The organism is Planococcus sp. YIM B11945, assembly GCF_050864155.1.
GTDB lineage: Bacteria > Bacillota > Bacilli > Bacillales_A > Planococcaceae > Planococcus.
In genome coordinates this window covers 170,931-227,945 of the sequence record NZ_JBOZWR010000008.1, presented here as the reverse complement: position 1 = coordinate 227,945, position 57,015 = coordinate 170,931, and the positions used below count along the sequence as shown (strand labels likewise).

Here is a 57,015-nt window from a genome sequence, read left to right as displayed (position 1 = left end):
ATTTTTAAAAACTCCCGTGTTGGCCGCAAAACGTATTTTATTAAAGAAGGCCAAGAAATTCATGGGATGCCCGAAGGAACGGTCATGACCATCGAATTTCAAATAGAAGGACAGGAGTTTGTCGCGTTAAATGGCGGGCCGATGTTTCAATTTACAGAAGCGGTATCGTTTATCATCAACTGCGACTCTCAAGAAGAAGTGGATTATTATTGGGATCGGCTGACCGCAGGCGGAGATGAAAAAGCGCAAGTGTGCGGATGGTTGAAAGACCAGTTTGGTGTGTCGTGGCAAGTGGTGCCGACAGTATTAAACGACATGATGGCCGATTCGGATATCGAAAAAGCAGCCCGGGTGACGCGGGCAATGCTGCAGATGAAAAAATTGGACATTCCCACTTTGCAGCAAGCATATGATGGCCGGTAGTTAAAATCAACTACGAATGCAGTGGCTATGTCCCATCTTTGTTTCACAGAAGATGGGCTTTTCGTCTTCTTTGAATTTCGTTCCAGTAATGTGTATGCTGTTATTCAGGTAAGGAGTTTGCGCAAGAAGGAGACGATTATGAAGACGATACATAGCGACATCATTCAATTCAGAGGCGACCATTTTCAGTTTGGGTATATGCAAGGGAAGAAGTTGAAGGATTCGGTGACGCTTGAAAACCGGCAAAAAGACTGGCAGATTAAACGGGCGCGCTTTATCATCGATGTGCCCGAAACGGAAGCGATGTTTAAGCGTTTTGCACCCGGAATTTGGGATGAATTTCTCGGTCTGCAAGCTGCGCTTGAATTGCCGATGGAAGATGTTTTACGCAATTTTGGCGGCTACCGGATCGATGCACTTCCAAGCGGCTGTTCGATTTTTACAGGTGAAGATTTTCTGGTGCGAAATTATGATTTCCATCCGCAGACGTACGAAGGGCGCTTCGTAGTGTTCCAGCCAACCGACTCGGGCTATGCCGTCATCGGCCCGACGTCGCGGATTACCGGCCGCATGGACGGCATGAACGAAACAGGGCTGGCGCTCGGCTATAATTTCATCCATCGCAAAAAGCCAGGCGACGGGTTTGTCTGTTATATGATCAGCCGCATCATTCTCGAAACGTGTGCAACAGCGGAAGAAGCAGTGGCGCTTTTGGAAACCATTCCGCATCGGGGATCGTTCAGCTATGTCGTGTTGGATGCGAGCGGTGAGACATTTATTGTGGAATCAAGTCCGCGTTCAGTTGATGTGCGAAAAGCGGCTGTCTGCACCAACCATTTTGAAATCCACCAGCAGGAAAACCGGAATTACTTGAAGGATTCCTATGCGCGGTTGGATGCAATTGCCGCACAGTCTGATTCTGCGACTGATGCGCACCAGGCATTCCGATTGTTTAACGACACGGAAAAAGGTGTTTTTTCCAAGCTTTACAAAAGTTGGGCGGGCACGATTCATACGTCGGCTTATTTTCCGAAAGAGAAAAAAATGTGGTTTGCTTTAGGGGGTAATCAAGAGCCCAGGGTATTTGACTTTGCCAGCTGGCTTGAAGGAGAAGCGGTCGAACCGGAGCAAATTACCGGTGAGATTGATACCGCCATCGGTTTTGCCCATATGGACAAGATTCGGGTATAACAAAAGCGCTCCTCTCAAATGAAAGGAGCGCTTTTAACTTAAATTTCAGCCATATTAACAAACGGAATGTCGATATCCAGTTTGCCATTGATGCGTTTGATATACAGTTTTTCGCCGTCCAGCCAGTTTTGAAAGCCGAGCATGAGCGGCAGGCGATCCGGCCCGAGCGCAAACCCCATTTCCAGAGTTTCAGGAAAATAAGCGGCGGTGTGAAGCGTGCCGGAAGCGGTCGCGTATTTTTTCGAAAAGACGCCTTTTTGAGAGTCATTCAGCAGCTGGAATGCGCTGAAAGCATCGGGACTGCTTTGTTTATAGTCCTGCATCACTTGCTCACGGCGCTTGGAGTCTTCAATTTGGTAGCGGTTTTCTTCAGTCAGCAATTTGAAATGGTTGGTGGAGATGGTGGATTGCCGCACTTCTACTTTGCGCGGGGAAGCTTCGACTACAACCGTTTCTCCAGTTTGGTCAAGCAGCACGTAGCTGAACGACCGGCGGTGGGGGAGCTCTTTTAATAAGGCGATGGCTTCGGCGTTCGTTGCGCAATTCTCCAGCACAAGCCGGCCGATCATGTTGCAGATAAAGCCATCTTCTGAATCTCTCCGATTGATGAAGTTATACCCCATTACCAAGCCTTTTTCGTTCATGCCGTCGGTCCGTCCGGTAATTTGCATGGTCGGACCAATGGTCGCATAGCCGCCATCAGTCGGCTGGTACAAAGCGAAACGCCCTTCATAGCCAAGCGGCGCACTGTCGTAATTGCGGACCATAAAATCCGGTGCAGTGAAGATGGAACAGCCGCTTCGGACATATTCCAAATAATAGCCGCCAAAATCCCGGATGGCGTCGTGCATCGTCCATTCCAGTGCATCAGCGAGTCCGCAAATCTCTTCCCAGATCAAAGGCGAAAAATCTTGAATTAACATTTTGGCTTGCTGTTCATTTATTGTAAAATTGCGATTCGGCGGCGCCCATTGTTTTTTGCGGTTTGGGAGGATGTAAGAATCCTTTAACAATTCCCCTTGCATAAAACCGAAATCGTAATGGCTGCCCCGAAATTGAATCACGTCACTGTGTACTCGTCCCATATGTTCATCCCTCATTTTTAACTTGAACTAGTCTGAGTCTACTGCAACTTTTATGCAAAGAAAAAGAATATGCTTATGTTACACGACCGCAATCTCAGCTTCGCCGCCGTTGATGCCCGTGAACATTTTCGAAGCCGCCGTCAATAGCTGAATGGCGGCGTCTCGGTCCATCGATGGCCGCAGATAAAAGAGGTGTAGGGCGTTCGTCGTCTCTTCGGTGACGGCCGTGCGTTTGGAATCGACATACGGGCTGCCAAATGCGCCCTCGCTGTCTTTTGACACAAGAATACGCTTTAATGTGTTGACGCGATTGTTCAAGCCTTCGTATCGGTCGTCTTCGGTGCCGATGGAAATGGACACGGCGCCTGAAATTTTGTCGGCGTCGTACAAGCCGAGCGGGATTTCGTATTGCAAGGAAAGAAAGCTGTTCATGTCGACAGCCGAGTGGACCGGAGACAAGTAATTCTGCTTCTTGATTCTGCGGAACAACGCTTCTGCGGAAGGGCGGTAGCGGCTTGGATCTGCTCCCAATGCTTTCCAAAGCACTTGCCATTCAAGAAGCCCTGGGAAATCCGTGATCTCTTTGTCTTCCAGATCAAAGAATAATTGTTCCTGGAAAAGCTGCAGGCGGCCTTTTAACATTTGAGGTGAATCGGAAACGGTGATATTGTTATATTGTATGATTCCTATTTTAAAATCAGGAAAGATTTCTCGAATTTGAGGATTGACTGTCACTTCCACTGCAATCTTCCTTTCCATGTTTTGTTTTCCATTATCGTATCATAAAATAGAGTGAGGGGTTATCGACATGAATCTCGAAGAGTTTCAACAGGAACTTGTTGCATACGCCTCTAGCATCGGGATTGATAAAATCGGTTTTGCTTCGGCAGAGCCTTTTTATAATTTGCGGCACCGGCTCATTCGCCAGCAGCACTTAAACTATCAGTCCGGCTTTGAAGAACCGGACATCGAAAAACGAACGCAGCCTGCGCTTTTATTGGACGAAGCGGTGAGCATCATCGCCATTGCGATTGCCTATCCTTCGAAAATGAAAGATGCGCCTCAAGGAGTGAAGGGCGCACGTCGAGGAATTTTTTCCAGGTCGTCGTGGGGAAAAGATTATCACGCGGCCCTTAGAGAACGGTTGGCGTTACTAGAGGCATTTATCGCCGCGCATTGCCCCGAAGCCCGCATGCGGTCGATGGTGGACACTGGCGAGCTATCTGACCGGGCAGTGGCAGAACGCGCCGGCATCGGCTGGAGCGCAAAAAACACCAACATCATCACGCCGGAGTTTGGGTCGTATGTATACCTCGGGGAAATGATCACCAACATTCCGTTTCGGTTTGACGAACCGATGGAAGATCAATGCGGCGATTGCCGGCTGTGCATCGACACATGCCCGACCGGTGCAATCGTCGAAGGCGGCCAATTGAACGCCCAGCGCTGCGTGTCGTTTTTGACGCAGACTAAAGGCTTTTTGCCGGATGAGTTCCGCGGCGTTATCGGCAATCGTCTGTACGGCTGCGATACGTGCCAGACGGTGTGCCCAAAAAACAAACGCAAGGCCAACCATATCCATTTGGAATTCGAACCGGATCCGGAAATCGCCAAGCCGCTGCTTGAGCCGCTGCTGTCGATTTCAAATAAAGAATTTAAAGCGAAGTTCGGCTATGTTTCAGGTTCGTGGCGCGGCAAAAAACCGATTCAGCGAAATGCGATTTTGGCGCTGGCGCATTTTAAAGAAGCGAGTGCTGTTCCGGCACTGATTAACTTGATGAAAACCGACGACCGCCCGGTAATCCGGGGTACGGCTGCGTGGGCCATCGGGAAAATCGGAACCGTTGAAGGGTTGGATGCGTTGAAGCGAGCCGAACAGCTCGAAAAAGATGAAGAAGTACAGGAAGAAATTCAAAAAGGATTAGCATTTTTTGCTGAAAGATTGAAAGGATAAGTGAATAATTTGGCTATACACATTGTTTTGTATCAACCGCTGATTCCAGCGAACACAGGAAACATCGCCCGCTCATGTGCAGGGACAGGAGTGAAACTGCATTTGGTGCGTCCGCTGGGCTTTTCGACGGATGACAAAATGCTGAAGCGCGCCGGGCTCGATTACTGGGAGCACGTCGATTTGACGTATCACGATTCGTTGCAGGAGCTATTTGACCGTTACGCAGACGGGGAATTCTACTATATAACTAAATTCGGCACGAAAACCTATACAACATTTGATTTTTCGGATACCGAGAAAGACCATTTCTTCGTGTTCGGCCAAGAAACAAAAGGCTTGCCGAGAGAATTGATTGATCAAAATTTGGATCGCTGCTTGCGGATTCCAATGAACGAACACATTCGGTCATTGAATTTATCCAATACGGCTGCCATTTTGATGTACGAAGCCTTGCGCCAGCAAGATTACCCTGGATTAAAATGAAAAAAGGACAGCGATTTCGCTGTCCTTTTGCATTATTTCTCGTCGAATGTACCTGGTTTGTCGTCGTGCCCTGCTGTCAGGATAGCTGACAAGAACGCCACAATAATACCTAGAATAAGGATTAAGTTCATAATTCACGACCTCCTCTAAATGTGCATCTGTTTTTTAGTATAGCGCATGATGGAATAAAATGAAACATAAGAGCCGGTGGAAATGTGAAGAATTTCTGTCTTTATTGGCATCTGGCTTTTTGCTTTGTGGGCACCTCCCAATCATTTTTCTTAACCTATTTTGAAATAAAGATTCGGTAATGGAGAGATTACCGACGTTAAGTTGAAATAAATGAAACGCATTGAGCTTTCGTCCGTATATATAACATACGAATTTTTTGGGAAGAGGTGAAAAGAATGAGAATGAAAATTTCTGTGGCGTTGCTGTGGATTACCGGCCTTGCTGAAGCATTTCTGGCGATTCCAGTTATTGGCGGCGCTGTTGTCATCGGTACGGGGTATACAGCACTTGGCGTCATGTTTGTCCTTCACGCAATCACGTTGTTTTTCTGTTTCAGAGAATATTCACCAAAATCCGGTTCCGTTCTAGGGATCATTACAAGCATCGTGGCTTGGATTCCAGGAATTGGCTGGGTGCTTCACTTGATTACAGCAGTCGTGTTATTGATTTCAGCAGCGGTCTCCAACCGTTCAGTGCGCATATAAATATAAAAAACCGCCAAATGGCGGTTTTTTTAATGGGGCGCAATAATGATTTGAATGGCAAAGAGAACTGCGAATACATACAAAATCGGATGGACGGCCTTGCCTTTAAACAATTTCATCAAAGGGTATGAAATAAATCCGAGCGCGATGCCTGTTGCAATGCTCGACGTAAGCGGCATAGCCAAGACGATTAAAAACGCAGGAAACGCTTCGTCAAATTGATCCCATTCAATTTGCTTGACTGAACCGATCATCAAACTGCCGACAATAATTAAAGCGGGAGCGGTGATGGCCGCGACGCTCGACAAGGCACCGACGAGCGGGCCGAAAAAGGCTGCAGCGATAAAGAGGATCGCTACAGTCAACGTAGTCAGTCCGGTACGGCCGCCTGCTGCAACGCCTGCGGATGATTCCACATAAGCGGATGTGGGACTCGTCCCAAGCATAGCGCCAGCTGTGGCAGCAACAGAATCCGCAAGCAATGCCTGCCGCATGCGCGGCATTTTGTTGTCTTTCATCAAACCGGCTTGTTTGGCGACGCCGATCATCGTGCCGGTCGTATCAAACAGCGTCACGAGCAAGAACGAAAACACGACACCATATAGTCCATATTGAATGACCAGTTGGAAGGCTTCAATCGGATTCCAGACGATTATGCCTTCAGGCAAGGAAGGCAATTTCAGGATCGTTTCTTCAAATTTTAATTGGCCAGTGAAGAACGCAATGATTCCTGTCACAATCATGCCGAAGAAAATGCCGCCGTGAATGTTCAAAGACATAAAAATAAGGGTAATCAATAAGCCAACAAGCGTCAATGCGACTGGCGGCGCTGTTAAATCGCCAAGTCCGACAAGATTGGCTTCATTTGCCACAATGATTCCGCTGAGCCGCATGCCGATAAACGCGATAAACAGTCCAATGCCGGCCGTAATGGCATGTTTTAAGTTTTCGGGAATGGCTTCAATCAATACTTTGCGCAAGCGTGTCATGGACAATGCGACAAAAATTAGCCCAGCCGCAAAGACGGCCGCAAAAGCTGTGGTGTAATCAATGGCTCCATCCGAAGCGAGCACCATTGATGTGAAATAGGCGTTCAATCCCATTCCCGGAGCGATTGCAATCGGATAGTTGGCAAAAAGTGCCATCCAGAGCGTGCCGATGACAGCGGCGATGATCGTTGCCAAAAATACTTGGTCGAATGGCACGCCGGCCGCTCCTAAAATTACGGGATTGACGATAACAATGTAAGCCATGGTCAAAAATGTTGTCGTTCCTGCCAACACTTCCGTTTTAATGTCCGTACCGTATTCTTTTAAGTAAAACATAAACAAACTCCTTTCAAAACACGAACGATTTAAATGACTTAGAAAATAATATTCGTTTTTCAGTGAAAAAGCAAGCGGTTTTGAAAAAAAGAAGTTTAAAAGTCGAACTTCTGCTTTATTATTTGTAATATGAAAAGAGAAAGGGTGAATGCAATGGAATTGACAATCAACTCAACGAAAACCTTACATAATGGAATTGAAATGCCGCGTTTTGGCCTTGGGGTCTACAAGATGACCGATAAAGAAGCTGCGGTGGATGCGATGGTCACGGCTCTTAATGGCGGCTACCGGGCAATCGATACGGCATCGCTTTATGACAACGAACGGGAAGTGGGAGAAGCGGTTCGGGCATCTGGTTTGAAGCGCGAAGAAGTGTTTGTGACTTCAAAAGTATGGAATACCGACCAAGGCTATGACCAAACCTTGCGGGCGTTTGAAGCCTCGCTCGAACGGCTAGGCTTTGATTACTTGGATTTGTATTTGACGCACTGGGCGGTTCCGGGAAAATACGAAGATACATACCGGGCGATCCAGCGTTTATACGATGAAAAAGTGGTCCGCTCAATCGGTGTCTCTAATCACCAGCAGCACCATTTGGAAAAGATTATAGCAACTGCCAATACGAAACCGATGGTTAATCAAATTGAATTGCATCCGCATTTGACGCAAGAACCGCTGCGGGCATTTTGCGCTGAAAACGGAATCGCCGTCACCTCGTGGTCGCCGCTTGCGCGCGGGACGCTGCTTGATGAAAATGTCCTGCAGCAAATTGCAGAATCCCACGGCAAATCGGTAGCCCAAGTGATCATTCGCTGGCATTTGCAAAGTGATTTAATCGTCATACCGAAGTCCGTAACGCCAAGCCGCATCGCTGAAAATGCCGACGTTTTTGATTTTGCATTGTCTCTAGAGGAGATGCACATGATTGATGCCTTAAATCAGAATCGCCGTACAGGCATGCATCCGGACAGCCTTACAGCTTTATAATTTAGTTAAACCGACTCGCTTTATAAGCTTGTCGGTTTTTTGTTATGTTATTCTATTGTAAGAATAGTCAGAAAAGGAGGGGTGTAGATGAGCAAAAAAGAAATGGTTTTGGATCAGTTGGCGATGTGCCGAAATGTAGACAGTTGGGTCAAACCGCTAAGCAAAGCACTCATTGGGCTGCGCTTGGAAGAAGCAACATGGAAGCCGAACGCATCTTCAAATTCAATCGGAGAAATTGCGAATCACCTATTGTTTTACAACAGCCGGTGGATGAAGCGCTTTAAAGGCAAAGCGGTCGGGGAAGCGCCGGAACTCAATTCTTCCACGTTCCAAACGGTGGAAGGATTGACGGAAGAAAGCTGGCAGCAGCAAGTGAACGAATTGGATGCAGGGCTTGCTGAGTGGCAAAGTGCGATTGAAGCGTCTACAGAAGAAGAACTCCATGCCCACATTCCGGGCTTTCCGGAAGACGCAATTTGGTGGGAAGCCCTGTCCAGCCTTTGCGTACACAACGCCTACCATCTCGGGCAAATCATTTATATCCGGAAAGCGCTGGGCAACTGGGAAATAGCGCCGGATTGGGAATGACAAAGCATCGCTTCAGCAAAAAACCTTCATAGGAAATCCTATGAAGGTTTTTAAAAAGCTTATTATTTTAACGCGATGTATCTTCAACAACAATTTTTTCTTCGGTGAATGGGTGGATGAACGACATGCGGAAAGCGTGTAAATGGTATGCGCCGTCTTGTGTCGGCGATCCGCCATACAATTCGTCTCCAATGATTGGATGGCCCAGGTACGCAAGATGCGCCCGAATCTGGTGGGTGCGCCCGGTTTCAAGCGTTAAATGAAGCAAGGTTTTTCCTTCCAGCTGCTTGGCCACTTTGTAATGAGTGACGGCGCTTTGGCCGGTTGGAGATGCCACGCGGCGCGTCGGATGGTGGCGGTCGCGGCCGAGCTTGACGTCAATGGTGCCGGTTTTATTAGGCACGCGCCCTTTAACAACAGCTTCGTAATCGCGCACAAGCAATTTTTGTTCAAGCAAACGGTCCAAAACGTTTTTGGCTACCGGATGTTTGGCCACCATCAATAAGCCAGACGTTCCTTGGTCGAGCCGGTGGACGTGTTCGGCATACGTACCGCCGTTTCGGACAATGTGGCCAAGAATCGCATTGATGAACGTATCGATTTGCCCGACTTCGTTTGGATGGGTTTTCATGCCTTTTGGTTTGCTGGCGACGACAAAATGCTCATCTTCAAACAAAATCGGCAATTCCACATCGTGTTTCGGTTCGTACGGCGAATCAGCGGGCGGCAAATCAAAGACTAAAATCGTTCCTTTGGCCAATGGCTCTTTCCAAATGATTTCCTGGAATTTTTCGTTCTTGACGCTTTTTGCCATCCGCATTTCGTGGACGACTTTTTTGCCAAGGCCCCATTCTTTTCGCAACAATTCTTCAACGGTTGTGCCTTCATCTTTTATTTCATAATTCCAACTCATCAACGATTCCTCCATAAAAAAGGATCATGCGCGGTGCACATGATCCTTTTGTCAATTAGTTTAAAACAACTTGATTGAAAAACTGCTCAATGTTTTCTTTCGGTTGTGCGCCGACCCAGCGTGCCACTTCTTTGCCATCTTCAAAATGGATCAAAGTTGGGGTTGCTTCGATGGCATAGTCTGTCCACCCTTGATCAAACTCTAACAGATTATACTGCAAGACGTCTACATCCATATCTTCAGCAACGGGCATCAATACCGGTGTGGTAGCTTGGCAATGAACGCATTCCGGACTGAAAAAATAAACGGTTGTCGGTTCACCGCTCGTGATTTTTTCGTTAACTTCGTCAGGCAATGCAATGCTCTGGTAATTTTCATCGTCCAGTTGGTCGATTGTCGATTGCCGCAAATCTTTCGAGCCGTATGGATTGTTCGCCAGCTTTTTGTCATTCGCTTGATTGGTCAAAAAGATGATCAATCCGAAAATGACAACAACAACTGCTGCGATAGCGATCATTTTTTTCATGTTAGTTTTCCTCCTTGATTGTTTTTCTCAGGTAAAGGCTCATTCCAGCAATTAAGAAGAATGCGATAAGCGCTAAAAATGGAATGGTGATAAATCCGAGCCAGTTGATGTATTGGCCCGTGCACGGAACTTGTCCACATGAAGGAGCTGAATCAGCCAAAAAAGACAGTTTTTGGATTCCGTAATGGTAGAGGGAAATACAGCCGCCGACGACAGCGAATACTAACGTCGTTGCAGCAATCCGCACGTTTTTCTGAACATAGGCGACCCCAATAATAATGACGAGCGGATACATGAAAATCCGTTGGATCCAGCATAATTCACATGGGGTATATCCGCGGATTTCAGAAAAATAAAGTGACCCCAACGTTGCGACCAGTGAGACAGCCCACATGGACAGCAAAACGTTTTCTTGGCGCTTTGACATAAAAACAGCCCTCTTTTCAAGAATTTCTTCTATAAAAGTATAATTCTTAACCGAACGCAAGTAAATCATTATCAACCTGTTCCACTATCCTATATAATGAACTATGAAACTTTTGTGAAGGAGTGGCTGCAGTGCCAGAACAATTCGATTTATCCAATTTCGAAAAAAGCATGATTATCCGCGAAATGAGTTATGCAGATATACCTGCGATCATGGACATGCAGCGATTGTGTTTTCCGGGGATGGACCCTTGGAAAGAAGAACAACTAAGAAGCCATTTGGGCGTTTTCCCTCAAGGCCAATTAGTCGCTGAACTTGACGGCAAAGTTATTGGTTCATGCTCGAGTTTATTGATTAATTTTGATGAATACGACGACCGCCATACATGGGACGACGTGACCGACGGAGGTTACATCACCAACCACAACCCGGATGGCTACAATATGTACGGCATTGAAGTTATGGTGCACCCGGAATTCCGCCGGATGCAAGTTGGGCAGCGATTATACGAAGCGCGAAAAGAATTGGCCCGCGAACTGAATTTAAAGTCGATTATTATTGGCGGCCGCATTCCGAACTACCATAAGCATGCGGATGAAATGTCACCGAGAGAATACGTGGATTCAGTGTCTCGCCACAAAATCTACGATCCCGTCTTGACGTTCCAATTGATGAACGGGTTCCAATTGATGCGAATCAACCCGAACTATTTGCAAGATGATTTGGCATCGGGCAAGTACGCTACGCTGATGGAATGGAACAACGTGGATTACAAGCCGATTTCCAAGCGCCATTTTAAAACAAGTTTGCCGGTGCGCATTTGCGTCGTGCAGTATTTGATGCGCGCCATCGAATCATTTGATGACTTGGCAAGCCAAGTGGAATATTTCGTCGACGTGGCATCGGATGCCCATTCCGACTTTGTGGTGTTCCCAGAAATTTTCACTACGCAATTGATGTCATTCTTGAACGAACCATCGCCGAGCCAGGCAGTGCGCAAATTGACGGAATACACGCCACAATATATTGAGCTGTTCACGGATCTTGCGGTGCGCTACAACGTCAACATTATCGGCGGTTCGCATTTCGTAAAAGAAGAAGACGACGAGATTTACAACATTGCGTACTTGTTCCGCCGCGATGGCTCGATCGACAAGCAATACAAAATCCACATCACGCCGAACGAACGCAAATGGTGGGGGATTTCTGCCGGTGATTCGGTACGCGTCTTTGATACGGATTGCGGCAAAATCGCCATCCAAATCTGCTACGACATTGAATTCCCAGAACTTGCCCGCATAGCGACAGATATGGGAGCAAATATCATTTTCACGCCGTTTTGTACAGAAGACCGACAAGGGTACTTGCGCGTTCGTTATTGTGCACAAGCACGTGCCGTGGAAAACCAAATTTACACCGTTATTTCCGGTACCGTCGGCAACTTGCCGCAAACGGAAAACATGGACATCCAATATGCCCAATCCGGCATTTTTGCGCCATCCGATTTTGAATTTGCCCGCGACGGCATCGTTGGGGAAACCAATGCCAACTTGGAAATGGTCTTGATCGGAGACGTCGATTTGGAAATCCTGCGCCGCCAACGACAAAACGGTACGGTTAAGCAATTAAAAGACCGCCGCCACGACGTTTACCGCGTGGAGTATAAAAAAGACTAACCAGTTTCACTGGAAAGTAGATTTTACACCCCGCTTCGGACGCTTTGGGCATGGCTCTGGCAATAAGCCGAGAAGAACACTCGTCTTATCGCTTCGCCTAGCCCGTGGACGCGCCTGCGCTGGTTAGTTTTACAAAAAAACGTTAAAGTTTATTTATTATATCTGCCTAGATATGGAGCAAACTAGCGGAGACGCCTGCGGTAAAGCGAGACAGCCGAGACCCTGCAGTCGCGCTAGCGACGAAGCGGCTCGGCGCTCGCCCGCGGCAAGCGCAGCTGGTTTGCGGAATATGAACAACCCAACATACTAAGTTCAACTTAATATAGCGGCCGCTTCCAACTGGGAGCGGTTTTTTCTTGGTTTTTTTGGTAGAATGAACTGTAAAAGAAAGGGAGGCGTTCAAATGGCTTGGAAAGAGAAAATCAAAAGATGGTTAGAGCACGATCAATTAGATGAAACAACAAAAGAGACATTAAACCTTCTAAAAGACGATGAAAAGTGGGCAGAAGACGCTTTCCATCAAGACCTGGTATTCGGAACAGGCGGAATGCGCGGCGAAATTGGGCCGGGCACAAACCGCATGAACGTTTATACAGTGCGAAAAGCTTCCCAAGGCATCGCGAACTACATAAAAGAAAACGGGGAAGAAGCAATGGCGAGAGGCATGGTCATTGCCTATGACAGCCGCCGCATGTCGCCGGAATTCGCCATGGAAGCCGCCCGTACGTTTGCGGCGAACGGCATCCATACGTATTTATACAGCGCGCCGCGTACAACGCCGCAACTGTCGTTCAGCGTCCGCTATTTAAATGCCTTTATGGGCATTGTCATCACGGCAAGCCACAACCCGCCTGAATACAATGGCTACAAAGTTTACGGAGAAGACGGTGCGCAGCTGAACTTGGCGGATGCCGACCGCGTCATTGACTTTGTCAGCCAAGTGGAAGACGAATTGGCCGTTGTTAATACGGAATACCCATCCGATCTGCTTGTGATGATTGATGAAAAAATGGATCAAGCGTATATTACGAACGCTTTGACGGTGCAAGAGCAGTCGGCAAACCCGATTCAAGCCGTATTTACACCGCTTCACGGCGCATCCGGTTCAACGGTTAAGCGTTTATTGACTGAAGCAGGCTACACCAACATCACGTATGTAAAAGAACAAATGGATCCGGACGGCGAGTTTCCGACCGTCACATCGCCAAACCCGGAAGAAGCGTCGGCGTTTGAACTAGCGATGCAATACGGCAAAGAAAATGGTGCAGATTTGTTGATCGCCGTTGACCCCGACGGCGACCGCGCAGGCATTGCGGTTTGGAGCGGAGAGCATTATGAATTGCTGTCTGGCAACCAGACCGGTGCGATTTTGATTGAGTATTTGCTTAGCCAAAAAGAGCGGAAAGGCACACTTCCTGAAAATGGCCGCATTTTCAAAACCATCGTCACATCCGAATTTGGCCGTGTCGTAGCGGATGCTTACGGCGTCGGCTGCGAAGATGTATTGACGGGCTTTAAATTTATCGGAGAAAAACTAAAAGAAAACGACGAGCAGAAAACGTTCGAGTTTTTATTCGGCTACGAAGAAAGCTATGGCTATTTAATCAAAGATTTTGCCCGCGACAAAGATGCCGTGCAGACGGTGCTGCTGCTCGTTGAAGCGGCTGCTTATTACAAGCAGCACGGCAAGAGCTTGCATGATGTGCTGGTTGGTTTGTACGAACGCTTTGGCTGGTACCGGGAAAGCCTCGTTTCGATCACTAAAAAAGGCGTGGACGGCGCGCGTGAAATCTCGGCTATGCTTGAAGGGCTGCGCCAAGACCCGATCCAAGCGATTGCGGGGGTTCCTGTCGTGACCATCGAAGACTATGAATCGCAAAACCGCGTCTTTACTGATCTCGGGACCGATGAAAAAATCGAATTGCCGCAGTCGAACGTGCTCAAGTATTTCTTGAAAGACGGTTCGTGGGTTTGCGTGCGGCCAAGCGGCACGGAACCGAAAGTGAAATATTACTTCGGCGTGTTTGCAGATACCGAACGCGACAGTGATGAAAAAATGGAATTCTTAAAAGAATCCTTCCTAAATGAAATGAACAGCCGCTAAGAAGATAAGCTCCCTTTATGGGGGCTTTTCTCATTCCAAAGTATGAGGCAAAAGAATGCCCGGAACGTGTATCGTTAGGATAAGGCTAAGAGGTGAGATTAATGGTGATGGACGAACATTCCAATGTGGCATTACTGAAAGAAATAGCGGAACTTTTAAATGAAGAAACCGATATGGACCGAATGTTGAAAGGGGCGCTAGCCAAACTGTTGCGGGGATCGAATTTTGAAACTGCCTGGCTGTTTTTTATTGACGAACAAGGCAAACATCGGCTCGTGGCTCAGGAAAATTTGCCGCCGGCGCTGAAAGAAAACGGCTGCTTTCATTTGAAGAAAGGCGGTTGCTGGTGCGTCAAACGCTATCATGACGGCGATTTGGAAAAAGCGTCCAACATCATCGCATGCCAGCGCATTGAAAACGCGTTGTCCGCGGACGCGGGAGACGCGGAAGGCATAACTCACCATGCGACGGTTCCGCTGCAGTCGGGAGAAGAAAAATTCGGACTGTTGAACATTGCCGCACCGAATACCGTCCGTTTCTCAATAGACGAATTGGCATTACTAGAATCGGTCGCTTTTCAAATTGGTTCGGCGATCAAACGGATCGTGCTGACCAAACAAGAGCAGGAACTTGCACTCGTCAAAGAGCGAAACCGCTTGGCGCGCGATTTACACGACTCGGTCAATCAATTGCTGTTTTCGGTTACGCTGACCGCACGCGGCGGCGTGGAAATGGCCGATGATCCGGCTATCCAAGAAACTTTCAGCGACATCCAGCATTTAACGCAAGAAGCGTTGAATGAAATGCGGGCGCTGATTTGGCAATTGCGGCCGAAAGGGTTGGAAAGCGGGCTGCTTGAAGCCATAAAAGGCTACGGGGAAATGCTCGGACTCGCTGTGGAATTGAAAGTGACCGGCGTCATCCAATTGCCTTCACGCATCGAAGAGACGCTGTTCCGCATCGCGCAGGAAGCATTGAACAACGTCCGGAAACATGCCGGCGTCAATGACGTGCAATTGTATTTGTCCGTGACTTCGTCTGATGTCTTGCTTGTCTTGCGAGATGAAGGGCAGGGTTTTGCCATTGGCGAAAGCTTGACCCTTCCGTCCATCGGAATCCAAAGTATGCAAGACCGCGCGAAAGCGGAAGGCGGTTCGGTGGAGTGGTCAAGCGAAATTGGCAAAGGAACGGAAATTCTTGTGCGGATGCCTTATTAAGAAAGGAATGAAAGGGATGGTAAGAGTATTAATTGCTGATGACCATCATGTTGTCCGGCGCGGCTTAATGTTTTTTTGAAAACGCAAAAAGACATCGAAGTGGTCGGGGAAGCAGTGAACGGCAAAGAAGCCGTCGAACTGGCAGCGAAACTATTGCCGGACATCGTATTGATGGATTTGGTCATGCCGGTAATGGACGGCATCCAAGCAACGCGGAAAATCAAAGAACAGCATCCGGAAATAATCGTTTTGATGTTGACAAGTTTCTCCGACCGCGACCATGTCGTACCGGCAATGGAAGCGGGAGCGGCCGGCTACCAATTGAAAGACATTGAACCGGATGAATTGGTAGCTTCACTCCGGAGCTTGATGCGCGGGGAAAACACGCTGCATCCGAAAGCGACGTCAGAACTGTTAAAAGGGCCGATCGAACCGCCGCCGCATACCGTCAACCAATTGACGCCGCGGGAGCAGGAAGTGCTTTATGAGTTGACGAAAGGCAAAAGCAACCGGGAAATTGCCTCTGCACTTTATGTCACAGAAAAAACGGTGAAAACGCACATCTCGAATATTTTCAGCAAACTGGAAGTGCAGGACCGCACGCAAGCCGCCCTTTACGCAGTCAAGCACGGCCTGACGGAACCGGCACAATAAAAAGCAGGCGCGATTTATATCGCGCCTGCTTTTTCAGGCTGTTGAGTAAGCGATAGCACCTTTCTCATTGCGCTTCAGGCGGACGCGTTCCGCGGGCACGGCTTCTGTATCCTCGTCGCTTGCGAAAACCGTTGCTCCTGTCTCTGCACCGCTTCGCTAGCTTCGAGACATGAAAGAGCGTTGCATCGCTTCGCTGCTTCGTCGCAAACCAGTTGGCCGAACTGCCTTCGCCCAACTGGTTCGCCGCCTTCCGCTTCATTCGAAGAGAGAGCTTTCTAGAAGTGTTTCGAAGAATAGAGAATAAAGGCTAACACCAGTGGATTTCTATACTTGTGTTGGCCTTTTTAGCTTTGAAATGTATTCCCATTAAGCTATGGAGCAAACCAGCGAAGACGCCTGCGGGCCCGCGGCAATAAACCCTTGTGCTCCTGCGCAAGCTCGTCGCAAAGCTATTGACCAAACTTCCTTTGGCCAATAGCTTCGCAGCTGGGTTGCGGAATAGCAACCTGGAAAAGATGTTTTCTACTTTTTTAAGAGTTTTTCTTTTATCGTTTTTTAACCGGCCGTTTCCGGGAGTCTTTCGTGATTTGTTTCCACTTATTGCGTTCAGCTTTTTGGGCAGCGAGGTCGCTTTTGCGTTCCATATGCGCCAATTCGCGTTTCAGTTTCAAGTAACTGCGGTAGCGGTCAGGCTCCAGTTCGCCATCAGCCAGCGCTTCTTGGATGCGGCAGCCGGGTTCGTTGTTGTGGGTGCAATCCCGGAAGCGGCAAAATTCCGCGAGCGATTCCACATCGCTAAAGCTCGATTCCATGCCTTCAGAGGAATCGCCGAGCTGGAATTCACGCATTCCCGGCGTATCGATCAACAGCCCGCCACTTGGCAAAAGCACCAGTTCCCGGTGAGTCGTCGTATGGCGGCCTTTGCTGTCGTCTTCGCGGATTTCCTGGACGGCCATGAGCTCGCTTCCCGACAGCGCATTGATAAGCGAAGACTTTCCAACGCCTGATGAACCGAGCAAAGCGCCTGTTTTTGCGCCGGCTAAAATTGTTTGCAACTGGTCGATTCCTTCACCAGTGAAACTGGATACAGGATAAACCGGAACGCCGAATGCAACCGATTCGACAGCTGTTAAATATGGCTCAATATCCGGACATTGGTCCCTTTTCGTCAACACGATGACCGGATTGGCACCCGAATCCCACGAAGCGATTAAATAGCGCTCCAAGCGCCGAATATTAAAATCATGGTTCAGCGACATCACCAAAAAGACATAATCAACGTTAACCGCAATCGTTTGAATTTCCGACGTTTCGCCCGCAGATTTCCTCGAAAAATGCGAAGAGCGGGGAAGCACGCTATGGATGATGCCTTTTTCTTCCCCCGGCATTTGCTCGACCATGACCCAATCGCCGACCGATGGAAATTCAGCGGTGCTGTACTGATGCTTGTATTTTCCGGACAAGGAGCTGAGCCATTCGCCTTTATTTGTAATGACCCGGTATAAATGTTTATGTTCAAGCGTTACCCGTCCAGGAATTCCTGAAGTGGTCACTTTTTCTTGCCATTGTTCATTCCAGCCAAATTGTTCAATCGTATTCACTGTTCGTTCCTCCTATTTATGCATAATAAAAAACCATGGATGCGCACAAATCGCAGTCCATGGTTCCCGGGCATAATGGAAGAAGCGTATCGTCAGCGATACACAAGGCGGGACACTATAGACTGGATTTGTGTATTCAAAAATAAAATAGCCATAATGCCTCACCTCTTTCTTCAAGTTAAGTTAACTATAAGCGATGAAAAACAAGCGGTCAATGGATTTTTGTAAGAAAAGAAAAATTTATCAGACTATTAGAAGAGATCCATCTAAGAAGAATAGTAAAATTTTTAATAATTTATACCTAAGAAATAAAAATATGTTACGATAAATGCAAAGCAAGAAAACAGAATATTCCAATAAATATTTTCTTGTGCAAACAGACAAAGGAGAGATCGCGATGAAGAAAGTGAAGCATTTTGCTATCGGTTCCATTGCCTTTTTGATGTTGGCGGCTTGCTCTACAGGTGGTGGGAGCGGAGGCGGCAGTACACTCGAAACCATTGAAGAAGAAGGTAAGGTGAATGTCGGCTTTGCGAATGAACGCCCTTATGCCTACCAAGAAAACGATGGATCGATTACCGGCCAATCCGTGGAAATAGCCCGGGCAGTTTTTGAAGAAATGGGCGTTGAAGAAATGGAAGGAACCGTCGTCGACTTTGACTCTTTGATCAGCGGCTTGAACTCCCGCAATTTTGACGCCGTAACCGCGGGGATGTACATTACACCGGAACGCTGTAAAAACGCAGCGTTTGGCGAGCCGGAATACCAAATCGGAATCGGCATCGCCACACAGGCGGGAAATCCATTGGAAATTAACAGCTATGAAGACATCGCTGGCAATCCCGATGCGAAAGTGGCAGTCATGGCAGGTGCTATTGAACGCGAGTATATGCTTGCCAACGGAGTTGCTGAAGGGCAAATCCAGCAAGTCAGCGATATTTCCGCTGTGATTACGGCACTTGATACCGGCCGGGTGGATGCCATCACGATGACGGATCTTACACTCCGCACGGCGCTTCAGGACCAAGAAACCGAAAACATTCAAGTTATTGAAGACGTTGAACAGCCTTTAGTCGACGGGGAAGAAGTGATTGGCTACGGCGCTGCAGTTTTCCATCCGGATGACCAAGAACTGGTGGACCGCTACAATGAAATTTTGGCCGAGTTCAAAGAATCGGGCAAACTGCTTGAGCTGATGGAGCCGTTTGGATTTACCGAAGATAACTTGCCAGGCGACGTGACAACAGAAGAATTGTGTGCAGGATAAGCTGAGAAAAATAAACCGGCGGCCAGGTTTTTTTCGTACTGGCCTGGCTCAGCCGGAAACTAGCTGCCAACGAAAGGAGTGGGGCTTTTGAGTACGATTGATATTGTCAGTATATTGATGAGAGGGGTAACAGTGACTGTCAGTTTACTGCTTGCAGCTGGAGTTCTCACTTTTGCCGTTGCTTTTATTGCTGGCTTGTCCCGTGTATCGCGCTTTAAAACCATACGGGTTGCGACAACCATTTATGTGGAATTTTTCAGAGGGACGTCGCTTCTCGTCCAATTGTTTTGGATCTTTTTCGTCTTGCCGCAATTATTCGATATCCGCCTCGAACCGTTTTTTGCCGGTGTGGTAACGCTCGGCTTGAATTATGGCGCTTATGCGTCTGAAATTGTCCGAAGCTCGATTCTCGCGGTCCCTGAAGGCCAAACGGAAGCGGCTATCGCGCTCAACATGTCCCGTTTCCAGCGCATGCGCCGCATTATTTTGCCGCAAGCTTTGCGTACGATGCTTCCGGGATTTGGCAACATTTCCATTGAATTATTAAAAGGAACGTCGCTTGTCTCGCTCATTACCCTGCAGGATATGATGTATTTGGCGCAAAACCTGCGGGCATCGGATTTTAGTTTGAGCTTAAAAGTGTTCGGCATTTTGCTCGTCATGTATTTTGTCCTGGCATTGCCGCTTATTGTGTTGTCCCGTTATTTGGAGAAGCGCGCATCTCGGGGGGTGGCTAATACATAATGGAAATTTTTGATGTTCCCTACGCAATTGAAGTGTTTCCAATCATTTTTAAAGCGATGTTCAAAACACTGGGGATTACGCTTGCCGCTTTTGCAACGGCGTTGATTGTTGGCCTCGTTCTCACACTGCTTCGGCGTTCACGATTCAAGCCGCTCGCATGGCTAACGTACGGTTTTATTGAATTTGTCCGGGGGACGCCGGTGCTCGTCCAGTTGTTTTTTGTTTATTTTGCTTGGCCGATGGTTCCGGTGGTCGGGTTTAAAATGACGGCGTTAACTGCAGGCATCGCGACGCTCGGCATTCATTACAGCACGTATTTATCGGAAATCTACCGTTCGGGCATTGAAGCGGTTGACCAAGGGCAATGGGAAGCAAGTAAAGCCTTGAATTTCAGTAAAACCAAGACGTGGACGAAAATCATTTTGCCGCAAGCGATTCCGCCGGTGATTCCGATGCTCGGCAATTACTTGATCGTTTTGTTTAAAGAAACGCCGCTTTTAATGGCGATTTCGGTCAGCGAAATGTTATTGACGGCTCGTAATTTGGGGTCTCAAGTGTTTTCGTTTGTGGAAGTCTATACGATTGTCGGCTTGCTGTTTCTGCTCTTAAGTTACCCGTCATCTCTTTTAGTGGGCTATGCCGAAAAGCGCATGAACAACCGCTATATGCGCAACGCCAAAAAAGTGAAAAAGGAGAATGTGATCACATGACGACAAAGCCCATCGTGCAGTTTAAAAACGTAAAAAAATCGTTTGGCGATTTGGACGTGCTAAAAGGTTTTGATTTGGATATCAAGCAGGGAGAAAAAGTTTCCATCATCGGTCCAAGCGGTTCCGGAAAAACGACCATCATCCGTATGCTGATGACACTTGAAAAACCGACGGATGGCGAAATTTTCGTCAATGGTGAAAATCTTTGGCATATGGAAGTGAACGGCAAACGGACAGATGCCAACGAAAAACATTTAAGCAAAATCAGGGGCAATATCGGCATGGTGTTTCAGCATTTTAATTTATTTCCGCATATGACCATTTTGCGCAATTGCACTGAAGCGCCGATTCAAGTGCTGGGGCTCAGCAAAAAAGAAGCGGAAGAGCGGGCGAAAGAAATGCTAGGAAAAGTGGGGTTGGCGGATAAAATCAACAACTACCCGTTCCAGTTGTCAGGCGGCCAAAAGCAGCGGGTCGCCATTGCGCGTGCCCTCGTTATGAAGCCAAAAGTGATGCTGTTTGATGAAGTGACTTCTGCGCTGGATCCTGAATTGGTTGGAGAAGTGCTTCAAGTGATCAAAGACCTCGCGGAATCGAGTGATATGTCGATGATCTTAATTACGCACGAAATGGATTTTGCGAGAGAAATTTCCGACCGGGTGGTTTTTTTCGCAGACGGCTATTTAGTGGAAGAAGGGCATCCCGAAGACATCTTTGCTCAGCCGAAAAGCGACCGGCTGAAAAGTTTTCTGCAGCGTTTCAGCAGAGTTTAATAGGCCAAGGCCCCGCTGCCCAAAAAACGGCACGCAGGGCTTTTTTATGCCAGAAACTTCATCAAGCGAGAAACATGTTCTTGCAATCTGAAATTGGAAACGCTAACATTAAACTAATATTCTGAACATACCAACTGGTTAGTATTTAAAAGGAGGACGTAGGCCATGGATTTTTCTTATTCGCCGAAAACGCAGCAGCTTCAAGCGCAGCTTATCTCGTTTATGGAAGAATTTGTTTACCCGAATGAAAAATTGTTTGAGGAACAATTGAATGCTCAAAAAAGCCGCTGGTCAGAAGTGCCGGCCATTATGGAAGAGATAAAGCAAAAAGCAAAAGATGCGGGGCTCTGGAATTTGTTTTTGCCGGACAGCGAATTTGGTGCGGGCTTGAGCAACCAGGAGTACGCCCCGCTTTGTGAAATTATGGGGCGGTCGCTGATCGGGCCGGAAGTGTTTAATTGCAATGCACCGGACACCGGCAACATGGAAGTGCTCGTCCGCTACGGGACAGAAGAACAAAAAGAGCAATGGCTCAAGCCGCTGTTAAGCGGAGAAATTCGTTCTTGTTTTTCCATGACGGAACCTGATGTGGCTTCAAGCGACGCGACGAATATTGCGGCATCCATTGTCCGGGACGGCGATGACTATATCGTCAATGGCCGAAAATGGTGGTCATCAGGAGCGGGGGATCCGCGCTGTGAAATTGCCATTGTCATGGGCAAAAACGATCCCAATGCTGCAAGGCACGAACAGCAGTCGATGATTTTGGTGCCGCTCGATACGCCCGGCGTGAAAATCGAGCGCATGCTGCCAGTATTCGGCTATGACCACGCCCCGCACGGGCACGCTGAAATTACGTTTGATAACGTACGTGTTCCTGCTTCGAACATCATTTGGGGAGAAGGAAAAGGCTTTGCAATTGCACAAGGGCGCCTAGGACCCGGCCGCATCCATCATTGCATGCGTTTAATCGGAGCGGCCGAACGGGCGTTGGAAGAAATGTGCCGGCGCGTGCAAGAGCGCAGCCCGTTCGGCAAACCGCTTGCCGATCAAGGCGTGGTGCGGGAATGGATTGCGGATTCACGCATTGAAATTGAACAAGCCCGCCTGCTCACGTTAAAAGCGGCGTATATGATGGACACGTCCGGCAATAAAGAAGCCAAAGCAGAAATTGCCATGATCAAAGTGACGGCTCCGAATATGGCGCTCCGCGTCATTGACCGCGCCATCCAAGCATTCGGGGCAGCCGGCGTCAGCGATGACTTCACACTCGCCGCCCAGTGGGCCAATTCAAGGACATTGCGCCTTGCAGATGGCCCCGATGAAGTGCACCGCAGCCAAATTGCCAAGCTCGAACTGAAAAAATACCAATAAATTGGAGGCGTTTAAATGACATCAAAAAACCTTTCATTCCATCATTATCCCGAACAAATTGCGTCCGTTATGGATTTCCCCAATAAAACCATGCCGGAATTTCTTGCCGAGACAGCCGCTAAAATTCCGGATCATGTGGCCATCAAGTTTTACCAGAAAGAAATCACTTATAAGGAATTGTTCATGCTGGCGACTGTTTTTGCGTCATCGCTTCAACAATCGGGGGTGAAGAAAAACGACCGGGCGGCGATTATGCTGCCGAACTGCCCGCAGTATATCATTTCCTATTACGGAATCTTGAAAGCTGGTGCGATTGTCACACAAGTCAATCCGATGCTGATGGAAAACGAATTGATCCACCTTCTCCAAGATTCCGGTGCGGAAACGATTGTCGTCTACGAACCATTGTATCCACGCATTAAATCAATTGCCAAACACACAGCATTGAAAAATATCATTGTCGTCAGTTTCGATCCGGAAAAGCTGAAGCTGGAAGAGGATCTTTCATTCGAGGCGTTTGTCGGAAAAGGGACTGGCCAGCTTCAAGATGTGGCCATCATACCTGATGACGTAGCGGTTTTGCAATATACAGGAGGCACAACCGGGCAGTCAAAAGGGGCGATGCTGACACACCGCAACATTGCCGTCAACGCGCTGCAATCGCAGGAATTTTTTAAAGAAGAAACAACTTTCGGCGAAGAAAGCTGTTTGACCGTAATTCCGCTGTTCCACGTTTTTGCGATGACGTCTTCCATGAATTTGTCCATATTAAACGGCACGCGGAACATCTTGCTGCCGCGCTTTGATTTGGTGGAAGTTTTGCAGACCATTAAAACGGAACAGCCGACGACGTTCCCTGGAGTGCCGACGATGTATATCGCCATCACCAACCACCCGGAAGCGGAAAAATACGGCATTGATAGCATTCACATCTGCAATAGCGGAAGCGCGCCGATGCCGATGGAAACGATGAGAGAATTTGAAGGCAAAACGGGAGCGAAAATTTTGGAAGGCTACGGCTTGTCGGAAGCTTCCCCTGTCACGCATTGCAACCCACCGTTTGCTGAACGTAAACCAGGGAGCATCGGCATCGGCTTTCCTTCCACCGAATACAAAATTGTCGATATTGCGACAGGGAAAGAAGAAGTGCCAATGGGTCAAGCGGGCGAGTTGATTATACGGGGTCCGCAAGTGATGAAAGGCTATTGGAATATGCCGGAAGAAACAGCGAATGCGATTCGCGACGGCTGGCTCTTTACCGGCGACATCGCCAAAATTGATGAAGACGGCTATGTCTTTATTGTCGATCGGAAAAAAGACTTGATCCTGTCAAGCGGTTATAACGTCTACCCGCGGGATATTGAAGAAGTGCTTTACGAACATCCTGCCGTCCAAGAAGCTGTAGCGATTGGGGTGCCGGATGCTTACCGGGGAGAAAGCGTCAAAGCGATCATTGTTAAAAAAGCGGGGCAGGAAGCGACGGAAGAAGACATCATCGAATGGGCGCGAGAGAAAATGGCAGCTTATAAAGTGCCCCGTGTCATCGAATTCCGCGAAGAATTGCCAAAAACCAATGTCGGTAAAATTCTGCGCCGAGCACTCCGCGAAGAAACAAATTCGCAAGGCAACGCATAAAGAAGAAAAGGGGCAGCCGACTCACGCTGTTCCTTTTTGTTAGAAAAAACGCAAAGGCGAGGTGCTGAAACGATGAACGAGTTGAATGAAACGATTCACGTTAGAAAAGGCGAAGAATTGGACATCGGAAAATTGGAACCGTTTCTTCGCCGGCATATACCCGGAATTCCCGCTGCCCCACTTGAAATCCGCCAGTTTGGCACGGGGCATTCTAATTTGACCTATGCCTTGAAAGCAGGCGGTTGGGAAGCTGTGCTAAGGCGTCCGCCGCTCGGCCCAGTCGCGCCAAAAGCGCATGACATGAACCGGGAATACCAGATTCTTTCAGCGCTGCACCCTGTTTTTCCGATAGCCCCAAAACCTTTAGTCTTTTCGGATGACCAGGACATTGTCGGCAGCCCGTTTTTTGTTATGGAACGGCGGCACGGAGTGGTATTGGATTTTTCTTTCCCGGAAGGCGTTGAGCCGACAGCGGAACTGGGACGGGAAATTTCCGAGAAAATGGTGGATCTTCTCGTCGAGCTGCATGCGCTCGACTACACAAAAACGACGCTTGCCAATATGGCAAAACCGGATGGCTTTATGGAACGCCAAGTCCACGGGTGGATTGGGCGCTATGAACGGTCAAAAACGGAAGAAATTGAGGGCCTCGGCGAATTAACCGAATGGATGGCGGCGAACATTCCGGAATCACCAGCGCCGACCGTCATCCATTATGACTTCAAGCTGAACAATACCATGTTTTCAGAAGACTTCTCGCGCATCACCGGCTTGTTTGATTGGGAAATGACGACAGTCGGCGATCCGCTGGCCGATTTAGGGGCGGCGATGAGCTACTGGATCCAAAAAGACGACCCGGTTTTATTGAAAAAAGGGATGGGAAAAGAGCCGGTAACGGTTATGGACGGTTTTTATACGAGGAAGGAATTTATCGAACGCTACGGGGAAAAAAGCGGACGCGATGTATCGAACATGCATTTTTACATGACGTTTGCTTATTTCAAACTGGCGGTCATCATTCAGCAAATTTACTATCGTTACATAAAAGGTCAGACGGAAGACCTGCGGTTTGCTCATTTCGGGGAATTTGTCAAAAGCCTCATTCAGCATGCGCTGTTGACCGCGAAAAAGGAGTGATGATGTGCCGAAACTCCATCTTTTATTGAAAAAAGAAGAAATCGATGAAATGAAAATGCAGGAGAACAAAACAGCGGTCATTTTTGATGTGTTATTGGCGACATCCACGATTGCCGCTTGTTTTTGGCATGGCGCCAAAGACGTCGTTCCGGTGTTGAATGAAGCAGAAGCCCGGCAGCAAGCAAAAGGCCTCGTTGCAGGGAGTTTTTGCTTGGCAGGTGAATACAACGGCAAAACGATCGAAGGCTTTTTGGATCCGAATCCGGTCGGTTTGAAAGCGCATACTGCCGGGAAAACGGTCGTGCTGTCGACAACGAACGGCACGGTGGCAATCCGAAAAGCGGCCAATGCCAAGAAGGTTTATACCGCTTCGCTGTTAAACGGCGAAGCAGCTGCCAAGAAAATCGTTGAAGAGCACCGAGACGAAACCATCGTCGCTGTTTGTTCAGGTTCCGGCGGCGAGTTTTGCATGGAAGATTTTTACGGCGCCGGTTTTTTTATCGACTGTGTCATGGAGAAAAGCAGCCACTGGGAACTGACCGATTCGGCAAAAGCAGCGCGCATTTTTTACCAGTCCAATAAGGCACAGGCACGTGCCATACTCAATGAATCGCGGGTCGGCGCGATGCTTTTGCGGCACGGGTTTGAAGAAGAGATTGAATTTATTGCACAAACGAGAAAGATTCAGGCAGTGCCATGGCTGGAAAAAGGGAAATTGGTTGCCGATTGACTGCCACATCGCCTATTGGAACTTTTTTCAATTTGGGTGAAAGGAACGAGAAGAAAATAAAGAGGGGCGGGTATAGAAAAGAAAAAGGAGGAGCGATGAATATGTCCAATTCAAACGAACCGGCTTTGTTTTCAAGGGGATTTACGCAAAATCCGTATCCGGCCTATGATAAGCTTCGCGGGCAAGACCCAATCCACCAAGTGCGGTTTCCGGATGGCCAGCTTGGCTGGCTCGTTACCAGGTATGAAGATGCCACGACGGTTTTGAAAGATACGCGTTTTATCAAAGACTATTCGAAGTTGTTTGGCGGCAGTATGGACCAAATGAGCGTCTTTACGCAGAATATGCTTTTTTCGGATCCGCCTGACCATAAGCGGCTGCGGGGCTTGGCCCAAAAAGCCTTTACGCCCAAAATGATTGCCGGCATGCGGAACCGCATTCAGGAAATCACGGATGAACTGCTGGACGCACTTGCTGATCGAAACGAAATTAATTTGATCGACGAATTTGCTTTTCCGCTTCCCATTATTGTCATTTGCGAAATTTTAGGGGTTCCTTCAGAAGACCGCAACAAATTTAGGCTGTGGTCGAATTCCTTGATCGAAGGCACAAGCGGCGAAATCGGTGTCAGCGTATACGAGCATATGACCCAATTCATTCAATACTTAGGGCAATGGTTTGCGAAAGTGCGCGAACAGCCGGGCGACGATTTGATCAGCCAGTTGATCATCGCAGAAGATGAAGGCGATCGGCTGACGGAAAAAGAATTATACGGCGTCGTTTCGCTGCTCATCATTGCGGGCCACGAGACCACTGTCAATCTTATCGGCAATAGCGTACTGGCATTGCTTGCGTTTCCGGAACAGCAGCAATTGTTGCGGGATCAGCCGGAACTCGTCGGACAAGCGATAGAAGAAGCACTGCGCTTTAATGGGCCGGTGGAATTCAGCACATCACGGTGGGCATCTGAAGATTTGGATTTGAGCGGCAAACGGATACGAAGAGGCGATTTGGTCGTAGTGGCGCTAAATGCTTCCAACCATGACCCTGAAAAATTTACCGACCCGGCCATCTTTGATATTCAGCGGGAAAAAAGTCCGCATTTGGCTTTTGGAATGGGCATCCATTTTTGTCTTGGCGCACCGCTTGCCCGCTTAGAAGGGGAAATTGCTTTGAACAGTATATTGGAACGATTCCCCGAAATGGTTCTCAGTGTGGATGAAAGCGAGCTTGAATGGCGTTCTGGGATGATTGTTCGAGGCGTGAAGGAAATTCCGTTATCTGTATACTAAAAGCCGGGGAACGCACCCGGCTTTTTTGCGTTTGTGAATCGCGGATAGCGGGAAAGGTAGGCTAATCTTAAAATAGAAAGCAGGGGTAATTTGTGAAACCCGTTTCCTATACGTTAAAAGAAAAAGTCTGGATAACTCCCGCATTGTACGGTATTGGTGCCATTATTTTATCGTTGGCTTCTTTTTATTTGGATTTGTACCTGGTAGAACGAATAAGAGGTTACATTCCAACAATTTTTTTGACGGATGTCAAGGTAGGTCAAACCATTTTGGGGATTTTGACGGCTGCAATGCTAACAATGACGACGTTCACATTTTCAACGGTGTTGGTGGTTTTAACGATGTATACCTCTCAATTCTCACCTCGTGCACCCGAAAACTTTATTCGCAGCAAGACTACGAAACACGTACTCGGCATCTTTGTCGCGGGGTTTATTTACAATATGCTGTCGCTCCTTTATATACGCGAAGATTTGTTCGACCATGAGATTTTAACGACCTCCATCGGCATTTTTCTTGTGTTTTTCTGCATTGCGACGTTTGCCTACTATATTCATTTTGTGGCATCCAATGTCCAGGTCAGTACGCTCATCAATAAATTAATCAAGGATGCGGAAGGCGTGATTGCCCAATATACCGAGCTGCACGACAAAAATTATGTGACGTTGGACAAGTGGGAGCCGGCTAAAAAGCGGCATATCATTACAGCGGAAAGTGCTGGATATCTTCAATTTCTGGACCTTGTCCGACTAGTGGAATTTGCAGAAAAACAGGGCAGTGAAATCGAAGTTCTTCCTAAAATCGGCGACTATATTTACGAAGGCAAGCCGCTGATGCATGTTTACACCGATAAAGATGAACATTCGCCAGTAGATAACTTTTTCACCGTTGGAGATGAGCGGGTCGCCGAACAAGATCTAGGCTACGCGATACAAAAAATCATTGAAGTCGCCATCCGGGCAATTTCACCGGGAAGGCAAGACCCAAATACCGCCAACGACATATTGGTCCGCCTGGGTCCTTTGCTTGGTAAAATGGGACAGTTAAAGACAGATGGACTGGTGTTGACGGATGACGCAGGGAAAAATCGTGTGCTGTATCGTTTTTCTTCATACAGCGACATCGTATACCGCGCATTTTACCAAATTTCCTATCAAGGAAGAAGCGACATATCCGTTCTTTCCGCAATGACCGATTCCTTGATCATCGCCGCGGCAACTGCGCCGGACATGCGGCACGACACCATCTGGAAAACCCAGCTTCACATTATTGAAGGGTTAAATGAAGCTGCTTTAAAATCACTGGATTGGAAATTGCTCCAAGCAAAAATTAATGAACTGGCAGCAATTGTTCAAAAAAATCCAGTTGACCTAAAAAAAATGAAAGAAACTGAAAAATAAATCAGAATCAATGATTATTAAAAAATATACATGGGTATTTAAATACTAATAAGAAAAAGGAGGAATAGTCGATGAATCATGTTAAAGCACTTATTATGAAATTTGTTATGATTGCAGCCGTCCTTTTAATCGTGTTGACTTTGTTCTTCGATGTACCGTTTGCGGACACTTTATGGATTAGTTTAGTGTTAACGGTAGTCGCTTATGTCATGGGAGATTTGATGATTTTCCGAAAAGCTGGGGATGCCAGTGACCAAAACAAACGCAATATGATTGCTACAATATCTGATATTGTAGTGGCATTCTTAGTCATTTGGTTGATGGGCGATGCACTAGTCGGAAATAATGTGGACATCATTACACCAGCCATCATTTCTTCAATCGTCATTGGCGCTGGAGAATGGTTCTTCCACAAATACCTCGACCGCAGCGTCTTCCCGCACGACCACACAACAACTGCAGCCCGGTAGCTAAAGAAAGCATCGCGAAGAAATCGCGATGCTTTTTTGTTTGCCTTGTAAGGGCAAAATGAACTTGGAGAACCAGTCCTGCGATTAATAAAAGCCTAACAATCAAGAAGCAACAAGAAGAGCGAGCCAATAGAAATGCAGAAGCAGAATCATGGAGTATAGGGCATTTGTAGAGATGAGGAAGATCCGCCAATTGCGGGATTGAATCAAAACGAATGGCGTATGCAGCAAACCGAAAAGACATAAAGAGAGAAGAAGTTTGAGCCCTAAAATAAAGGCAGGAGATAAGGAACTTAATAAAGGGTTTTTTTCGGCAATAAATCCAAATGTCAGTCCGAAAAACGTAATTGCCCCATCCAAGACATTTAGAATGATCAACGCCCAAACAGGATTTTTTAAAGGAGCCTTTTGTTCAACAGCAATCATCTGTTCCACCTCGCTTTACAAGATACGTAAAATAAAACCTTTCTTGGAAAGGGACAAAAGGATTATGGAATATATGTTATTTGAATTTTCAGATATATAATAGTATAGAAATACCCAATTTTTGTTTCCTTTACACAGAAAAATTATGAACGATGCTGAATTTTTCTTTTAACTGAAAAAGTATGAAAAACAGAGAAGCCTGTATCGCACTTAAGCGATCCAGGCTTCTCTGTTTTTTTCACTTTCTTAAGGCACCAATTGAGTGGACTTGTTTGCCAAAACTTGTTACTTTCGCCTCGTCTATACTAAAGTAAGTTTTCTTCTTCACCATCAAACGAAACTGAAAAGCCCGGTTCAATATGTATGAGGATTACACAGTTCGGTTTTACTTTGTGGATTTTGCGTTCGATTTCTTCGGTTATCCAATGGCTTTCCATGACGTTCAAGTAAGGGTCTACGGAAATGGTCAAATCGACGAACATGACATTGCCATGGTTGCGCCCTTTAAAATCACTCAAAGCCTGTACACCGGGAACTTTTCGAACAATGACCGACATCGTCTCAACTTCTTCTTCGTTAAATGCATCGGTCAGCGTTAATACAGATTCCTTGAAAATGTCCCACGCTGTTTTGATGATGATCAATCCCACGATAAAAGCAGTCAGAACATCGATGATCGGTGCACCCAAAATAGCGCCGATGATGCCGATTCCAGCTCCTATGCTGACAAGAGCATCGGAACGGTTGTCATAAGCCGCCGCTTTGACGGAGGAACTTTTGATTTTTTTGCTGAGATTCATATTAAATCGGTAAACGCCATACATGACAAGGGCTGAAAAGAAAGCAACCCCAGCGGTAAATGGCGAAGGGGAAGCTTCGGCCGGCCCAAAAAAACTGCGGATGGCGTTGATCAGCACTTGAATTCCGATGACCGCCATAATAAAAGAAGCTAAAAGCGATGCAATTGTTTCTGCCCGCAAATGGCCGTAATGGTGATTTTCATCGGGCGGCTTTTGAGAAATGCGCAAGCCCACCAAAACGGCGACAGATGCAATGATATCAGATAAATTGTTCAATCCATCGGCAATCAGTGCCTCAGAAGAACCAGTAAAGCCGAAAGAAAGTTTGATGGCGCTTAAGAAAATATAGGCCCCGATGCTGAGCCATGCACCTTTTTCTCCTTTTCGCAAATTTGCGTATACTTCCATGGTGTTTCCCGCCTCCAACTTATGCAGACAAAGGGAAACGACCCTCGAGTGAGAGCCGTTTCGCTATATGACTATATGTGTGCTGTTTTGTATTTTATGTACTGCTAAATATAAGATATGATGCCCTTGAATGTCTTTGATCGAAAATTCATAGCCTTGTTCAAAGACGCTTGCTTCTTTAAGCGTATCGAAACTTTTGGACATAAACCATCCTCCAATAGTATCAATGTCTTCTTCCTCGATGTCAATATTCAATAAATGATTGACGCTGGCTATTCTCATTTTTGCATCAATGACATAATTGGCTTCTCCAATTTTTTGGACTTCCGGAATTTCATCATAATCAAATTCATCCTGGATTTCCCCGACAATTTCTTCAATAATATCTTCAATGGTCACCAATCCGCAAGTGCCGCCGTACTCGTCCCGAAGAATGGCCATGTGGATCCGTTCCCGCTGAATTTTCAACAGCAAATCATTAACAGGGATCGCATCAATCACTTGAATAACCGGTTGAATATACAAAGCGATGGAACGGGTCCGGTTCGCTGCATTTTTTACATAAGCACTCAATAGATGCTTCATATTTACAACACCAACAATATGGTCTTTGTCTCCATCAATGACCGGATAGCGGGTGTATTGTTCAATGTCCGGCAGCGCGACCACTTCCTGGAGCGTCAAGCTTTTATCAAGCGTAATCATTTCAGTCCGCGGAACCATGATTTCTTTTGCTAACCGCGTATCAAACTCAAAGATTTTATTGACGTAGGCGTATTTAAACGAATTGATTTTGCCGGTTTTAAAACTATCCGCCATGATCGTTTTCAGCTCTTCTTCTGTATGGCCAACTTCTGCTTGCGATACGGGTTTGCTGCCAAACCAATTGGAAACCAACTCGGCAAAAGCGGTAAGCAGCCAAATAAAAACGGCAAAAAAGTGATAAGACCAAACAAGCAGGTTGGCATTTGCCAATGTGATTGCTTCTGATTTTTGGACAGCAATAATTTTGGGCGCCACTTCTCCGAGTATAGCCAGGATAAGCGCCAAAGCGGAAAAGGTGAAGAGAAACGATAGCAGCGATGCGGCATTTTCTGAAACAGCCAAATTCTGGGCTAGCGGATAAATCAAACTTTCAATGGCGGCATGCCCAAGCCAGCCCAGCCCCAAAACCGAAAGGGCGATGCCTATTTGGCAGGCAAACAAATAGTCGTCAACATTTGAAACGACTCTTTTTGCGGCGGCAGCATTTTTATGGCCGTCTTCGGCAAGTTCGTCTATCCGAGAAGGGCGGACTTTTACTATGGCAAATTCACTGGCTGAAAAAAAAGCGGTGGTGGCGATAAGCGCTGCAAAGACAATCAAAGATATCGCAAGGTCCAAATAATTCCTTTGCTTCAGTTTCAGATTCGAAAGTGAAACAAAGTTTTCACCTCCTGGGGGTGGGAAATCTTAATTAAGAGTACAAGTCACTTCCTCGTAACAGTTCCACGAATGAAGAGAGGCAGTTCAGTTAAGATAATCATAAAATAATATTCGGTAAAAGACAAACTATTCTGAAAAATATTCTTTAGAAACTTGTAATATAGCAGCCCCTTTTTATGCGGTACCCTAATAAGAAAAGAAGTAGAAGGAGAGTATGATGTCAAAAAATACATACCTAGAAATTTTAAAAGCTTCGACAAAATTGGGCCTTACTTCTTTTGGCGGGCCAACCGCCCACCTCGGTTATTTTAGAGAAGAATATGTCAACAAACGGAAATGGCTCGATGACCGTACCTATGCTGATTTGGTGGCGCTGTGTCAGTTTCTTCCTGGGCCTGCCAGTTCGCAAGTCGGCATTTCCATCGGCATGCTGCGCGGCGGTATAGTTGGCGGAGTCTTATCGTGGTTGGGCTTTACAATGCCATCGGTTGTTTTGCTTATTCTTTTTGCAATGTTCATAGCTTCAGGCACTTTTGACAGCGGCTGGCTAAGTGGATTAAAAATCGTGGCAGTGGCCATCGTGGCCAACGCGCTGATGGGGATGGGAAAATCCCTGGCTCCGGACAAACCGAGGATTGCCATTGCCGTAGGCGCAGCGGCGGCCGTTTTGCTATGGCCGGAAGTATTTGTCCAACTTGCTGTGATTTTATTGGCCGGTGCAGCCGGCTATTTGCTTTATCGGAAAGAAGAGGCGCCAGAAGCCGCAAAGATTGCGCTCGGTTTCGGCAAGAAGACCGGCATCGCTGCCTGGATGTTGTTTGCCGTGCTGTTAATCGGACTGCCGCTGCTGCGTCCGATGGTGCATTCTGTAAATTTCGCCATATTTGATATTTTCTACCGGGTTGGATCGATTGTGTTTGGCGGAGGGCATGTCGTCTTGCCGATGCTGGAAAGGGAAGTGGTTCCAGGTTTTCTATCAGCGGACATATTTCTTTCAGGTTACGGGGCGGCGCAAGCTGTTCCAGGCCCATTGTTTACACTGTCTGCTTATTTAGGTCAGCTGATGGCAAGCGGGACGGGTGCATTGATCGCTGTGTTTGCCATGTTTTTGCCGTCATTTCTGCTGGTTCTTGGCACGCTTCCTTTTTGGGCGGCTATCCGGACACAAAAAGGGCTGCAAGCCGCGTTAAAAGGGATCAATGCAGGTGTAGTGGGCATTCTGCTTGCAGCGCTATACGACCCGGTTTTTGTATCCAGCATTCATGGGACGGCTGACTTTGCAATTGCGATTGCAGCCTTTTCAATGTTAGTCTATTTTAAACTGGCGCCGTGGAAAGTTGTTCTCGCAACAGCAGTTCTTGGCGCGGCAGCTTATGGAATCGCATAATTAGGGGGAAATAACATGTCGAATGCACATGAATGGGATCAAAGGGACGTTATGGCAAAATTTAAAACCGAATTTTATCAACCGAATGGCCAGATTTACATGGACGGCAACTCGCTCGGATTGATGTCCACTCGAGCTGAAAAAACATTAATGGAGCTGATGGGGAGCTGGAAAAGCCACGGCATCGATGGCTGGACAGAAGGCGGCCACCCGTGGTTTACATTGGCGGAAGATTTGAGCGCCCGAATGGCACCATTAGTCGGAGCTAAGCCGCATGAAGTGATGGTCACAGGGTCAATTACATCAAATATTCATCAAATGCTTGCTACGGTTTTTCAGCCAACAAAACAGCGCTACGCCATTTTAGTGGATGAACTAAATTTCCCTTCCGATATTTATGCCGTTGAAAGCCATCTGAGTCTTCGTGGATTAGACCCGTCTGTTGCTCTAAAGAAAGTAAAAAGCCGGGATGGCTATACGTTGAAATTAGAAGATGTCGTTTCGGAAATGACGGAAGAAGTGGCGCTTGTTTTATTGCCATCGGTGTTGTACCGCAGCGGCCAATTGTTGCCCATCCGAGAAATTACAGAAGCTGCGCACTCAAAAGGAATCCTAGTTGGATTTGACCTTGCCCATTCGATTGGGGCTTTGCCGCATGAACTGAGTGATGCAGGAGTGGATTTTGCAGTTTGGTGCCATTACAAATACATGAATTCTGGCCCTGGGGGAACAGGGGGCTTGTTTATCCATGAGCGCCATCATCATTTGATGCCAGGAAATGCCGGATGGTTTGGCTCCGACAAAGCGAAGCAATTTGATATGGACCATCACTTTTCAAAAGCCGAAGGGGCAGGAGCCTATCAAATCGGTACGCCGAACATTTTCAGCATGGCGCCGCTGCTGGGCAGTGTTGAACTATTTGAAGAAGCTGGCATTAAGAATGTCCGCGAAAAATCGCTCCAGCTGACGAATTTGCTGCGTGGGCTTGTCGCTCGAGAAATCCCGGAGCTCGTTGACGTGACGCCGCGTGACGATGCGAACAGGGGAGGGCATATCGCACTTGCGCATCCAGAAGCGGCCCGCATTTGCAAAGCGTTGAAAGAAGCGGGCGTCATTCCAGATTTCCGGGCGCCAAACATTATTCGCCTTGCGCCAATTGCGTTTTATACCTCTTTCAGCGATGTGGAAGAAATGGTGGGGCGCTTAAAAAAGATCATGCAAGAAGAATTGTATAAGAATTTTACCAATAACCGAAACGTGGTGGCGTAAATGGCGAACAAACGAATTTTTGATATCTCTATGGAATTGAGCGGCCAAACTCCTCAATGGCCAGGCGACCAGCCATTTAACTATCGGGTGGCTGTGACAAAAGAAGAAAGTGGTTCGGTCAACGTTGGCGAAGTGAAAACAAGCACACATATGGGAACCCATGTTGATGCGCCGTTCCATTACGATAACGATGGGTTAACAATCGAGAAATTGCCGCTGGACGTTTATTTGTCTACTGCCCAAGTGATGAGCGTTTCCCATTTGGATCATGTAGAGCCAAAAGATTTGAAAACGCCTGACTCAGGAGTAACGACTGTATTGTTGAAAACGGGGGCTTGGAAAGACAGAACCAAGTTTCCGGAAACTTGGCCAATTTTCGATCCATCGATTGCGGCGTGGCTAAAAGAACACAACATCCGTTTGCTCGGAGTCGATGTTCCGTCGGTGGACCCCGAAACTAGCAAAAAGCTTGAAACCCATCAAGCGATGAATCGGGAGCAGCGATTTATTTTAGAAGGAATTGTGTTGGACGACGTGCCGGAAGGCATCTATCAGTTAGCGGCCTTGCCGCTGAAGATTAAAGGCGCTGATGGAAGCCTGGTGCGCGCGATTCTTTATACCGAATAAAACACAAAAATCCTGCCTCAATGAGGGGCAGGATTTTGTGTGTAGTCAGAACGGAAAAACGGTTCAAGATTTTTAATATTTACAGCGATTTCATCGCATATTTCTTGATAAAGTGCCCATTGCTCTGCACTATCCGCCGAACGCAATTCTGGATTTCTGATGTCCCAATGCACGACTTTCTGCGCTGGCAAGTCGGTTGGAATATCTCCTCGTTCATATTCACTGTCGTGTAAAGCAACGATTAAATCTGCTTCACCGACTTCTTGCGAATTATAAAATCGTGGTTGAACATCCGGCAAATCAAGTATAATCTCCTTCATGATTTCAAAAGGCGTTTCGTTGATTAAAGGTTGATCCCATGCTGCACTTCGAATGTCCCAGTCTGTTAGTTTCAGGCGATTTGCCCAAATTTCAGCCATGAGCCCACGATGTTGTTGGGGAGATAAAAAATAGACAGTATGTTTCGACATGGCTGATCCCCTTCTTCCTCGTTTCGAATTTTCCTGTTAGTAATCTTTACCCACCTTAAAAGCCTTTAAACTAATAAATTTATGATATTTTTGTAGCAGTTTATGCAAAAAATTCAAAAAATTAAGTCTGGACCAAAAGCCTGTTTGCTTACTTTTGGCCAGACTTTCCTTATTTAACGACCAATACCGAACAGGGTGATTCTTTTAATAATTTCTTGCTGACAGAGCCGACGAAAAATCGCTGCAATCCAGATTTTCCGCTATTGCCAATAATGAGCAAATCGATTTTTTGCTCTTCAATAAAAGCTGGGATTGTTTTGCTGGCATTGCCTTCTAAAGCCAATACCGTTCCGTTCACTTGTTTTGAATCCAGTTGCTGTTGAATGGAATTGTGCATTTGCTTGGAATACTCAGTTGATGTATCTTCAAAATCATGGGGAGCTCGGTACGTTGAATCGCCAAGATCCGGTGGCATAAATTGAGCATAATTGCCGTCCACCTTTGCAGAAACAAGCGGCGCAGAAGCGTTGCCGGCTTCCATAAATCCAATGCTTTCATTTGCTTCTTCATTCACATAAATTACGGACAGTTCTACATTTGGAATGATCTTTTTGAACTCGAGTGCTTTTTCAAATGCTAAACGGCTGCCATCGGACCCATCATAGGCTACTAGGATGTTTTTATACATTTCATCCACCTCATATCCTTTTTCTATTCTTAAAATACCCTTATCTAATATCTCGAAACCTGCGGGAAACGATTTAACATAGGCTTTTGGAATAGCTCTAAAGTTGTATGCGCAATAGCTGTTGAGAAAGACTGCAAAATTTGAGCAATTGCTTCTGATACTCCATGTTCTACGGGCAAGAGCTTAAGAAAAATTGAACATAAGAAAAGCGTTTATTGGATTTGTATAATTAGAATATAATATTTGTTCTAAAAATGTTGACAATTCAAAATTGAGGGTGGTACTCTTAACCTATCAAATTTAACGGAAATGGGGGGCAAGGCGATGAAAAAAGCAGCAATCATCTCAACACACAACTTGATAGCACCGCCAGGCCCTCTTGTTTTTTCTATTGGTTTTATTTTTTAACGTCAATCATTAGGAGGGGTCTGAGCACCCATCCTTTTTTGTGAGCGCATGCCCAGAAACGGGTATGCGTTTTTTTGTGTCCAGTCTCCAGTCCCGAGCTCTTTGGGGCAAAGTGAAACAGGCACTTCTTGGTTTGATCAGCGCAAAGCTGTCCAAATAGATAGGGATACTTCATACAGCGGAGCGCTCCGGTGGCATGTTGCTTATCTCCCGCATATTGCGGAATCCATCATAAAAACAAAAGGAGAGGTTGAAGATGAACACACTTCGACAGCAGAAATTGATGATCAAGGAATCGTTAGAAGGCGACTAGCCGAACTGAAAAAGAAAGAAGGCGTAATATATGTTTGATGTTTTATGGAAATTAAGATGGTTTTTTAAAGAAAATTGGCTGCGGTATACCGTGGCTGTCGCATTATTATTTATCGCAAATATCCTGGAAATCATGCCGCCTTGGCTGATTGGGCTGGCAATCGATTCGATTGCCCAAGGCGAATTGACGCAAACGCTGTTGTGGCAATATGTAGCAGTTTTAGCCGGCTCAATGGTTTTGGCCTATTTCATCAATTTCGTTTGGCAATATCAATTGTTCGGTGGGGCGTATGTGATTGAGCGGCAGCTTCGTTCAAGCTTAATGGGCCACCTTTTGAAAATGACCCCGACGTTCTACGAAAAAAATCGGACAGGCGATTTGATGGCACGTGCAACGAACGATTTGCGGGCCATTTCAGAAACAGCAGGATTCGGCATCTTGACCTTGGTCGATTCGACTTTGTATATGGCCACGATAATAGTCGCCATGGGCGTACTGGTTTCGTGGGAATTGACGTTTTGGGCGCTGATCCCGCTGCCGGTCCTGGCAATAATCGTGCAAATACTTGGCAAGAAAATTCACGAACGCTATACGGCAGCGCAAGACGCATTCGGTGAAATGAATGACAGCGTCTTGGAGTCGGTCGGCGGCGTCCGCGTCATCCGTGCCTATGTCCAAGAGCGTGCATCGGAACAGCAATTTGCTGAAATGACCGACGATGTTTACGAGAAAAACATGGCGGTTGAACGCATTGACGCTTTGTTTAATCCGGTGACAAAAATCTTGACCTCGATCAGTTACATGATCGGCCTTGGCTACGGGGCGTTTTTAGTAGCAGAAGGAACGATGACGCTTGGTGACCTTGTCGCATTCAATGTTTATCTCGGGATGATTGTGTGGCCGATGTTTGCGATCGGTGAACTGATCAATACCTTGCAGCGGGGCAACGCGTCGCTCGACCGGGTCAATGAAACGCTTGATTACGCGGAAGACGTGGTCGACCCCGTCCATCCACTGCATACGGACAATCCGGAAAAAATCGGCTTCCGAGATGTGAGCTTTACGTATCCGCAGTCCAGCTCGATCAATCTGCAAGGCATCAACTTGTCGATGAACAGCGGGCAAACGCTTGGCATTGTCGGAAAAACCGGCAGCGGAAAAACGACGTTTGTTAAGCAATTATTGCGGGAGTATCCACTCGGACAAGGGTCCATTCAAATGAATGAAATTGATTTGAATGATTTAACTAAAGAGCAGCTGCGCAGCTGGATTGGTTATGTGCCGCAAGACCATGTGCTGTTTTCCAGGTCCATCCGCGCGAATATTTTATTCGGAAAAAGCGATGCGACGGAAGACGAAATCCAACATGCATTGCGCTTGTCTTATTTTGAAAAAGATTTGACGATGCTGCCGGAAGGGCTCGAGACGCTTGTCGGGGAAAAAGGAGTGGCGTTATCCGGTGGACAGAAGCAACGCATTTCCATTGCGAGAGCGCTCATCAAAAATCCAGAGATTCTCATTTTGGATGATTCGCTGTCTGCAGTGGATGCCAAAACCGAAGCGAAAATTATTGAGAACATCCAAAAAGAACGTTCCGGAAAAACGACGATCATTACGACGCACCGGTTATCTGCGGTTCAGCATGCAGATTGGATAGTGGTGCTTGACGATGGGAAAGTCGTTGAAGAAGGAACACATGGCGATTTGTTGAAGGCAAACGGTTGGTATCATGAACAATTCCTCCGACAGCAAATCGAGGAGGTGTAACAATGGGAACAGGAAAAAGGCTAGTAAACTATTCGATGCAGTTTAAAAAAATATTGATTTCGGGGCTCGTGCTGTTGGCGATTGCAGTGGCTGCTGATTTGGCAGCGCCCCTTATTGCCAAAGAAATTATCGACAACCACATCAGCGTTTCAGGCGGCACCATCAATTTTGAACCGATTGCTTGGCTGCTTACGCTATTTTTTATCAGCGGCATTTTGGCAGCAGTGTTCCGCTATTTGCAGTATTTGCTTTTGCAAAAAGGGGCAAATGGCATTATAAAAAAAATGCGCAATGATGTATACGAACATACACAAACCCTGCCAATCCGCTATTTTGATGACTTGCCGTCCGGGAAAGTTGTGGCCCGCATCACAAATGATACGGAAGCGATCCGCGATTTGTTCGTAACGGTCTTGTCCCAATTCGCTACAAGCTTTATGTACATGGCCGGCATTTACATTGCCTTGTTTTATTTGAATTGGCAGATGGCGGCGATTACGTTGGGGCTCGTACCGTTATTGTATGTGTGGATGCTCTTTTACCGGAAATACGCAGCAGCGTTTAACCACGTGGTGCGCGAGAAATTGAGCGATATGAATGGGATGATCAACGAATCGATCCAAGGAATGACGATTATCCAGGCGTTCCGCCGGGAAAAGCAAATGAAAGATGAATTTGAAGAAATGAACGAAGTCCATTACAAGTACCAGCAAAAATTACTCGTGCTTGAAGCAGCCGCTTCCTATAACTTGGTCGGCGTGTTGCGGACGATGACGTTTGTGTTGTTCATCTGGTATTTTGGAGGCGCAGCGCTTTCTGGTAACGCCGTCGTGACGGTCGGCTTAATGTACGCGTTTGTGGATTACATCATTCGCTTGTTCAATCCGATCAGCGGCATCGTCAACCAGTTTGCCAAGCTGGAAAAAGCGCTGGTTGCAGCAGACCGGGTTTTCCATCTGCTTGATCAAAAAGGAGAAGCAGTCAGCGACGAAAAAATTATTCGCTACCGCGGGAATGTCCGCTTTGAAAACGTCTGGTTCGCTTATAAAGAAGAGGAGTATGTGTTGAAAAACATTTCGTTTGAGGCAAAACAAGGTGAAACAGTCGCCTTGGTCGGACATACGGGTTCCGGAAAAAGTTCCATCATGAATTTGCTGTTCCGCTTTTACGATGTGACCGAAGGGGCTATCACAATCGATGGAGTTAACGTAGCCGATATGAGCCGACAGTCGATGCGCGAGCATATGGGCATTGTGCTGCAGGATCCGTATTTGTTCAGCGGCACCATTGAATCGAATATCACATTAGGCGACAAGCGCATTACGCGTGAAATGGTGGAGGATGCATTGAAAGCCGTCGGAGGCGAACGCGTCTTGAAGCATTTGCCGAAAGGCATCGACGAACCGGTTGTCGAAAAAGGCAGCACATTGTCATCCGGCCAGCGCCAATTGGTATCTTTTGCAAGGGCATTAGCGTTTGATCCGGCGATCTTGATACTGGATGAAGCAACCTCCAATATTGACACAGAAACAGAAGAAATTATCCAGCATGCAATGGAAGTGCTGAAAAAAGGGCGGACGACGTTCATCATTGCCCACCGGCTTTCCACAATCAAAAACGCAGACCGCATTCTTGTACTTGACCGCGGCCAAATTGCGGAATCCGGTTCTCACGAAGAATTGATGAAACGCAAAGGCACCTATTACGAGATGTATCAAATTCAATCCGGAATGGTCCAAACCCCAAATGCGGGGTAAGGGTCGTTCCCTTTTTTTGAATTTTAAAGTGTAAGCGAGTTTGATGTTCCGCAAACCAGCTCCGCTCAGGTTCCAATCGTTATGAAAATGGAATCCTCTTCTCTATAATGAATAGACATAAGAAAAAGCGCGGAACTTTTCCGCGCTTTGAGCTTGTAGACAAAAGAATTTGTATTAAGACTAAGAACTCTTTAGACAGGAACTATAGTGAAATCCCAGATCCTGCGCTTCAGCCGGACGCTTGCGACGAAGCGCAGAGCGCTGCAGGAGCATCGCTCTTTCATGTCTCGAAGCTAGCGAAGCGATGCAGAGACAGGAGCAGAAAAGGTTCCGCCGGCTTACGCTCCGGATCTTCAAGCGTGGCCATCTTGAAAAGTAGCTTGTTTTTGCTCTTAGCGAACTCCAGCCCGCCGGCAATAAATGCATCGCGTTGACTTAAAAGCGACGCCCCAACCGGTCCGGCCACGGAGACTCCTGTGGGACAGCACGAGCCTTGCGAGAGAAGCGGCTAAGGCCGTGCCCACGGAAAGCGGAGTGGCCGGCCCGGTTGGGTTTGTTCATTCTCATTCATTTATCCAAGAATTTGTCTACAGTTTAAAAGCGCGGAACTTTTCCGCGCTTCAATCGTATACATGAAAGAGCATGAGCTCATGAATCATCTTTTTGACTGCTTCTTCGTCATCGGGCTGTGTTGCCAGCCAAACGATGCTGCCATCCGGATGGTATTCCCCTGTAATCCGCTCATTTTTATAAAAAAATGAAATGTTCCACCCTGGAAGTTGGCGATTTTCGAACATTGGTGTAAATTTAAAATGTTGCAGCATAAAAATCCTCCTTTGTCGTCCATCTTCATTATAGGCGGATTCGAGATGCATGACAAAGAAGAAAAAGAAATGAGTGACGGAATTGAATATATTAGTGACCATCCTGTTTATGACGGTTATCGGTGCGTTAATCGGGGGTTTTACGAACTACATCGCCATTAAAATGTTGTTCCGGCCCTATAAAGCACTTTATATCGGTAAGTGGCGCTTGCCTTTTACTCCAGGCTTGATCCCGAAACGGCGCGATGAACTTTCGACCCAGCTCGGCCGGACCATTGTTCAGCATTTGCTGACGCCTGAAACGTTCAAAAAACGGTTTTTTCATGAAGAAATGGTCGAAAAAACGGAAAGTTGGATTCAAAATCAAATCGAGGTTCAGGTTTTCCAATCTCCTAACTCACTAAATGATTGGCTGGGAGCGGTAGGGCAACAGAATATTGAAGCCAGAGTGGAAGCAAAACTTGATGGATTGGTAGAGCGGCAAGCTCTTTTGCTGGCCTCCCATATCGATGGGAAAACGGTAGGTGAACTGATTCCTGACCGCTGGAAAGAAGAAACTGAACTGAAAATGGTCAACGGCGTAAAATACGCAATTGACCGGGGATCAGATTATTTTGCTTCTTTAGAAGGCCGGGCAACCATCAAGAATTTCTTTGACGAGTTTTTGGCTTCCCGCGGCCGCATTGGCAATATGCTGCATTCTTTGCTTGGGGAATCCAGAACAATCGTGGATCGCATTCAGCCGGAAATCATCAAGTTTCTCAATTCGCCGCGGACTTTTGAACTGATGGTTACGTTGGCGTATGGAGAATGGGAGAAGTTTCAAGACCGAAAAGCCGACGATTTGTTGAAGGAATTCGACTTTGGCCCTGCGATTGAAACGGTAAAACAATATGTAAAAGAAACTGCCAATGTCGATGGCCGCTTGAATGCGACACTTGCCGATACTTGGCCAACAGGGTTAGAATGGACAAGAACGAATTTCACACCACTTGTAACAGAATTTATTTTTCAGCAAGGCGAGGAAAAGCTGGAAGGTGTTTTGCGGAAAATTGATATCGAAGGCATGGTCAAAACCCAAGTGGATTCTCTTCCACTAGAACGGTTAGAGGAACTGGTGCTTGGCATCTCGCAACGAGAGTTGAAAATGATTACAGCACTAGGATTTATCCTGGGTGGCTTTATCGGTATTTTCCAAGGGATCTTCAGTATAACCATCAATTCAATGTAAAGGAGAATGATCATGGCAGTAAACATTTACGATGACATCAACAAATTAGCAAGCACTTTCCGCGAAACAGAGGAATTTGCCAAATTGCAGGCAGCAGTTGCTGACGTAACAGCAGATAACGAAGCGAACGATTTGTTCAAAAACTTCCGCGACCTTCAAATCACACTTCAGCAAAAACAAGCACAAGGGCAAGATATTACGGAAGAAGAAATTATGGGTGCTCAGCAAACGGCTCAAGCAGCACAGGAAAACCCAAAAATCCTCGCAATGCTTGAAGCGGAAATGGGCTTAAGCCAAATGATCGAAGAAGTAAACCGCGTGTTAATTCAACCGGTGCAAGCTTTATACGAAAGCATGTAAAACTTTCTCTTAAATAAAGGGAAAATAGAAAGAGACATCGAATACGTAAGATGAATGACAATTCATTTTACGAAAGGGTGTCTTTTTTTATGTTCGAAACAATCAAATTGGAAAAACATGGCCGCATCGGCCACCTGATATTAAATCGGCCTAACTCGATGAATGCGATGAGCGGAAAAATGATGCAAGAGCTCGCCGACTGCTTTGAATCGCTGCTTCAAGACTCCGGCATTCAAGTGCTGATCTTGCGCGGCGAAGGCAGAGCTTTTTCAGCCGGCGGGGACATTAAAGAAATGATGGATCCGGATCATCCGATGGACATCGACCACGTCATGAAAGACGTCTCGCGTTTGGCGAAATCGCTTTATATGCTGCCGCAAATCACCGTTGCCGCGATTCACGGCGCTTCGGCCGGACTTGGGTTTAGCATGTCGTTGGCATGTGACCACATTATCGCAGAAGAAAATAGCAAACTCGCGATGAACTTTATTGGCATCGGGCTTGTGCCGGACGGCGGCGGCCATTTCTTCTTGAAAGAACGAGTCGGTGTGCCAAAAGCAAAACAATTGATTTGGGCTGGCCAAACCTTGAAAGCGCATGATGCGATGGCCAAAGGGCTGGTCGATGAAGTGACGGCAGAAGGGCGGGCGCTTGAATTTGCTGAAGCCTACGCCACTGAAGTGCTGGCATCGCCAGTGCGCGCAAAACTCGCCTCTAAGCAATTATTGCATCAATTAAAAATCGGTGAGCTTGAGCAAGTGTTGGCGTCGGAAGCATCCGCGCAGTCCGCTATGCGGAAGTCGGCCGATCATTTAGAAGGCATCCAAGCATTCGTAGGAAAACGAAAACCGCAATTTACGGGGAATTAAAAAAGCATGGCGGATTGATTCCGCCGTGCTTTTGTTCTTTTTAAATTTTAAGTGTGGATTACGAATGAAACAGCAAGAGTTTGCCGGCTGGTGAAGCGAGGCGGTGGGTTTGGTCCAGCAATTCTTTTTCAGCAAGAAGCGCGCGGCCTTTGTCTCTTGCTTCTTCGTCGGTTGCTGCCGTAAACGTTTCTTCCATAATTAGCTTGCCGGTTTGTTCGAAAGCTGTCAGTTTATAGGTTCTCATGCGGAATTCGTCCTTTCTGAATAGTGATTCAGTTAAAGTATAGCCGTTTTTATTAAAAAAGTCCTTCAATTGTGAAACTTTTTGGCAAGCGCGCCGTATAAGAAAAAAGAAAGGGGGAATCACTGTGACCTTATACGTAGAAAACGCAACGAAAAAATTTGGTGACTTTACGGCAGTTGACCACGTATCTTTAACGATCGAGCACGGGCAAATGCATGGATTTCTTGGAGCGAACGGAGCAGGCAAAACGACAACTTTCCGCATGATTCTGGGGCTTCTCGATCCGACCGAAGGGTTGATTCGCTGGAATGGAAAACCCATTACATATGCAACGAGCCCAGAAATTGGCTATTTGCCGGAAGAACGGGGATTGTACCCGAAAATGAAAGTGGAAGAGCAGCTTTTGTATTTGGCAGAACTGCGCCACATGCCAAGAGCAGATGCAAAACGGGAAATGACGGTCTGGCTTGAGCGATTTGAAGTGCCGCATTACGCTTCAAAAAAAGTGGAAGAATTATCAAAAGGCAATCAGCAGAAAATCCAATTGATTGCGTCTTTGCTTCACAAGCCGTCGCTGCTAATTTTGGACGAGCCGTTCAGCGGCTTAGATCCGGTCAATGTCGAGATGTTAAAAAGCGCCATCCTTGATTTTCAAAAGCAAGGCGCGACCATTGTTTTCTCCAGCCACCGAATGGACCACGTCGAAGAGCTGTGCGACGATATGAGCATTTTGGATAAAGGGAAAATGGTGGTGTCGGGATCTATCCGTGAAGTGAAGCGCTCATTTGGCAAACAAAATGTCCGCATTAACATGGATCAAGATCTTTCGATTCTCCAAACGATAAGAGGCGTCGACCAATTTAAAAAGACGCATAACGGTGCATTGTTTCAGATTGCAGACGAAGCAGTTGCTGAAAAACTATTAACTGAATCCATGAAACTTGGCATGCTTCGCCACTTTGCGATTGAAGAACCTTCGCTTGAAGAAATTTTTATTGCAAAGGTGGGGAAAGCGCATGCATAGTTTTTGGGTTATTTTCAAACAAGCGTTCATGACAAAAGCCAAAACTAAATCGTTTATCATCACAACAGTCGTTGTAGTGGCTATGTTTTTCCTGTTGGCCAATATGCCAAAAATCCTTGAAGCTTTTCAAGGCGAAGAGGAAGACCAAGTGCTTCACATCGTCGATGAGTCCGGTGAACTGGCTCCGCTGTTTCAGCAGCAGCTCGAAACGATGGACAGCGACATTTCAGCCCAGCCGACCGATTTAACAGAAGAAGAATTAAAAGCAGGCATTGCGGATGAATCCATCCACGCGTACTTGGTTTTTGAACAAGGGGACCAACTAACTGCCCGCTACGTTTCCGAGTCTGCCAATGAATTAAGCAACAACTCGGATATCGAACAGGCAGTCCAGTCGATGCAAACCATATTAACAGCCGAAAGCTTGAATTTAAATGAGAGCCAAGTGGGGCAATTGTTTATGCCGGCCGTATTCGAGCGAGAAGCCGTTTCCGAATCGTCCAAATCACAAGAAGAATTGAGCCAAGCCCGCGGCCTTGTATATATCTTGATCATGCTCATTTACATTGCGGTCATTTATTATCCGAATATGATTGCAATGGAAGTGGCGACTGAAAAGTCCTCGCGTGTGATGGAAATTCTGATTTCAAGCGTGTCGCCAGTCAAGCATATGTTTGCGAAAATCGCCGGGATCGGAACGCTCGGAATTTTGCAGATGGGAATATTCGGCTTAGCCGGGTATTTAGCAATCAAGAGCGCCGGAACGGATTTGACGGAAGGGGCGTTCAGCGTTTTCGGGTTTTCCGATGTGAAAATTAGCACGTTCTTGTTTGCCATCTTGTTTTTCTTGTTGGGCTATTTCCTTTATGCCGTGCTCGCTGCTTTGCTTGGCTCGCTTGTCAGCCGGACCGAAGATGTCCAACAGTTGATGCTGCCAATGATGATGTTGATCGTAGTCGCATCGTTAATCGCATTTTCAGGGATTTCCGTACCGGAAGCCAAATTCGTCACCATCTCTTCGTTTATTCCATTCTTCGCACCGCTTGTTATGTTTTTGCGGGTAGGAATGCTCGACATTCCCCTCTGGGAGCCATTGGTGTCGATTGCCCTTATGCTCGTCACCATTGGGCTGCTTGGCTGGTTTGGGGCACGGGTATACCGCGGGGGCGTGCTGATGTACGGTTCTTCCCAGTCGCTTAAAGATATCCGAAAAGCCATTAAGTTAGGAAATAAACAATAAGAAAACACTGTTTGCAGAGAGTTTGCTGCAAACAGTTTTTTTTCGTCCTTTTCCATGGTAAAATAAGAACAAATATTCGGTTTTTAAAGGGGTTAAATGATGGGACAAATTCGATTTATCCATACCGCAGATTTGCATTTGGGCAGTCCGTTCACCGGTATGAAAGGGCTGCAAAAAGAACAATGGCAGAAGCTGAAAGACAGCACATTGGAGGCATTCGGCCGGCTCATTGAGTATTCGATAGCCGAACAGCCCGATTTTTTGCTGATTGTCGGGGATATTTACGACGGCGAGGACCGAAGCATTCGGGCGCAGCACCATTTCCAGCAAGGCATGGAACGGCTCAATCAAGCAAATATTCCTGTGGTCATTAGCTATGGCAACCATGACCACTTAAGCGGCAAATGGACCCGTTTTAAATTGCCGGAAAACGTCCATGTATTCGGCCCGGAAGTTTCTCAACTAGAGCTTGATACAGCTTCGGGAAAAGTGGCAATTACGGGATTCAGCTACGGAGAGCGCCATATTAAAGAATCGGTCATAAACAAGTATCCGACAGCGGAACAATCGGACACCATCCATATTGGCATGCTCCATGGCAGCATGGAAGGAGATACGGCACATGCTGTCTATGCGCCTTTTGCAAAAGAACAGCTTCTCAGCAAACAATACAATTACTGGGCGCTTGGGCATATTCATGTGCGCCAGGAACTGCACCGGGAACCTTTTATTGTTTACCCGGGCAATTTGCAAGGACGCCATCGGGGCGAATCGGGTCCAAAAGGGTTTTACGACGTCATCTTGTCAAAACAGGAAACAAACACGACGTTCGTGCCGGCGTCGGTCATTCAGTTTGACCGGTTGGTTGTTTCGTGCACGGGCATTATGCATATGAACGAATTGCTGCAAGCTTGCAAAGAGGCAGCTGGTGATTTTGCAGAACAAAATGGAGCCGCGATTGTCGATATTCACTTTTCGGGAATCGGGGTCGAAACAGCGGAACTTTTCAATGAAGTGCCGGAACCCGAACTGCTTGAAACGATTCAGGAAACGATAGGTTCAATAGAAGAATTTGTTTGGGTCCATCACATCGCATTTGAAGAAACCATCAGCGACTTTCCACTTTCTCCGCTTGGCGAAAAAATTATTGACGTGATGGATGGCTGGAATAGCCATGACTGGAAAGAAGTGCTGAAAGATTTATATCGGCATCCAAAAGGCGGCCGCTTTCTTGACACGCTGGACCATCAGGCGATTGAAGAAATCCAAGAAGCTGCCGGCCAAAAAGTCCGCCGCGGCATGCTGGCAGAGGAGTAAAAGGATGAAAATTGAAAAACTGATTATTTACGGTTTTGGCAAACACGAAAACCGTACCATTGAAGTGAATTCCCAAATGGCGCTGTTTTACGGGCCAAACGAAGCCGGGAAAACGACGATTCAGCAGTTCATCGTCCAAACCTTGTTTGGCTACCCGTTGCGCAATCAATCCAAAATGCGGTATGAACCCAAATCCGGCGGCAAGTACGGCGGGCAGATTCATGTCAACGATCCGAAATTTGGCCGTGTCGTGATCGAACGCGTTAAAGGCAAAGCAGCGGGAGATGTGGCGCTTTTTTATGAAGACGGTTCTAGAGGCGGCGAAGCGGAATTGAAATTGTTGCTGAGGGATTATGACCGGGTGGCATTCGAATCGATTTTTGCGTTCTCTATCCACGAACTGCAAGGGCTGGACCGCATGAACGAAGAAGAATTGAGCCGGACGCTCCTTGCTTCCGGCACGACCGGCATCGACGCCATTACCAAAATGGAAAGCCGGCTTGAAAAAGAAATGGGCGCATTGTTCAAAAAAGCCGGCCGCAACCCTGAAATGAACTTATTGATCGAAGAATTGAAAGCGATGGAAAAAGAAGTGAAAGACTACCGGGCACAAACCGAAATTTACAGCCCTTATATCGAACGGCTCCAAGAAATTGAAAATCGGTTGACAGTGCTTAAAGCTGAAGAAAGGCGCCTCTTTAACAACAGGCAGCAGGCTGAAAAATGGCTGCAGTCGATACCGCTGCTCAAAAAAGCAGAACTTCTGAAAAGTGAATTGGATCAACTTGGTGATGCCGAATTTCCTGTGGACGGCAGACGGCAAATGGACCGGCTGCAAGACCGGTTGTCGGAAACCACTGCTAAAATTGACTACGTAACAACGGAACTAGCGGTACTTGAAAATCCGCAGACTCCAATCAAAGAAATCGAAACGCTTGAACGGTTTTTGAACCGGGAATCGGAATGGCATCAGCTTCAAACAGCATTTCTGCAAAAGCAAGAAGAATTGAATAAGCTTACGGATGAACAACAACGATTAATCAATCTTGTCGGGCTCGACCCGCAGGAAATTTTGCACAGCGATGTCTCCTTAAGCCGCGAAGACCAGCTGATTCACCATATTCAGCAAACGGATTTGGAAGACGAGGAAAAACGCTTTGCCCAACGAAAACTAGCAGAAGAAAAAAGTGAATTGACAGAGGCTCAACACCAGTTGAATGCGTTGTTAAGCCAGCAGCCAAGCGATAAAGAACGGCAGGAAGCAGCAAATTGGCCAACTGTGTCCATGAAGCTGGCAGAAGCAAAAGCTGCTAAAAACATGAGCAATACCGGAAATTCACAGCTGCTTGGCTATGCGTTAGCCGCCCTTGGGATCATCGGAGTGGTGCTCGGAATCCTTCAAACCAATTATTTGGTTGTTGGGTTAGCGGTGCTTGCTGGGGCAATTGGGGCATGGATTGCGGCAAAAAGCGGCAGCCCTGAAAACGGAAACGGACGCTACGACGAACTGCTGCACAAATACGGCGGAAAAGAAGCTGAGTTTAGTGCATTGGTGCGAAAAGTAGACGAATTCGACTTTAAGCTTCAAGAAATTAACGTGCGAATCAAGTCCAGTAAAGAAAAAGTGGCCGCTTTATCCAGCGAATTGAGGGGGGCTCCGGCAAAACAAGCATACGAGCATTTTCTTCAAGAGCTTGGCGTCAATGCGCATTCAAGCCGTGCCACGGTCTTGGATTTATTTGAAAAGCTTCGCAGCATACAAGCCATCCATGCACGCCGTGAGCGTCTGCAACAAGAATTAGAAGAACTGGACAGAGAAACCGGCGACTGGCTGCACCGGGCATCCGATGCGGTTGGCAAGGAACTTTCTGCAGAAGGCTTGTACGCGTCATTGCGCGCAGAGTTTTCCGAGCGTCAGCAGCAACAGGCGAAACAAGCAAAACGGGAAGAAAAAAAGGCGGAGCTGCTGGCCGAGGCCAAAAAAGCACATGCCTTTTTGGCTCAAGTCGAAAAAGAAAAACGCCAACTATTGGATGATGCCTCAGTACAAGATGCGGCTCAGTTTTATATGCGTGCTGATGAAGCGTTAAGAAGAGAAGCAATCTTAAACGAACTTTCGCCCATACAGGCTCAACTGGCTGTAATTGGTCCCGTCCAGCTGCCTGACGGATTTAAAGGAGAAGAAGCGATAGAAAATTACATATCAACGCAGGAAGCTGCCTTGGTACTCTTACAAAGTGAACGCAACGAATTGTTGGCTGAACAAGCCGATAAACAGCAAACTACCAAAACCTTGCTGTCTAATGGGGAATACGAAGAAAAACTCCAGCAATTTGAAGAGAAAAAAGCTGCCTTTGCCGAGCATGCCAGAAGCTGGGCGATCAATAAAGCCATTATAGAAGCAATTCGGCAAACAATGGATGAGCTGAAAGAGAAAAAGCTGCCTGCGGTTATTTCCACTGCTCAATCTTATTTTGGGAAACTGACGGCATCCGCCTATGCAGGGCTAGAAATGAATCCGCAAGGTTATTTTGAAGCGGTTCGAACGGATGGAGCCCGTTTTCATATTTCGGAACTGAGCCAAGCAACAAAAGAACAGGCTTATCTGGCGCTGCGCCTCGCCTTAGCTGCCTCGATGCAAAACAGCCATCCGTTTCCGATTGTCATGGATGATGCATTTGTTCATTTTGATCGCGGACGCCTTCAGCAAATGATAAACTTAATAACAGAGCTGCAGGCAGATCATCAATTTATATATTTTACTTGCCATGAAACGATGCAGCAAGCTTGGCCAAATGCTCAGGTAATCCATGTTGCCAACATTGAAAGGAGTGTCCACTCATGACAAAAGGAATCACGCAGCGCGCGGTAGGCGAGACGATCGACGAGTTTTTGCTGATCAAGCAGTCGGTCAAAGGCGTCACCACTACAGGCAATCCGTTTATCTCACTTGTTCTGCAAGACAAGAGCGGAGATATTGAAGCAAAATTATGGGATACAAAAGAAGAACAAGAGAAAATATTCGCGGCAGAAACAATCGTGCGGGTTGGTGGAGAAATTCATAATTACCGCGGAAAAAATCAGCTGCGCATCAAAAGCATCCGCCCGGCGAAGCCGGAAGAAAATCAATCCATTGCCGATTTGATGCCGTCTTCTGAAAAAAGCACAGACGAACTGTCAGAAGAAGTCATGAGCTATTTGTTTGAAATGCAAAATCCGCAAATCCAGCGCATCACGCGCCATATTTTAAAGAAATACCAGCAGCAGTTTTTCACTTTCCCTGCAGCAACTAGAAATCATCATGATTACGTTTCAGGCCTTGCTGACCATGTTGTCTCAATGTTGAAACTGGGCAAAGCGCTGTGTGAAATTTACCCGTCTCTAAACAAAGACTTGCTCTATGCCGGCATCATCCTTCACGATATCGGCAAAGTGTTTGAATTATCCGGTCCCATTGCGACAACTTATACGATAGAAGGGAATTTGATCGGCCACATTTCGATTATGGTGACCGAAATTTCAAAAACAGCCGAAGAGCTGGAAATTGAAAGCGAAGAAGTTATGCTGCTTCAACACCTTGTGTTGTCCCATCACGGAAAAGAAGAGTGGGGTAGCCCTAAAAAGCCGATGATCAAAGAAGCCGAAATCCTTCATTATATCGATAATATCGATGCCAAAATGATGATGCTGGACCGGGCGCTCGGAAAAACCAAACCAGGCGAATTCTCAGAGCGGCTCTTCGCTTTGGACAATCGTTCGTTTTACAAGCCGACAATTTAAGTCAATATTTTCAGGCTTGAAGAATCGAGACAAGTTGAACTAATGATTCCCACTTGTCGATATTCCGCAAACCAGCTGCGCTTGCCGCGGGCTCGCGCCGAAATCCACTCGGGCTATTCGCCCGAGTGGATTTCGGCACTTCGCTATCCCGCAGGCAAGTATTGGCTGAAGGAAGTGAGGCCAATACTTTGCGACGAAGCGCAGCGCGCTGCAGGAGCAGTAGGGTTTCTCCGCTGTTTTGCTCCATATCTTCTAGCCTGCTAGCAGTAAAACAACAATTCTACAACTAGTCTCTCATAGTAGTAAGAACTGTGGCGCGTCCAAGGGCTAGGCGAAGCAATAAGACAAGTGTTTTTCTTGGCTTAGTGCGAGAGCCCTGTCCAAAGCGACCGAAGCGGTGTATGAAATGACGATTCTTAAGTTCAACTTATATAGATACTTAAGTTAAATAAACGCATTAAAACCCCGAAGTCGTGGACAATCCACAACTACGGGGTTTTTGTTTGGTCAATTATTCAGCTGGCGCTGGCGCTGCTGGTGCAGTTTCAGCCGGAGCGTTAAGGATGCTGTCTAAAGCACCTTTTAAGTCTTCGTCTTTGATTTCAACTTTTGCGTCTTTCAGCAATTCAGCTACTTTTGGAACTAAAGCCGCTTGATCGGCTTTCGCTAAAGCCAAGTCGCTGCGGATGTCTTCTTTTTGATCTTCAAGTGCTGGCTGGTCTTCCACTTTACGTTTTTCGGTAACTTGAATAATATGGAAACCGTGCTGCGATTGAACCGGCTCGCTAATTTCATCCACTTCTAGCGCATAAGCCGCTTCTTCAAATTCCGGTACCATTGCTCCAGCACCGAACCAGTCTAAGCTGCCGCCGTTTGCAGCTGAACCAGGATCTGTCGAGTTTTCTTCAGCTAATTTAGCGAAGTCTGCTCCTTCGTCCAATTCTTTCTTAAGCGAAGCCGCTGTTTCTGCATCTGCCACAAGAATGTGGCGAGCGTTCAACTCAGTGCCTTGGCGCTCATATTGTGCTTTGATTTCTTCGTCAGATACTTCAACGCCTTCGGTCATGGCTTTTTCTTGCAACATATTCAAACGAAGCACTTTTTTGAAGCTTTCTTCGGTTTGGTTGTTTTGCGCAAGGTATTGGTCAAAGCTTTCGCCCATTTCTTCTTGGGTCTTTTTAAGCTCTGCGTCCACTTCTTTGTCCGTGACTTCGTAGTTTTCCGAAAGTACTTTTTCAATCATGAGTACTTGGACAGCAGATTGGCCTGCCGAAGATTTCATTTCTTCATAAAGGTCATTTTTTGTAATATCGCCCAGTTCTGAAGATACGACAACTTCATCGTCTGAACCATTGCCGCTGCATGCAGATAAAGCCAGTACAGATGCAGCCAAAGTGATTGTTAAAAAGGATTTCTTCATTAGTTTCGCTCCCAACTTTCTTTCTTGATGCCAGTTGTTACTATACCATAAATGCGTAAAAAATCAAAAATTTTTGTATAAACAGATAGGTGCTTCGCCCCGGGTTCAGCTGAGTAAAATAAGGTGAAGGAGAGGGGAAAGCAATAAAAAAAGTTCATTTGCCAAGGGCAAATGAACTTAAGGAGTAAACTCTACGCCGACGTACAGTGATACCAACAAAATCAAAATCAATATATTAATCGTACGGAATATTTTTTGGTGATTTTCTTCCGGAATTTCTCGTGAAGTTACAAGTGCTAACGTCATACGGTTGATCTGGAACAAATAAAACACAGAGAACACAACTACAAAAGCGACTATCATGAGTTTCCTCCCCTCTGAATCATATTCATCTAGTATAACAAAAATGGGGAGAAAAAACATGATTAGGCAATCGCTTGTGGCACAAGGATTTCAAAACCGGTATCTGTTTCTTCAATTAATGCGTGTTTTGGTGAACGCACTAAATTCCGCATATACAGTAGATCTGGTACACATAGCGCGCAGTGATAGGCGAGCAGCATGGCAAAATAATGGCTGAATGACGGCAACATAAACGTAAGCATAATGATTACGGCATTTACCAGAATGAAAGGCGTTACAAGCGTCACAATAAATTTTCGTTTAGGCACTGGGTCGTTGATTTTCAATGTGATGGCAGGCAGCAGGCCAAGTTGCGTTTTGATGATCAAACGCAAGCATTTCCGGCAGCCAACTAGCGGCAAAAAGTGGCAGATTTTATGGAGGGGATAAATCCCCAATATTGCCAATAAGAATGTCAGAAAATGTTGGTCAGATAAAGGCGCTGATGAAAAGATGTTCAACGCGATAAAGTAGGCGATAAATACGCCAAATCCAGAAAGTGCCGATATGAGAAATAATCGGTCAAATCCATATTGCTTTTTTACATTTATGCTTTTCCAGCAATGCATGGGTTGCATCTCCTATATGTGGAATCTATCTATGAGTCGATACATACAATACAACGATTTTCGGATAAATGCAACCCGCTTGCAAAATTAATTTTTTGCAGCTGAAATTACGTTTTTTCCACCACTTCAATAATGTGGTTTTCTTCACTAAATTGGTTTTCGATATTTTTGAAAGAAGCTTCAAAAATTTCCATGAAATCCTCACCGTAAATATTGCGGATCACGGCCATAATATCCATGAATTCAGGGAATCTTCCGTAGATTTCACGCAAAGGCAAGGAACCATCAATTACGGTATGTGGAGTGTCGTGATAGCGTTCAATCATTTCTTGAATAAGTTTTTCGCCTTTTTCAGTCAACTCTACATACGTATTGCGTTTGTCTGAGTCGCGTTTTGAAAAAGCCAAAAGTTCACGTTCTTCCAGTTTTTTTGAAAAATTAAAGGCGGTTGATACATGCATGACACCAAATTTTGCAACATCGGAAATTGAGGCGCCTTTTAAATGATAGGAAATCCATAAGATATGGTGTTCATTGATATTCAAATCATACGGTTTTATCCACAACTGCCAATCTTTTTCTACCGCTTTCCACAAAGCTTTTGACAATTGCCCAATGCGCTGGCTAAAGAGCATAGCTTCTTTCATTGTATATTCGCGTTCATTCAATGTAGACACCAACTTTCCCCCGAAAGTAATTTTCTTTATTATAGCAGTAAAGCAAACACTATTAAAGTGTGAATAGTAAAAAAATTTTTAAAAACGAAACAATTTTTTATTTTTAAGCGCAATATTGTATTATTCGACAAGGCAACGGAGGGAATAAAAAAAGAAGCTGCCTATTTGGCAGCTTCTTTTCCTGTTATGAAGCGTTATCTGTCGGCTTAACTACTTTACCTTCTTCGCTGACGCCATTATCGTGATCCTCATCTTTGTCTTTGCTGATGGATTTTTGCAGTTCTTCAATTGCTTTTTGAATCGCCATAATCTCAAGCTGCAGATGCTCTTTTGCCGGAGCCGTATTCTGCTGCCACGATTCCAATGAATTTTTCAATCCGTCCATTGCTGCTGGAACTTGGCTTTTGGTCTCAGCGGATAAATGAGCTATCGATTCTTTTAAATTGTTCACTTGTTCTTTCACATCTGATAGTTTTTCTTTCCAATCAGAAGAAGCTGATTTCATGGAAGTCCGCAATTCCTTGCCCGACTGTGGTGTTGAAAATAATGTAGCCGCAGCTCCTGCTACTAGCCCTGTTGCAAGCCCAAGAAAAAAAGTTGATGCTTTCATATGGCAAACGCCCCTTTCATCTATACCGTTCTTTTCCTTTATTACTGTTAATTAAACCATAAAGATGAATAGGGATTCAATAAAAAAAGCTTTTCACCGATAATTCCGGTGAAAAGCTTAAGATTACAACGCTTGTGACACGGCTGTATCAAATTTGGATCGGCGAACCAATTTGATGACAATCGGGAAAATAATCGCAAAAGCAATTGCATTCATCAAGACGGCGGGCAAAACGACCGTCGCGAACAAGAGGCCAAATGGAATTTCTGCGCCAACAACCAAAATGGCTGCCGACAAGAAAATGGATCCCGACAAAATTGTACCGCCTGCGCATAATGCAACGGCAACGGGAAGTTTGGTGGCGACTTTTTTGATTAGCAAGACAACTGCGAAAAACACAAACGCTGTAATAAATTTGTCTATTACGTTCGGAACAAATCCTGCTGGAAACGTTGAGAACAAGCCGGAAAGGACTCCAGTTGTTATCGATAACAAAAATACACTTTTGACATTCGGGAACAAAAGGATGCCCACAAACATCATGGTTAACATAAAGTCAGGCTTCATGCCACCATTAATTCCAGGGATTACCAAGTAAAGTGCAGCCCCTACGCTGACCAGCAGCGCCATTAAAACTAAGTTTTTCGTATTCATTTCTCATCTCTCCTCAGCTCTTCGTTTTGGTAGTTTCCCGGTCGTGCCCTCTTGGCCGCCGGCGAAAAAACTTACCCTGATTCTATCGCTAATATGAGCGGAAATCAAGTACTCTAACCTAATTTCCCCTTTACTTGTCCAGCAAGTTCTTGAATGCGTTCAGTGGTAAACTCTTTTTCTTTCGTCACCCATTTTGCGCCGAAGCCATCGCTTTGGCCGTAGCGGGGGATAAAGTGCAAATGGAAATGGTGGACGCTTTGTCCTGCTTGGGTGCCATTGTTGTTCAACAAGTTCATGCCAACCGGTTCGAAAGTCTCTTTAATAGCGGCCGCAATTTTCGGCACCACAGAAAACAAGTTTGCTGCTTCATCCGGCGTCAAATCGTATACATAGGCCCGGTGGGTTTTCGGAACAATCAAGGTATGTCCTTTTGACAGCGGCATGATGTCCATAAACGCAAATACGTGCTCATCTTCGTAAATTTTCACACTCGGAATTTCGCCTGCAATGATTTTGCAGAAGATACAGTCTGCCATTTTCATCATCCTTTCCATTTTTTCCATTTTACCATATATAATTTGAAATAAAGAATCATCCCATTATATGCCGCTTCGGACGCTTTGGAAAAGGCTGAGACAGCCGAGACC

General features: G+C 46.4%; 55 protein-coding genes and 1 pseudogene (1 of these 56 cut by a window edge). 35 read left to right on the top strand and 21 right to left on the bottom strand.

Annotation, left to right across the window (positions count from 1 at the left end; genetic code table 11):
* Both ACRRQV_RS16430 and ACRRQV_RS16425 read left to right on the top strand, forming a co-directional pair.
* A protein-coding gene (locus tag ACRRQV_RS16430; protein ID WP_432532851.1) for a VOC family protein crosses the window boundary here: on the top strand, positions 1 to 423 show its 3' portion. The gene continues 111 nt to the left of window position 1, outside the view; the window shows 423 of its 534 coding nt (coding positions 112-534); its start codon lies beyond the left edge, outside the window; it ends in the stop codon at positions 421 to 423.
* Positions 424 to 561: 138 nt separating this feature from the next.
* The gene (locus ACRRQV_RS16425) at positions 562 to 1,614 is read left to right on the top strand and encodes a C45 family autoproteolytic acyltransferase/hydolase (RefSeq protein WP_432532849.1); all 1,053 of its coding nucleotides are present in this window, start codon (positions 562 to 564) and stop codon (positions 1,612 to 1,614) included.
* Positions 1,615 to 1,652: 38 nt separating this feature from the next.
* Here the strand turns inward: ACRRQV_RS16425 and ACRRQV_RS16420 are convergent, their stop codons facing one another.
* Both ACRRQV_RS16420 and ACRRQV_RS16415 read right to left on the bottom strand, forming a co-directional pair.
* Positions 1,653 to 2,699 carry a C45 family autoproteolytic acyltransferase/hydolase gene (locus ACRRQV_RS16420; protein ID WP_432532847.1) on the bottom strand — a complete coding sequence of 349 codons (1,047 nt, stop codon included), beginning with the start codon at positions 2,697 to 2,699 and terminating at the stop codon, positions 1,653 to 1,655.
* A 78-nt stretch (positions 2,700 to 2,777) separates the two neighbouring features.
* Positions 2,778 to 3,458: a B3/B4 domain-containing protein gene (locus ACRRQV_RS16415; RefSeq protein ID WP_432532845.1), complete on the bottom strand. Its 681-nt coding sequence runs from the start codon at positions 3,456 to 3,458 to the stop codon at positions 2,778 to 2,780.
* A gap of 49 nt (positions 3,459 to 3,507) precedes the next feature.
* On the opposite strand from ACRRQV_RS16415, the gene queG reads away from it, so the two are divergent.
* The 3 genes from queG (at position 3,508) to ACRRQV_RS16400 (ending at position 5,852) form a co-directional block, all read left to right on the top strand.
* Positions 3,508 to 4,653 carry a tRNA epoxyqueuosine(34) reductase QueG gene (queG, locus tag ACRRQV_RS16410; RefSeq protein ID WP_432532843.1) on the top strand — a complete coding sequence of 382 codons (1,146 nt, stop codon included), beginning with the start codon at positions 3,508 to 3,510 and terminating at the stop codon, positions 4,651 to 4,653.
* Positions 4,654 to 4,662: 9 nt separating this feature from the next.
* Complete coding sequence (gene trmL / locus ACRRQV_RS16405; protein ID WP_432532887.1) at positions 4,663 to 5,136, top strand: tRNA (uridine(34)/cytosine(34)/5-carboxymethylaminomethyluridine(34)-2'-O)-methyltransferase TrmL; 474 nt, start codon at positions 4,663 to 4,665, stop codon at positions 5,134 to 5,136.
* Positions 5,137 to 5,543: 407 nt separating this feature from the next.
* Positions 5,544 to 5,852 carry a hypothetical protein gene (locus tag ACRRQV_RS16400; RefSeq protein ID WP_432532841.1) on the top strand — a complete coding sequence of 103 codons (309 nt, stop codon included), beginning with the start codon at positions 5,544 to 5,546 and terminating at the stop codon, positions 5,850 to 5,852.
* A gap of 29 nt (positions 5,853 to 5,881) precedes the next feature.
* On the opposite strand, the gene ACRRQV_RS16395 is transcribed toward ACRRQV_RS16400, so the two are convergent.
* Positions 5,882 to 7,177: an NCS2 family permease gene (locus ACRRQV_RS16395; protein ID WP_432532839.1), complete on the bottom strand. Its 1,296-nt coding sequence runs from the start codon at positions 7,175 to 7,177 to the stop codon at positions 5,882 to 5,884.
* A gap of 153 nt (positions 7,178 to 7,330) precedes the next feature.
* Here ACRRQV_RS16395 and ACRRQV_RS16390 point away from each other — a divergent pair, with 153 nt between their 5' ends.
* Complete coding sequence (locus ACRRQV_RS16390) at positions 7,331 to 8,164, top strand: aldo/keto reductase (protein WP_432532837.1); 834 nt, start codon at positions 7,331 to 7,333, stop codon at positions 8,162 to 8,164.
* A gap of 87 nt (positions 8,165 to 8,251) precedes the next feature.
* Positions 8,252 to 8,752, top strand: a complete 501-nt coding sequence (locus tag ACRRQV_RS16385) for a DinB family protein (RefSeq protein WP_432532835.1) — start codon at positions 8,252 to 8,254, stop codon at positions 8,750 to 8,752.
* Between the two features lie 67 nt (positions 8,753 to 8,819).
* On the opposite strand, the gene ACRRQV_RS16380 is transcribed toward ACRRQV_RS16385, so the two are convergent.
* From ACRRQV_RS16380 to ACRRQV_RS16370, 3 genes are read right to left on the bottom strand one after another with little or no spacing between them, the layout of a single operon-like run.
* On the bottom strand, positions 8,820 to 9,665 hold the full coding sequence (locus ACRRQV_RS16380) for an RluA family pseudouridine synthase (protein WP_432532833.1): 846 nt from the start codon (positions 9,663 to 9,665) through the stop codon (positions 8,820 to 8,822).
* A 55-nt stretch (positions 9,666 to 9,720) separates the two neighbouring features.
* On the bottom strand, positions 9,721 to 10,191 hold the full coding sequence (locus tag ACRRQV_RS16375) for a thioredoxin family protein (protein ID WP_432532831.1): 471 nt from the start codon (positions 10,189 to 10,191) through the stop codon (positions 9,721 to 9,723).
* Between the two features lies 1 nt (position 10,192).
* Positions 10,193 to 10,618, bottom strand: a complete 426-nt coding sequence (locus ACRRQV_RS16370) for a disulfide oxidoreductase (RefSeq protein WP_432532829.1) — start codon at positions 10,616 to 10,618, stop codon at positions 10,193 to 10,195.
* 131 nt (positions 10,619 to 10,749) lie between these two features.
* Here ACRRQV_RS16370 and ACRRQV_RS16365 point away from each other — a divergent pair, with 131 nt between their 5' ends.
* From ACRRQV_RS16365 to ACRRQV_RS16350, 4 genes and pseudogenes are all read left to right on the top strand, one after another.
* Positions 10,750 to 12,294 carry a GNAT family N-acetyltransferase gene (locus ACRRQV_RS16365; protein WP_432532827.1) on the top strand — a complete coding sequence of 515 codons (1,545 nt, stop codon included), beginning with the start codon at positions 10,750 to 10,752 and terminating at the stop codon, positions 12,292 to 12,294.
* Positions 12,295 to 12,697: 403 nt separating this feature from the next.
* Complete coding sequence (locus ACRRQV_RS16360; protein WP_432532825.1) at positions 12,698 to 14,398, top strand: phospho-sugar mutase; 1,701 nt, start codon at positions 12,698 to 12,700, stop codon at positions 14,396 to 14,398.
* 101 nt (positions 14,399 to 14,499) lie between these two features.
* Entirely contained in the window at positions 14,500 to 15,615 is a 1,116-nt protein-coding gene (locus ACRRQV_RS16355; RefSeq protein WP_432532823.1) for a GAF domain-containing sensor histidine kinase, read from the top strand.
* A 16-nt stretch (positions 15,616 to 15,631) separates the two neighbouring features.
* Positions 15,632 to 16,269, top strand: a pseudogene (locus ACRRQV_RS16350) (response regulator).
* Positions 16,270 to 16,814: 545 nt separating this feature from the next.
* Here the strand turns inward: ACRRQV_RS16350 and rsgA are convergent.
* Positions 16,815 to 17,870 (bottom strand): ribosome small subunit-dependent GTPase A, encoded by a 1,056-nt coding sequence (gene rsgA, locus ACRRQV_RS16345; protein WP_432532821.1) that lies wholly within the window; start codon positions 17,868 to 17,870, stop codon positions 16,815 to 16,817.
* 397 nt (positions 17,871 to 18,267) lie between these two features.
* Here rsgA and ehuB point away from each other — a divergent pair, with 397 nt between their 5' ends.
* The 11 genes from ehuB to ACRRQV_RS16290 all read left to right on the top strand — a co-directional run bounded on the left by ehuB (position 18,268) and on the right by ACRRQV_RS16290 (position 29,402).
* Positions 18,268 to 19,137, top strand: coding sequence for an ectoine/hydroxyectoine ABC transporter substrate-binding protein EhuB (gene ehuB / locus ACRRQV_RS16340; RefSeq protein WP_432532819.1), 870 nt, complete (start codon positions 18,268 to 18,270; stop codon positions 19,135 to 19,137).
* An 87-nt stretch (positions 19,138 to 19,224) separates the two neighbouring features.
* Positions 19,225 to 19,881: an ectoine/hydroxyectoine ABC transporter permease subunit EhuC gene (ehuC, locus tag ACRRQV_RS16335; protein WP_432532817.1), complete on the top strand. Its 657-nt coding sequence runs from the start codon at positions 19,225 to 19,227 to the stop codon at positions 19,879 to 19,881.
* Positions 19,881 to 20,591 (top strand): ectoine/hydroxyectoine ABC transporter permease subunit EhuD, encoded by a 711-nt coding sequence (gene ehuD, locus ACRRQV_RS16330; protein ID WP_432532815.1) that lies wholly within the window; start codon positions 19,881 to 19,883, stop codon positions 20,589 to 20,591. Before ehuC ends, ehuD begins: the two co-directional genes overlap by 1 nt.
* Positions 20,588 to 21,364: an ectoine/hydroxyectoine ABC transporter ATP-binding protein EhuA gene (gene ehuA / locus ACRRQV_RS16325; RefSeq protein WP_432532813.1), complete on the top strand. Its 777-nt coding sequence runs from the start codon at positions 20,588 to 20,590 to the stop codon at positions 21,362 to 21,364. The genes ehuD and ehuA overlap by 4 nt, the downstream gene beginning before the upstream one ends.
* A 165-nt stretch (positions 21,365 to 21,529) precedes the next feature.
* Positions 21,530 to 22,738: an acyl-CoA dehydrogenase gene (locus ACRRQV_RS16320; RefSeq protein ID WP_432532811.1), complete on the top strand. Its 1,209-nt coding sequence runs from the start codon at positions 21,530 to 21,532 to the stop codon at positions 22,736 to 22,738.
* A 15-nt stretch (positions 22,739 to 22,753) separates the two neighbouring features.
* Complete coding sequence (locus ACRRQV_RS16315) at positions 22,754 to 24,373, top strand: long-chain-fatty-acid--CoA ligase (RefSeq protein WP_432532809.1); 1,620 nt, start codon at positions 22,754 to 22,756, stop codon at positions 24,371 to 24,373.
* Between the two features lie 72 nt (positions 24,374 to 24,445).
* Positions 24,446 to 25,510 (top strand): phosphotransferase family protein, encoded by a 1,065-nt coding sequence (locus tag ACRRQV_RS16310; RefSeq protein ID WP_432532885.1) that lies wholly within the window; start codon positions 24,446 to 24,448, stop codon positions 25,508 to 25,510.
* 4 nt (positions 25,511 to 25,514) lie between these two features.
* Entirely contained in the window at positions 25,515 to 26,240 is a 726-nt protein-coding gene (locus ACRRQV_RS16305) for a 2-phosphosulfolactate phosphatase (protein ID WP_432532807.1), read from the top strand.
* Between the two features lie 95 nt (positions 26,241 to 26,335).
* Entirely contained in the window at positions 26,336 to 27,532 is a 1,197-nt protein-coding gene (locus ACRRQV_RS16300; protein ID WP_432532805.1) for a cytochrome P450 family protein, read from the top strand.
* A gap of 92 nt (positions 27,533 to 27,624) precedes the next feature.
* Entirely contained in the window at positions 27,625 to 28,932 is a 1,308-nt protein-coding gene (locus ACRRQV_RS16295) for a DUF2254 domain-containing protein (protein ID WP_432532803.1), read from the top strand.
* 71 nt (positions 28,933 to 29,003) lie between these two features.
* Complete coding sequence (locus ACRRQV_RS16290) at positions 29,004 to 29,402, top strand: YndM family protein (RefSeq protein ID WP_432532801.1); 399 nt, start codon at positions 29,004 to 29,006, stop codon at positions 29,400 to 29,402.
* A 102-nt stretch (positions 29,403 to 29,504) separates the two neighbouring features.
* Here the strand turns inward: ACRRQV_RS16290 and ACRRQV_RS16285 are convergent, their stop codons facing one another.
* The 3 genes from ACRRQV_RS16285 to ACRRQV_RS16275 form a co-directional block, all read right to left on the bottom strand.
* Positions 29,505 to 29,828: a DUF5658 family protein gene (locus ACRRQV_RS16285; protein WP_432532799.1), complete on the bottom strand. Its 324-nt coding sequence runs from the start codon at positions 29,826 to 29,828 to the stop codon at positions 29,505 to 29,507.
* Positions 29,829 to 30,133: 305 nt separating this feature from the next.
* On the bottom strand, positions 30,134 to 31,036 hold the full coding sequence (locus ACRRQV_RS16280; RefSeq protein ID WP_432532797.1) for a cation diffusion facilitator family transporter: 903 nt from the start codon (positions 31,034 to 31,036) through the stop codon (positions 30,134 to 30,136).
* A 63-nt stretch (positions 31,037 to 31,099) separates the two neighbouring features.
* The gene (locus ACRRQV_RS16275; RefSeq protein ID WP_432532795.1) at positions 31,100 to 32,419 is read right to left on the bottom strand and encodes a hemolysin family protein; all 1,320 of its coding nucleotides are present in this window, start codon (positions 32,417 to 32,419) and stop codon (positions 31,100 to 31,102) included.
* A 256-nt stretch (positions 32,420 to 32,675) separates the two neighbouring features.
* On the opposite strand from ACRRQV_RS16275, the gene chrA reads away from it, so the two are divergent.
* From chrA to kynB, 3 genes are read left to right on the top strand one after another with little or no spacing between them, the layout of a single operon-like run.
* Positions 32,676 to 33,848: a chromate efflux transporter gene (gene chrA, locus ACRRQV_RS16270; RefSeq protein ID WP_432532793.1), complete on the top strand. Its 1,173-nt coding sequence runs from the start codon at positions 32,676 to 32,678 to the stop codon at positions 33,846 to 33,848.
* Positions 33,849 to 33,863: 15 nt separating this feature from the next.
* Entirely contained in the window at positions 33,864 to 35,117 is a 1,254-nt protein-coding gene (kynU, locus tag ACRRQV_RS16265; protein WP_432532791.1) for a kynureninase, read from the top strand.
* On the top strand, positions 35,118 to 35,744 hold the full coding sequence (gene kynB / locus ACRRQV_RS16260) for an arylformamidase (protein WP_432532789.1): 627 nt from the start codon (positions 35,118 to 35,120) through the stop codon (positions 35,742 to 35,744). It abuts the gene before it with no gap.
* A gap of 17 nt (positions 35,745 to 35,761) precedes the next feature.
* Here the strand turns inward: kynB and ACRRQV_RS16255 are convergent, their stop codons facing one another.
* On the bottom strand, positions 35,762 to 36,214 hold the full coding sequence (locus ACRRQV_RS16255) for a phosphatase (RefSeq protein ID WP_432532787.1): 453 nt from the start codon (positions 36,212 to 36,214) through the stop codon (positions 35,762 to 35,764).
* Between the two features lie 169 nt (positions 36,215 to 36,383).
* A complete protein-coding gene (locus ACRRQV_RS16250) occupies positions 36,384 to 36,902 on the bottom strand; it encodes a universal stress protein (protein ID WP_432532883.1) in 519 nt (172 codons plus the stop codon).
* A gap of 751 nt (positions 36,903 to 37,653) precedes the next feature.
* Here ACRRQV_RS16250 and ACRRQV_RS16245 point away from each other — a divergent pair.
* Both ACRRQV_RS16245 and ACRRQV_RS16240 read left to right on the top strand, forming a co-directional pair.
* Positions 37,654 to 39,390, top strand: coding sequence for an ABC transporter ATP-binding protein (locus tag ACRRQV_RS16245; RefSeq protein WP_432532785.1), 1,737 nt, complete (start codon positions 37,654 to 37,656; stop codon positions 39,388 to 39,390).
* Between the two features lie 2 nt (positions 39,391 to 39,392).
* Positions 39,393 to 41,147, top strand: a complete 1,755-nt coding sequence (locus ACRRQV_RS16240) for an ABC transporter ATP-binding protein (RefSeq protein ID WP_432532783.1) — start codon at positions 39,393 to 39,395, stop codon at positions 41,145 to 41,147.
* 620 nt (positions 41,148 to 41,767) lie between these two features.
* Here the strand turns inward: ACRRQV_RS16240 and ACRRQV_RS16235 are convergent.
* Positions 41,768 to 41,971: a YheE family protein gene (locus ACRRQV_RS16235; protein ID WP_432532781.1), complete on the bottom strand. Its 204-nt coding sequence runs from the start codon at positions 41,969 to 41,971 to the stop codon at positions 41,768 to 41,770.
* A 73-nt stretch (positions 41,972 to 42,044) separates the two neighbouring features.
* On the opposite strand from ACRRQV_RS16235, the gene ACRRQV_RS16230 reads away from it, so the two are divergent.
* The 3 genes from ACRRQV_RS16230 (at position 42,045) to ACRRQV_RS16220 (ending at position 44,431) form a co-directional block, all read left to right on the top strand.
* Positions 42,045 to 43,202 (top strand): DUF445 domain-containing protein, encoded by a 1,158-nt coding sequence (locus ACRRQV_RS16230; RefSeq protein ID WP_432532779.1) that lies wholly within the window; start codon positions 42,045 to 42,047, stop codon positions 43,200 to 43,202.
* Between the two features lie 12 nt (positions 43,203 to 43,214).
* Positions 43,215 to 43,562, top strand: coding sequence for a YlbF family regulator (locus ACRRQV_RS16225; protein WP_432532777.1), 348 nt, complete (start codon positions 43,215 to 43,217; stop codon positions 43,560 to 43,562).
* A gap of 89 nt (positions 43,563 to 43,651) precedes the next feature.
* Complete coding sequence (locus ACRRQV_RS16220) at positions 43,652 to 44,431, top strand: enoyl-CoA hydratase (protein ID WP_432532775.1); 780 nt, start codon at positions 43,652 to 43,654, stop codon at positions 44,429 to 44,431.
* A 58-nt stretch (positions 44,432 to 44,489) separates the two neighbouring features.
* Here ACRRQV_RS16220 and ACRRQV_RS16215 read toward each other — a convergent pair whose 3' ends face one another.
* Positions 44,490 to 44,675, bottom strand: coding sequence for a YhzD family protein (locus ACRRQV_RS16215; protein WP_432532773.1), 186 nt, complete (start codon positions 44,673 to 44,675; stop codon positions 44,490 to 44,492).
* A 124-nt stretch (positions 44,676 to 44,799) separates the two neighbouring features.
* On the opposite strand from ACRRQV_RS16215, the gene ACRRQV_RS16210 reads away from it, so the two are divergent.
* The 5 genes from ACRRQV_RS16210 (at position 44,800) to yhaM (ending at position 52,036) form a co-directional block, all read left to right on the top strand.
* Positions 44,800 to 45,699: an ABC transporter ATP-binding protein gene (locus ACRRQV_RS16210; RefSeq protein WP_432532771.1), complete on the top strand. Its 900-nt coding sequence runs from the start codon at positions 44,800 to 44,802 to the stop codon at positions 45,697 to 45,699.
* Positions 45,692 to 46,939: an ABC transporter permease gene (locus ACRRQV_RS16205; protein ID WP_432532769.1), complete on the top strand. Its 1,248-nt coding sequence runs from the start codon at positions 45,692 to 45,694 to the stop codon at positions 46,937 to 46,939. The genes ACRRQV_RS16210 and ACRRQV_RS16205 overlap by 8 nt, the downstream gene beginning before the upstream one ends.
* Before the next feature lie 99 nt (positions 46,940 to 47,038).
* Positions 47,039 to 48,256, top strand: coding sequence for a metallophosphoesterase family protein (locus ACRRQV_RS16200; protein ID WP_432532767.1), 1,218 nt, complete (start codon positions 47,039 to 47,041; stop codon positions 48,254 to 48,256).
* A gap of 4 nt (positions 48,257 to 48,260) precedes the next feature.
* Positions 48,261 to 51,101, top strand: coding sequence for an AAA family ATPase (locus ACRRQV_RS16195; protein WP_432532765.1), 2,841 nt, complete (start codon positions 48,261 to 48,263; stop codon positions 51,099 to 51,101).
* Entirely contained in the window at positions 51,098 to 52,036 is a 939-nt protein-coding gene (gene yhaM, locus ACRRQV_RS16190; protein WP_432532763.1) for a 3'-5' exoribonuclease YhaM, read from the top strand. Before ACRRQV_RS16195 ends, yhaM begins: the two co-directional genes overlap by 4 nt.
* A gap of 511 nt (positions 52,037 to 52,547) precedes the next feature.
* Here the strand turns inward: yhaM and ACRRQV_RS16185 are convergent.
* From ACRRQV_RS16185 to ACRRQV_RS16155, 7 genes are all read right to left on the bottom strand, one after another.
* Positions 52,548 to 53,456, bottom strand: coding sequence for a peptidylprolyl isomerase (locus ACRRQV_RS16185; RefSeq protein WP_432532761.1), 909 nt, complete (start codon positions 53,454 to 53,456; stop codon positions 52,548 to 52,550).
* A gap of 177 nt (positions 53,457 to 53,633) precedes the next feature.
* Positions 53,634 to 53,819 carry a hypothetical protein gene (locus ACRRQV_RS16180; RefSeq protein WP_432532759.1) on the bottom strand — a complete coding sequence of 62 codons (186 nt, stop codon included), beginning with the start codon at positions 53,817 to 53,819 and terminating at the stop codon, positions 53,634 to 53,636.
* 62 nt (positions 53,820 to 53,881) lie between these two features.
* Positions 53,882 to 54,427, bottom strand: coding sequence for a DUF3267 domain-containing protein (locus tag ACRRQV_RS16175; protein WP_432532757.1), 546 nt, complete (start codon positions 54,425 to 54,427; stop codon positions 53,882 to 53,884).
* Positions 54,428 to 54,534: 107 nt separating this feature from the next.
* Complete coding sequence (locus ACRRQV_RS16170) at positions 54,535 to 55,095, bottom strand: HTH-type transcriptional regulator Hpr (protein WP_432532881.1); 561 nt, start codon at positions 55,093 to 55,095, stop codon at positions 54,535 to 54,537.
* 193 nt (positions 55,096 to 55,288) lie between these two features.
* Positions 55,289 to 55,714: a YtxH domain-containing protein gene (locus ACRRQV_RS16165; protein ID WP_432532755.1), complete on the bottom strand. Its 426-nt coding sequence runs from the start codon at positions 55,712 to 55,714 to the stop codon at positions 55,289 to 55,291.
* Positions 55,715 to 55,837: 123 nt separating this feature from the next.
* Positions 55,838 to 56,368, bottom strand: a complete 531-nt coding sequence (locus ACRRQV_RS16160) for a tryptophan transporter (protein WP_432532753.1) — start codon at positions 56,366 to 56,368, stop codon at positions 55,838 to 55,840.
* Positions 56,369 to 56,481: 113 nt separating this feature from the next.
* Complete coding sequence (locus tag ACRRQV_RS16155; protein WP_432532751.1) at positions 56,482 to 56,904, bottom strand: HIT family protein; 423 nt, start codon at positions 56,902 to 56,904, stop codon at positions 56,482 to 56,484.
* Positions 56,905 to 57,015 lie beyond the last annotated feature (111 nt).

Bases quoted from the DNA above. Each gene is read 5' to 3' on its own strand.
- ACRRQV_RS16425 (WP_432532849.1), top strand. From the start codon at position 562: ATGAAGACGATACATAGCGACATCATTCAATTCAGAGGCGACCATTTT.
- ACRRQV_RS16420 (WP_432532847.1), bottom strand. From the start codon at position 2,699: ATGGGACGAGTACACAGTGACGTGATTCAATTTCGGGGCAGCCATTAC.
- ACRRQV_RS16415 (WP_432532845.1), bottom strand. From the start codon at position 3,458: ATGGAAAGGAAGATTGCAGTGGAAGTGACAGTCAATCCTCAAATTCGA.
- queG (WP_432532843.1), top strand. From the start codon at position 3,508: ATGAATCTCGAAGAGTTTCAACAGGAACTTGTTGCATACGCCTCTAGC.
- ACRRQV_RS16400 (WP_432532841.1), top strand. From the start codon at position 5,544: ATGAGAATGAAAATTTCTGTGGCGTTGCTGTGGATTACCGGCCTTGCT.
- ACRRQV_RS16395 (WP_432532839.1), bottom strand. From the start codon at position 7,177: ATGTTTTACTTAAAAGAATACGGTACGGACATTAAAACGGAAGTGTTG.
- ACRRQV_RS16390 (WP_432532837.1), top strand. From the start codon at position 7,331: ATGGAATTGACAATCAACTCAACGAAAACCTTACATAATGGAATTGAA.
- ACRRQV_RS16385 (WP_432532835.1), top strand. From the start codon at position 8,252: ATGAGCAAAAAAGAAATGGTTTTGGATCAGTTGGCGATGTGCCGAAAT.
- ACRRQV_RS16380 (WP_432532833.1), bottom strand. From the start codon at position 9,665: ATGAGTTGGAATTATGAAATAAAAGATGAAGGCACAACCGTTGAAGAA.
- ACRRQV_RS16375 (WP_432532831.1), bottom strand. From the start codon at position 10,191: ATGAAAAAAATGATCGCTATCGCAGCAGTTGTTGTTGTCATTTTCGGA.
- ACRRQV_RS16370 (WP_432532829.1), bottom strand. From the start codon at position 10,618: ATGTCAAAGCGCCAAGAAAACGTTTTGCTGTCCATGTGGGCTGTCTCA.
- ACRRQV_RS16360 (WP_432532825.1), top strand. From the start codon at position 12,698: ATGGCTTGGAAAGAGAAAATCAAAAGATGGTTAGAGCACGATCAATTA.
- ACRRQV_RS16355 (WP_432532823.1), top strand. From the start codon at position 14,500: ATGGTGATGGACGAACATTCCAATGTGGCATTACTGAAAGAAATAGCG.
- ehuB (WP_432532819.1), top strand. From the start codon at position 18,268: ATGAAGAAAGTGAAGCATTTTGCTATCGGTTCCATTGCCTTTTTGATG.
- ehuD (WP_432532815.1), top strand. From the start codon at position 19,881: ATGGAAATTTTTGATGTTCCCTACGCAATTGAAGTGTTTCCAATCATT.
- ehuA (WP_432532813.1), top strand. From the start codon at position 20,588: ATGACGACAAAGCCCATCGTGCAGTTTAAAAACGTAAAAAAATCGTTT.
- ACRRQV_RS16320 (WP_432532811.1), top strand. From the start codon at position 21,530: ATGGATTTTTCTTATTCGCCGAAAACGCAGCAGCTTCAAGCGCAGCTT.
- ACRRQV_RS16315 (WP_432532809.1), top strand. From the start codon at position 22,754: ATGACATCAAAAAACCTTTCATTCCATCATTATCCCGAACAAATTGCG.
- ACRRQV_RS16310 (WP_432532885.1), top strand. From the start codon at position 24,446: ATGAACGAGTTGAATGAAACGATTCACGTTAGAAAAGGCGAAGAATTG.
- ACRRQV_RS16300 (WP_432532805.1), top strand. From the start codon at position 26,336: ATGAATATGTCCAATTCAAACGAACCGGCTTTGTTTTCAAGGGGATTT.
- ACRRQV_RS16290 (WP_432532801.1), top strand. From the start codon at position 29,004: ATGAATCATGTTAAAGCACTTATTATGAAATTTGTTATGATTGCAGCC.
- ACRRQV_RS16285 (WP_432532799.1), bottom strand. From the start codon at position 29,828: ATGATTGCTGTTGAACAAAAGGCTCCTTTAAAAAATCCTGTTTGGGCG.
- ACRRQV_RS16280 (WP_432532797.1), bottom strand. From the start codon at position 31,036: ATGGAAGTATACGCAAATTTGCGAAAAGGAGAAAAAGGTGCATGGCTC.
- chrA (WP_432532793.1), top strand. From the start codon at position 32,676: ATGATGTCAAAAAATACATACCTAGAAATTTTAAAAGCTTCGACAAAA.
- kynU (WP_432532791.1), top strand. From the start codon at position 33,864: ATGTCGAATGCACATGAATGGGATCAAAGGGACGTTATGGCAAAATTT.
- kynB (WP_432532789.1), top strand. From the start codon at position 35,118: ATGGCGAACAAACGAATTTTTGATATCTCTATGGAATTGAGCGGCCAA.
- ACRRQV_RS16255 (WP_432532787.1), bottom strand. From the start codon at position 36,214: ATGTCGAAACATACTGTCTATTTTTTATCTCCCCAACAACATCGTGGG.
- ACRRQV_RS16250 (WP_432532883.1), bottom strand. From the start codon at position 36,902: ATGTATAAAAACATCCTAGTAGCCTATGATGGGTCCGATGGCAGCCGT.
- ACRRQV_RS16245 (WP_432532785.1), top strand. From the start codon at position 37,654: ATGTTTGATGTTTTATGGAAATTAAGATGGTTTTTTAAAGAAAATTGG.
- ACRRQV_RS16240 (WP_432532783.1), top strand. From the start codon at position 39,393: ATGGGAACAGGAAAAAGGCTAGTAAACTATTCGATGCAGTTTAAAAAA.
- ACRRQV_RS16235 (WP_432532781.1), bottom strand. From the start codon at position 41,971: ATGCTGCAACATTTTAAATTTACACCAATGTTCGAAAATCGCCAACTT.
- ACRRQV_RS16225 (WP_432532777.1), top strand. From the start codon at position 43,215: ATGGCAGTAAACATTTACGATGACATCAACAAATTAGCAAGCACTTTC.
- ACRRQV_RS16220 (WP_432532775.1), top strand. From the start codon at position 43,652: ATGTTCGAAACAATCAAATTGGAAAAACATGGCCGCATCGGCCACCTG.
- ACRRQV_RS16215 (WP_432532773.1), bottom strand. From the start codon at position 44,675: ATGAGAACCTATAAACTGACAGCTTTCGAACAAACCGGCAAGCTAATT.
- ACRRQV_RS16205 (WP_432532769.1), top strand. From the start codon at position 45,692: ATGCATAGTTTTTGGGTTATTTTCAAACAAGCGTTCATGACAAAAGCC.
- ACRRQV_RS16200 (WP_432532767.1), top strand. From the start codon at position 47,039: ATGGGACAAATTCGATTTATCCATACCGCAGATTTGCATTTGGGCAGT.
- ACRRQV_RS16195 (WP_432532765.1), top strand. From the start codon at position 48,261: ATGAAAATTGAAAAACTGATTATTTACGGTTTTGGCAAACACGAAAAC.
- yhaM (WP_432532763.1), top strand. From the start codon at position 51,098: ATGACAAAAGGAATCACGCAGCGCGCGGTAGGCGAGACGATCGACGAG.
- ACRRQV_RS16185 (WP_432532761.1), bottom strand. From the start codon at position 53,456: ATGAAGAAATCCTTTTTAACAATCACTTTGGCTGCATCTGTACTGGCT.
- ACRRQV_RS16180 (WP_432532759.1), bottom strand. From the start codon at position 53,819: ATGATAGTCGCTTTTGTAGTTGTGTTCTCTGTGTTTTATTTGTTCCAG.
- ACRRQV_RS16175 (WP_432532757.1), bottom strand. From the start codon at position 54,427: ATGCATTGCTGGAAAAGCATAAATGTAAAAAAGCAATATGGATTTGAC.
- ACRRQV_RS16165 (WP_432532755.1), bottom strand. From the start codon at position 55,714: ATGAAAGCATCAACTTTTTTTCTTGGGCTTGCAACAGGGCTAGTAGCA.
- ACRRQV_RS16160 (WP_432532753.1), bottom strand. From the start codon at position 56,368: ATGAATACGAAAAACTTAGTTTTAATGGCGCTGCTGGTCAGCGTAGGG.
- ACRRQV_RS16155 (WP_432532751.1), bottom strand. From the start codon at position 56,904: ATGGCAGACTGTATCTTCTGCAAAATCATTGCAGGCGAAATTCCGAGT.